Origin of the sequence: Streptomyces sp. NPDC127068, from assembly GCF_042724695.1 — a bacterium.
In the GTDB taxonomy this organism is placed as follows: domain Bacteria; phylum Actinomycetota; class Actinomycetes; order Streptomycetales; family Streptomycetaceae; genus Streptomyces.
Genome location: NZ_JBHXEN010000041.1, coordinates 33,501 through 76,543, shown reverse-complemented (window position 1 = coordinate 76,543; position 43,043 = coordinate 33,501). Strand labels below are relative to the sequence as shown.

35 protein-coding genes are annotated in these 43,043 nt (G+C 72.8%); 14 read left to right on the top strand and 21 right to left on the bottom strand.

All coding sequences use genetic code 11. The features are described from left to right. Positions 1-224: 224 nt before the first annotated feature. The 10 genes from ACFWIA_RS24555 to ACFWIA_RS24510 form a co-directional block, all read right to left on the bottom strand. Positions 225-1,124, bottom strand: coding sequence for an NAD(P)-dependent oxidoreductase (locus ACFWIA_RS24555; RefSeq protein ID WP_387008547.1), 900 nt, complete (start codon positions 1,122-1,124; stop codon positions 225-227). 112 nt (positions 1,125-1,236) lie between these two features. Then, entirely contained in the window at positions 1,237-2,226 is a 990-nt protein-coding gene (locus tag ACFWIA_RS24550; RefSeq protein ID WP_387008545.1) for an alpha-ketoacid dehydrogenase subunit beta, read from the bottom strand. Next, entirely contained in the window at positions 2,223-3,293 is a 1,071-nt protein-coding gene (locus ACFWIA_RS24545) for a thiamine pyrophosphate-dependent dehydrogenase E1 component subunit alpha (protein WP_387008543.1), read from the bottom strand. Before ACFWIA_RS24545 ends, ACFWIA_RS24550 begins: the two co-directional genes overlap by 4 nt. Before the next feature lie 61 nt (positions 3,294-3,354). Then, complete coding sequence (locus ACFWIA_RS24540; protein WP_387008541.1) at positions 3,355-4,626, bottom strand: M24 family metallopeptidase; 1,272 nt, start codon at positions 4,624-4,626, stop codon at positions 3,355-3,357. A 43-nt stretch (positions 4,627-4,669) separates the two neighbouring features. Further along, positions 4,670-5,719 carry an ABC transporter ATP-binding protein gene (locus tag ACFWIA_RS24535; RefSeq protein WP_387008539.1) on the bottom strand — a complete coding sequence of 350 codons (1,050 nt, stop codon included), beginning with the start codon at positions 5,717-5,719 and terminating at the stop codon, positions 4,670-4,672. After that, entirely contained in the window at positions 5,716-7,740 is a 2,025-nt protein-coding gene (locus tag ACFWIA_RS24530) for an oligopeptide/dipeptide ABC transporter ATP-binding protein (protein ID WP_387008537.1), read from the bottom strand. Before ACFWIA_RS24530 ends, ACFWIA_RS24535 begins: the two co-directional genes overlap by 4 nt. Beyond that, positions 7,737-8,681 (bottom strand): ABC transporter permease, encoded by a 945-nt coding sequence (locus tag ACFWIA_RS24525; protein WP_387008535.1) that lies wholly within the window; start codon positions 8,679-8,681, stop codon positions 7,737-7,739. Before ACFWIA_RS24525 ends, ACFWIA_RS24530 begins: the two co-directional genes overlap by 4 nt. Continuing rightward, on the bottom strand, positions 8,678-10,084 hold the full coding sequence (locus ACFWIA_RS24520; protein ID WP_387008533.1) for an amidohydrolase family protein: 1,407 nt from the start codon (positions 10,082-10,084) through the stop codon (positions 8,678-8,680). The genes ACFWIA_RS24525 and ACFWIA_RS24520 overlap by 4 nt, the downstream gene beginning before the upstream one ends. Next, complete coding sequence (locus tag ACFWIA_RS24515; protein ID WP_387008531.1) at positions 10,077-11,771, bottom strand: amidohydrolase; 1,695 nt, start codon at positions 11,769-11,771, stop codon at positions 10,077-10,079. Before ACFWIA_RS24515 ends, ACFWIA_RS24520 begins: the two co-directional genes overlap by 8 nt. A gap of 333 nt (positions 11,772-12,104) precedes the next feature. Further along, positions 12,105-13,610 carry an ABC transporter substrate-binding protein gene (locus ACFWIA_RS24510; protein WP_387008530.1) on the bottom strand — a complete coding sequence of 502 codons (1,506 nt, stop codon included), beginning with the start codon at positions 13,608-13,610 and terminating at the stop codon, positions 12,105-12,107. A 347-nt stretch (positions 13,611-13,957) separates the two neighbouring features. On the opposite strand from ACFWIA_RS24510, the gene ACFWIA_RS24505 reads away from it, so the two are divergent. Together ACFWIA_RS24505 and ACFWIA_RS24500 are read left to right on the top strand one after the other, a co-directional pair. Next, complete coding sequence (locus ACFWIA_RS24505) at positions 13,958-14,719, top strand: helix-turn-helix domain-containing protein (protein WP_387008528.1); 762 nt, start codon at positions 13,958-13,960, stop codon at positions 14,717-14,719. A gap of 186 nt (positions 14,720-14,905) precedes the next feature. After that, on the top strand, positions 14,906-15,571 hold the full coding sequence (locus tag ACFWIA_RS24500) for a class I SAM-dependent methyltransferase (protein ID WP_387008526.1): 666 nt from the start codon (positions 14,906-14,908) through the stop codon (positions 15,569-15,571). A gap of 55 nt (positions 15,572-15,626) precedes the next feature. On the opposite strand, the gene ACFWIA_RS24495 is transcribed toward ACFWIA_RS24500, so the two are convergent. The 9 genes from ACFWIA_RS24495 to ACFWIA_RS24455 form a co-directional block, all read right to left on the bottom strand. Continuing rightward, positions 15,627-16,289 carry a lysophospholipid acyltransferase family protein gene (locus ACFWIA_RS24495; RefSeq protein ID WP_387008524.1) on the bottom strand — a complete coding sequence of 221 codons (663 nt, stop codon included), beginning with the start codon at positions 16,287-16,289 and terminating at the stop codon, positions 15,627-15,629. A 105-nt stretch (positions 16,290-16,394) separates the two neighbouring features. Beyond that, the gene (locus tag ACFWIA_RS24490; RefSeq protein ID WP_387008522.1) at positions 16,395-18,341 is read right to left on the bottom strand and encodes a hypothetical protein; all 1,947 of its coding nucleotides are present in this window, start codon (positions 18,339-18,341) and stop codon (positions 16,395-16,397) included. A gap of 177 nt (positions 18,342-18,518) precedes the next feature. Continuing rightward, the gene (locus tag ACFWIA_RS24485; RefSeq protein ID WP_387008520.1) at positions 18,519-19,163 is read right to left on the bottom strand and encodes a L,D-transpeptidase family protein; all 645 of its coding nucleotides are present in this window, start codon (positions 19,161-19,163) and stop codon (positions 18,519-18,521) included. 162 nt (positions 19,164-19,325) lie between these two features. Next, positions 19,326-19,943, bottom strand: coding sequence for a TetR/AcrR family transcriptional regulator (locus ACFWIA_RS24480; RefSeq protein WP_387008518.1), 618 nt, complete (start codon positions 19,941-19,943; stop codon positions 19,326-19,328). Further along, a complete protein-coding gene (locus ACFWIA_RS24475; RefSeq protein WP_387008516.1) occupies positions 19,940-21,043 on the bottom strand; it encodes a saccharopine dehydrogenase in 1,104 nt (367 codons plus the stop codon). The genes ACFWIA_RS24480 and ACFWIA_RS24475 overlap by 4 nt, the downstream gene beginning before the upstream one ends. Positions 21,044-21,180: 137 nt before the next feature. Then, positions 21,181-21,414, bottom strand: a complete 234-nt coding sequence (locus tag ACFWIA_RS24470) for a hypothetical protein (protein ID WP_387008514.1) — start codon at positions 21,412-21,414, stop codon at positions 21,181-21,183. A 228-nt stretch (positions 21,415-21,642) separates the two neighbouring features. Next, a complete protein-coding gene (locus ACFWIA_RS24465) occupies positions 21,643-22,719 on the bottom strand; it encodes a Clp protease N-terminal domain-containing protein (RefSeq protein ID WP_387008513.1) in 1,077 nt (358 codons plus the stop codon). 207 nt (positions 22,720-22,926) lie between these two features. Next, on the bottom strand, positions 22,927-23,592 hold the full coding sequence (locus tag ACFWIA_RS24460; protein WP_387008511.1) for a response regulator: 666 nt from the start codon (positions 23,590-23,592) through the stop codon (positions 22,927-22,929). A gap of 41 nt (positions 23,593-23,633) precedes the next feature. After that, a complete protein-coding gene (locus ACFWIA_RS24455) occupies positions 23,634-25,424 on the bottom strand; it encodes a histidine kinase (protein ID WP_387008508.1) in 1,791 nt (596 codons plus the stop codon). 136 nt (positions 25,425-25,560) lie between these two features. Between ACFWIA_RS24455 and ACFWIA_RS24450 the strand changes: the two genes are divergently transcribed. The 3 genes from ACFWIA_RS24450 to ACFWIA_RS24440 all read left to right on the top strand — a co-directional run bounded on the left by ACFWIA_RS24450 (position 25,561) and on the right by ACFWIA_RS24440 (position 28,020). Further along, a complete protein-coding gene (locus ACFWIA_RS24450) occupies positions 25,561-26,169 on the top strand; it encodes a hypothetical protein (RefSeq protein ID WP_387008506.1) in 609 nt (202 codons plus the stop codon). 100 nt (positions 26,170-26,269) lie between these two features. Further along, entirely contained in the window at positions 26,270-26,827 is a 558-nt protein-coding gene (locus ACFWIA_RS24445) for an RNA polymerase sigma factor (RefSeq protein WP_387008504.1), read from the top strand. Beyond that, positions 26,824-28,020 (top strand): CU044_5270 family protein, encoded by a 1,197-nt coding sequence (locus tag ACFWIA_RS24440; RefSeq protein ID WP_387008502.1) that lies wholly within the window; start codon positions 26,824-26,826, stop codon positions 28,018-28,020. Before ACFWIA_RS24445 ends, ACFWIA_RS24440 begins: the two co-directional genes overlap by 4 nt. Before the next feature lie 273 nt (positions 28,021-28,293). Here the strand turns inward: ACFWIA_RS24440 and ACFWIA_RS24435 are convergent, their stop codons facing one another. Continuing rightward, entirely contained in the window at positions 28,294-31,572 is a 3,279-nt protein-coding gene (locus tag ACFWIA_RS24435) for a ferritin-like domain-containing protein (protein ID WP_387008500.1), read from the bottom strand. A gap of 448 nt (positions 31,573-32,020) precedes the next feature. On the opposite strand from ACFWIA_RS24435, the gene ACFWIA_RS24430 reads away from it, so the two are divergent. From ACFWIA_RS24430 to ACFWIA_RS24420, 3 genes are all read left to right on the top strand, one after another. Further along, positions 32,021-32,905 carry an NAD(P)-dependent oxidoreductase gene (locus tag ACFWIA_RS24430; RefSeq protein ID WP_387008498.1) on the top strand — a complete coding sequence of 295 codons (885 nt, stop codon included), beginning with the start codon at positions 32,021-32,023 and terminating at the stop codon, positions 32,903-32,905. Further along, on the top strand, positions 32,902-34,485 hold the full coding sequence (locus tag ACFWIA_RS24425) for an FAD-dependent monooxygenase (protein WP_387008496.1): 1,584 nt from the start codon (positions 32,902-32,904) through the stop codon (positions 34,483-34,485). The genes ACFWIA_RS24430 and ACFWIA_RS24425 overlap by 4 nt, the downstream gene beginning before the upstream one ends. Before the next feature lie 114 nt (positions 34,486-34,599). Beyond that, a complete protein-coding gene (locus ACFWIA_RS24420) occupies positions 34,600-35,157 on the top strand; it encodes a hypothetical protein (RefSeq protein WP_387008494.1) in 558 nt (185 codons plus the stop codon). A gap of 111 nt (positions 35,158-35,268) precedes the next feature. Here the strand turns inward: ACFWIA_RS24420 and ACFWIA_RS24415 are convergent, their stop codons facing one another. After that, positions 35,269-35,400, bottom strand: coding sequence for a hypothetical protein (locus ACFWIA_RS24415; RefSeq protein ID WP_387008492.1), 132 nt, complete (start codon positions 35,398-35,400; stop codon positions 35,269-35,271). 216 nt (positions 35,401-35,616) lie between these two features. Between ACFWIA_RS24415 and ACFWIA_RS24410 the strand changes: the two genes are divergently transcribed. From ACFWIA_RS24410 to ACFWIA_RS24385, 6 genes are all read left to right on the top strand, one after another. Then, positions 35,617-36,120, top strand: coding sequence for a hypothetical protein (locus ACFWIA_RS24410; RefSeq protein WP_387008490.1), 504 nt, complete (start codon positions 35,617-35,619; stop codon positions 36,118-36,120). Between the two features lie 148 nt (positions 36,121-36,268). Beyond that, positions 36,269-38,563, top strand: coding sequence for a protein translocase subunit SecD (gene secD, locus ACFWIA_RS24405; RefSeq protein ID WP_387008489.1), 2,295 nt, complete (start codon positions 36,269-36,271; stop codon positions 38,561-38,563). A 278-nt stretch (positions 38,564-38,841) separates the two neighbouring features. Next, the gene (locus tag ACFWIA_RS24400; protein WP_387008487.1) at positions 38,842-39,885 is read left to right on the top strand and encodes an iron-siderophore ABC transporter substrate-binding protein; all 1,044 of its coding nucleotides are present in this window, start codon (positions 38,842-38,844) and stop codon (positions 39,883-39,885) included. A 12-nt stretch (positions 39,886-39,897) separates the two neighbouring features. Next, entirely contained in the window at positions 39,898-40,932 is a 1,035-nt protein-coding gene (locus ACFWIA_RS24395; RefSeq protein WP_387008485.1) for a FecCD family ABC transporter permease, read from the top strand. 106 nt (positions 40,933-41,038) lie between these two features. Next, positions 41,039-42,118: a FecCD family ABC transporter permease gene (locus ACFWIA_RS24390; RefSeq protein WP_387008483.1), complete on the top strand. Its 1,080-nt coding sequence runs from the start codon at positions 41,039-41,041 to the stop codon at positions 42,116-42,118. Then, entirely contained in the window at positions 42,115-42,951 is an 837-nt protein-coding gene (locus tag ACFWIA_RS24385; protein WP_387008481.1) for an ABC transporter ATP-binding protein, read from the top strand. The genes ACFWIA_RS24390 and ACFWIA_RS24385 overlap by 4 nt, the downstream gene beginning before the upstream one ends. The last annotated feature ends 92 nt before the right edge of the window (positions 42,952-43,043 follow it).

Genomic DNA, 43,043 nt, shown 5'->3' with positions numbered 1-43,043 from the left:
CCCGTCGCACCTATGGGTGCGACGGGCCCCAGCCTCGTTGCGCCGCGTGCCGTGCGGGCAGCAGGAAACCGCCGTGCGCGGGCCGTTGCAGGACAGGGCGTCGGCACGCGCACGGCGGGTCGAAGGGGTCCGGGCCGAGGTGGACTCGGCCCGGCCCGGACCCCGCCCGAGGGGGCGTACGGGGTTGGGGCACCCCGCGGCCCGTCGGGCGAACGGGGGGCGGGTCAGTCCGCGGAGCGCATCCCGGCGGCCCTGGCCTCGACCTCGAACAGCGCCGCGTAGTCCTCCTCGGCGAAGCCGTGGCCGATCGCGGTCTGGATCAGCTGGTGCACCATGCTGCTGACCGGCATCGGCACCTCCAGGTCCCGGGCGGCACCGAGCCCGAGGTCAAAGTCCTTGCGCAGCATCTTGTTGTTGAAGGTGGGCGTGTAGTCGCGCTCCACCAGCGCGCGGCCCTTGTGGCGGATGAAGGTGGAGCCGAGCACCGACCCGTTGAGGAAGTCGATGAAGGCGTCGCGCGGCACCCCGCCCTTCTCGGCGAGGGTGGTGACCTCCACCATGGCCTGGGTGATCATGCCGAGCATCAGGTTGTGGCAGAGCTTCACCAGCCGGCTCTGCTCGGCGGGCCCGGCGTGCACGACGGTCGGCGCGATCAGCTCCAGGTACGGCAGCACCCGGTCGTAGGTCTCCCGGGGGCCGGAGGCGACGATGGCGCCCATGCGGTCGGCGACCATGTGCGGGTTGCCGCTGATCGGCGAGGCGAGGAAGGCGGTGCCCGCGGCCTCGCAGGCGGCCCGGACCTCGGCGGACGCCTCCGCGGAGACCGTGGAACAGTCCACGATCACGGACGGCGCGCGCTCGGCCCGCAACAGCCCGCCCTCGCCGGTCACCACGTCGATGAGGTCCTGACTCGCGGACACCATCACGAACACCACGTCGACGTCGGCGAGTTCGGTGATGGTGCCGACCGCCTTGGCGCCCTTGGCCACCAACGGCTCGGTCTTGGCCGCGGTGCGGTTCCACACGGTGAGGTCGGCGCCGCCCGCGAGGAGGCTCTCGGACATGACGGCGCCCATCCGACCGGTACCGAGCCAGCCGAGCCGCTCGTTACGGGGTGCACTCATGGTTGTTGTCGCCTTTCTGGAGGGTTGCAGAAGGTTCGGGGGTTGATCGGGGGTTGCTCCGGGGCGCACCGGGAACTCCGGGTGCCGTCCGGATCTTCGGGGGTGGGCGGCCTCAGGCGCCCATGGCGGCGCCGATGGTGGTGACGATCCGCTCCACCGAGGGAATCGCCAGGTCCTCCAGGGCGTCCGCCGACGGGAGCGGGATGTGCGGGGTGGTGATCCGCACGGGTGCTCCGGTGAGGGCGTCCCAGCACTCCTCGGTCGCCAGCGACACGATCTCCGCTCCCCATCCGCACAGCCGGGGGTTCTCCTCGACGGTGAACAGCCGCCCGGTGCGGGAGGCGTGGCCGAGGATGGTCGGGGTGTCCAGCGGGACGAGGCTGCGGACGTCGATGACCGCACAGTCGATGCCGCGTTCGGCGTGCAGGCGTTCGGCGGCGGCGAGTGCCTTGGGGACCATCGCGGCGAGCGCGACGACGGTGGCGTCCGTGCCCTCGCGCCGGACGACGGCCCGGCCCAGTTCCTCGACGATCTCGCCGTCGTCGAGGTCGGGGACCTCCTCCTTCATGGAGTACAGCGCCTTGTGGTTGAAGAAGATCACCGGGTCGTCGTCACGGACGGCCGCGGCCATCAGGCCGACGACGTCGCGGGCGGTGGCCGGGGCGACGACCTTCAGACCGGGGATCGCCATCGCCCAGTTCTCGATGGACTGGGAGTGCTGGGCGCCGAAGCGCAGTCCGGCCCCGTTGCCGCACTGGATCACCAGCGGGAAGGAGACCTGCCCGTCGGACATGTAGCGGGACTTGGAGATCTCGTTGGCGACCAGGTCCCAGCAGACCGCGAAGAAGTCGCTGTACATGATCTCGGCGATGGGACGCAGTCCGGTCATCGCGGCGCCCATGGCGGCGCCCAGGATGGCCTGTTCGCTGATCGGGGTGTCGCGCACCCGCAGCGGACCGAACTCCTCCAGGAGCCCCGCCGTCGTCTTGAACACGCCGCCCGCGGCGGCGACGTCCTCACCGAGGAACACCACCCGCTCGTCGCGGCGCATCTCCTGGGCGATGCCGTGGGCGACGGCCTTGCGATAGGTCAGTACGGTCACGGGACCAGACCTCCTCCGTGCTCGGTGGGCGACGGGGTGCGCCAGGCGTGCCCTCCGTCGCTCCAGACGTTGGTGTACAGCCGGGACAGGTCCGGCCAGGCACCGCCCTTGGCCTCTTCGGTGGCCGCGTCGACCTGCGCCAGGGCCTCGGCGTCGATGGCGTCGAGGACCGTCGGGTCGACGCCCCGGTCGGTGAGCCGGTCCCGGTAGGTGACCAGCGGGTCCTTCTCCAGCCAGGCGCGGACCTCGCCGGGGTCGCGGTACTTGGCGGGGTCGGCCCGGGAGTGGCCGCCGTGCCGGTAGGTGACGGCCTCGATCAGTGCGGGTCCGCCCCCCGCGCGGGCCCGTTCGATCGCGGCCCGCGCGGTGAGGTAGACCTCGTCGGGATCGTTGCCGTCGATGACGACGGACGGCAGTCCGTACGCGGGTGCCCGGTCGGCCGCCGGGTTGTCGACGGCGGTGACGCTGTCGATGCGGGTGTACTCCATGTACAGGTTGTTCTCGCACACGAAGACCACGGGCAGGTTCCAGATGGCGGCGAAGTTCAGGGCCTCGTGGAACGCGCCGATGTTGGTGGCGCCGTCGCCGAAGAAGCAGACGGTGACCTGGTCGCTGCCCCGGTACTGGGCCGACCAGGCGGCACCGTTGGCGATGACGAGCTGGGCGCCGATGATGGCGTACGAGCCGAGGATGCCGCGCTCGGCGTCGATGAGGTGCATCGACCCGCCCTTGCCGTGCATCAGTCCGTTGTCCCGGCCCAGGAGTTCGGCCATCAGCGGGGCGAGCGGGGTGCCGCGGGCCACGAGGTGGTTGTGACCGCGGTAGGTGATGAAGGAGTAGTCGTCGGTGCGCATCGCGGCGGCGACGCCGGCGGCGACGGCCTCCTGACCGATGCCCAGGTGGGTGGTGCCCTTGACCAGGTTCTGGAGGAACAGGTCGTACGCCCGCTTCTCGAACTTCCGGGCGGTGGACATGATCCGGTACAGGGCGAGGGAGGTGTCCTCGGGGACCTCGCCGGTCACGGGTCCCGTGACCGGCGGGTGCGCGGAGTGGGTATCGACGGACATGGTCCGCACCTTTCTCCAGGAGGTCGCCGGGGCCGAACGCGGCGGCCCCGGCGCCGTCGGTTCAGTACTGGTTGGCGATGAACAGTTCGTCGGCGGGGAACCGAGTGAGGATCTCGACGCCGTTCGCGGTGACGACGACCTCCTCCTCGATCCGGGCGGCCGAGACCCCGTCCGTGGCCGGGCAGTAGGTCTCCAGGGCGAAGACCATGCCCTCCTCGATGAGCATCGGGCTCTCCAGCGAGGTGAGGCGGCTGATGATGGGCCGCTCGTGCAGGGCGAGCCCGAGGCCGTGGCCGAAGAGCAGGCCGAACGCGGTCTTCTCGTCCTGGACGCCGATCTCCTCGGCGGTGGGCCACAGCCGGGCGACGTCCGCGGTGGACACACCGGGCTTGATCGCGTCGATGGCGACGTCCATCCACTCGCGCGCCCGGGTGTAGGCGTCGCGCTGGACGGTGGTGGCCCGGCCCACGTTGAACGTGCGGTAGTAGCAGGTCCGGTAGCCGTTGTAGGAGTGCATGATGTCGAAGAACGCCTGGTCGCCCGGGCGGATGATGCGGTCGGAGAAGTTGTGCGGGTGCGGGTTGCAGCGCTCGCCGGAGACCGCGTTGATGGACTCGACGTCGTCGGAACCCATCTCGTACAGGCGCTTGTTGGCGAGGGCGACGATCTCGTTCTCGCGCACGCCGGGCTTCAGTGCCTCGGTGATGTCGTGGTAGACGCCGTCGACCATGGCGGCGGCCATCGACAGCAGGGTGATCTCGTCGCGGTTCTTGATCTGCCGGGCGTCCAGCATGGTCTGCTGGCCGTCGCGGACGTCGAGGCCCTGACGGGTCAGCTCGGTGTGCATCGGCAGGTCGAGCAGGTCGACGCCGATGGGCATCCCGGCGACTCCGGCGGCGGCGAGACGGTCCTTGATCTCGGCGACCGCGCGGGCCATCAGATCGGCGTCCGGCGGAACCGCGCCCCGCATGGTCGTCCAGGACGACAGGCAGTTCTCCGGCTTCATCCAGGGCGCGTACATCCGGTTGTGGACGGCCGCCGAGCCGAAGTCCCACAGGATCAGTTCACCGGTACGGGTGTAGAGGGCGTACCGGGAGAGCTTCTCCCGGGTCCACTCGCCGATCGATATGCCGGTGAGGTAGCGGATGTTGTTGTTGTCGAACACCAGGACCGCGCCGAGCTCGCTGGCCTCCAGGGCCTGCTGGATGCGGGACAGCCGGTAGGAGCGCAGCCGCTCGAAGTTGATCCGCTCCTCGAAGTCCACGAGGGAGTGCCCGTGGGCGGGGGCGATGGGGAGGGCCGGGGTCGGCGGGAGGGCGGGGGCGGTGCTCATGTGATCTCCAAGGTCGGGGTGACGAGGGGGGCGGGCACGGTGGTCAGGGGGCCGCCACGCGCACCGGTTCACCGTGGTGACAGGCCGCCAGGGACGCGGTGCCGGTGAGGTGCAGCAGTTCGGGCTGCTCGGTGCGGCACAGGTCGTCGGCGCGCGGGCAGCGGGGGTGGAAGGCGCAGCCCGGGGGTGGTGCGAGGGGGCTGGGGAGTTCGGCGTCCGTGGCGAGTTCGCGGCGGCGGGCCGATCGGGCCTGCTGTCGTTCCGGGTCCGCGAGGAGGGTGGACGCCAGGAGGGTCTGGGTGTAGGGGTGCGTCGGGGTCCGGTACACCTGCTCGGCGGGCCCCGACTCGGCGAGGCGCCCCAGGTAGAGCACCCCGATCTCGTCGCTCATGTGCCGGACGACCTCCAGGTCGTGGGCGATGAACAGGTAGCTGACGCCCAGGTCGCGCTGGAGTTCCTTGAGCAGGTTGATGACCTGGCTCTGGGTGGAGACGTCCAGGGCGCTGACGGGTTCGTCACAGACGATCAGCCGAGGTCGGGTGGCCAGGGCCCGGGCGATGGCGACCCGTTGACGCTGTCCGCCAGAGAGTTCGTGCGGGTAGCGCTGGGCGTGGTAGCCGGAGAGTCCGACCCGGTCGAGGGAGCCGGCGATCTCCCGGTTCCGTTCGACGGCCGTCAGTCGCCGGTGCCGGGTGAGGGCCTGGCCGAGGGTGACGGCGATGGTCTGCCGGGGGTTCAGCGAGGACAGCGGGTCCTGGAACACCACCTGGACGTCCCGGTTGAAGGACGGCGGGGTGCGGCGGCCGAACGCGGCCGTGTCCTGCCCGTCGAAGACGATCCGCCCCTCGGAGACCGGGGCGAGGCGCAGGATGGCCCGGCCGATGCTGCTCTTGCCGGAGCCGGACTCCCCCACCAGGCCGAGCGTCCTGCCGGCGCCGATGGTGAAGCTGACGTCCCGTACGGCGGTGAGCAGGGTGGGGCGTCCGGTGAGTCCCCGGCCGAGCTGGTAGCGCACGGTGAGGTGTTCGACGCTGAGCAGCGGCGGGGCCGCGGTCGGCGTGGCCGGGGCGGGGGCGCTCGCCTGGTCGTTCATCGGGCACCTGCCAGGTGGAGTTCGGAGGCCCGAAGGCAGCGCACCCCGTCGATGTCGATCGGGACGGGCGTGGTGCGGCAGCTGTCGGTGGCGTAGGAGCAGCGCGGGTTGAACCGGCAGCCCCGGGGCCAGTCCCAGGCCGGGGGGACCCGGCCGGGGATGGTGGCGAGCGGCTCGTCGCCCGCCCCGTGGTGCGGCACGGCGGCCAGCAGCGCCTCGGTGTAGGGGTGCCGGGGTTGGGCGAACGCGTCGCGCACGGTGCGCTGTTCGGCGATCTGCCCGGCGTACATGACGGCGATGCGGTCGCAGCTGTCGGCGACGACACCGAGGTCGTGGGTGATCAGGAGCAGGGACATGGACAGGCGTTCGCGCAGGGAGACGAGCAGGTCGAGTACCTGGGCCTGGATGGTGACGTCGAGGGCGGTGGTGGGCTCGTCCGCGATGAGCAGTTCCGGGTCGCAGGCGAGGGCTCCGGCGATGACGACGCGTTGGGCCATGCCCCCGGAGAACTGGTGCGGGTAGTCCTTGAGTCGTTCCCGGGGGGCCGGGACGCCGACCAGGTTGAGCAGTTCCGCGGCCCGTTCGGTGGCCTGGGCCCGGGTCAGGTCGCTGTGGGCGCGGATGGCGTCCGTGAGCTGGCGTCCGACGGTGTGCACCGGGGAGAGCGCGGAGCCGGGGTCCTGGAAGACCATGCCGATCCGTCCGCCGCGGACCCGGCGCAGCTTCTCGCCGCCGAGTCCGGCGAGTTCGGTGTCCTGGAGTCGGATGGAGCCGGCGGCGACGGTGACGCCCCTGGGCAGCAGTCCCAGGATCGCCGAGGCGGTGATGGACTTGCCGCACCCGGATTCGCCGACCAGGCCGAAGGTCTCACCGCGGTTGATGTGGAAGGAGACGTCGGAGACGAGTTGGGCGCCGCCGGGGTCGGTGACGGTGAGCCCGTCGATCCGCAGCAGGGCGTCGGCGGGGGCGGGCTCCGGCTCCCGGGCGACGAGGCGTACCGGGGCCTTGGCGAGCGGACCGGACGCGGCGACGGTGTCGGGGGCCGGGGCGCCCGGGGGGCGTACCGGGTCCGCGGTGAGGTCGGCCACCGCGGCGGGGCCGGTGCCGGTGGGGTCGCCGGGGTTCGCCGGGGTGGGCTCCGCGGCGTCCGTCGTGGGCTTGTGCGGCCGGGCCGCCCCCGCCGAGCGGGGCGATCCGGCGTCCCGCAGGCCGTCTCCCAGCAGGTTGAAGACCAGGACGCTCAGGGTGATCGCGGCGCCGGGCAGGATCGCGAGCAGCGGGTGCTCGGCGACGTGCTGGCGGGAGGCGTCGAGCATGGCGCCCCAGCTCACGGCGGTGGTGTCGACGCCGACGCCGAGGAAGCTGAGCGTGGCTTCGATGAGCAGCGCCGTGCCCAGTGCGATGGACGCCTGCACGATAAGCGGGGGCGACACGTTCGGCAGGATCTGGCGGAACATCACCGAGGCGGGGCGCAGTCCGAGGACGCGGGCGGCGTCCACGTACAGCTTCTCCCGTTCGGCGAGGACGACCGCCCGGGTGATGCGCATGAAGCTGACGGCGAAGATCAGGCCGACGGCGAGCATCGCGTTGGTGAGGCCGTTGCCGAGCACGGCGACCAGGGCGAGGGCGAGGAGTAGGGCCGGGATGGACTGCATGACGTCGGCGATGCGCATGCCGATCCGGTCCCACCAGCCGCCGCGGTAGCCGACGAAGATGCCGAGGCCGACGCCGAGGACGAGGCCGATGGCGACGGACTCGCCGGAGGCCAGGAGCGCGGTGCGGGTTCCGTAGATCAGCCGGGAGAGGCTGTCACGGCCGAGGTCGTCGGTGCCGAGGAGGTGATCGGCGCTCGGGCCCTGGAGCTTGTCGGCGACGCTCAGTTCGTTCGGGCCGTACGGGGCGATGAGGGGTGCGGCGAGGGCGATGGCGATCTGGAGGCCGAGGAAGGCCAGGCAGATCAGGGTGACGGGCTGGCGGAGCAGGCGCTGAAGGGTTCCGGCCCGGGCCTGGTGGGTGCTCATTGAGGCCTCACCTTCGGGTTGATCACGCCGTACAGGACGTCCGCGCCCAGGTTGACGAGCAGGACGATGACCGCGACCAGGACGATGGAGCCCTGGAGCACCGGGTAGTCGGCGCGTACGACGCTGTCGATGAGCAGGGTGCCGAGGCCCGGTACCGCGAAGATGCGTTCGATGACGAAGCTCGCGGCGACCAGGACGGACATCTGGATGGCGATGACCGCGAGGACCGGGACCATGGCGTTCTTGGTGGCGTACCGCAGGATGATGGTGCGGCGGCGGATGCCCCGGGCCAGCAGCGTCTGGACGTACGGGGACTCCAGGGACTCGATCATGGCGCTGCGGGTCTGGCGGGCGATGACGGCCGCGGTGTGCGAGCCGAGGGCCAGGGCGGGCAGGATCATGCCCTGGGCCCAGGCGACCGGGTCGTCGGTGAGTGCGGTGTACCCGACGACCGGGAGCCAGCCGAGGTTCACCGCGAACACCAGGACCAGCAGCATGGCGAGCCAGAAGCTGGGGATGGCGAGGCCGAGGGCGACGACGGTGGTGAGCAGCCGGTCGGCGACGGTTCCGGGGCGCAGCGCGCCGAGCACCCCGAGGGGGACGCCGACGGCGAGGGCGATGACCATGCCCGCGACGGCCAGCGACAGGGTGATGCCGATGCCTGCGCCGATCGATTCGGAGACCGGGACGCTGGTGTACAGCGAGGCGCCGAGGTCGCCGCCGAGCGCTCCGCCGAGCCAGTCCGCGTACTGTTCGAACAGGGGGCGGTCCAGGCCGAGTTGCGCGGTCATGGCGGCCTTGTCGGCGGCCGGGGCGCCCTCGCCGAGGATCTGCGCCACCGGGTCGGTGGGCGTCAGGTGGACCAGGGTGAAGACGAAGGCCGACACCAGCAGCAGCGTGGGGAGCGCGGACAGCAGCCGGCGCAGGATGAACTTGCTCACCGGACCGGTCCCAGGTCCGGCACTGGCCCGCCGTGCGCGGCGGCTTCGGCGAAGACCCGCTCGCGGACCCGGCGGGTCGCCGCTCCCGCGTCGGTGGGGTCGAGGTCGGTGAGGCGGCCGTCGCGCTTGCGGATGCGACCGCCGACGACGACGGTGTCCACGTCGCGCGGGGTGGTCTGGAGGACCACGTGTGCGGCGGGGTCGCCGAGGGCGACGCCGTACGGCTCGGTGTCGATGAGGACGATGTCGGCGAGCCGCCCGGGGGTGAGGCGGCCCAGGTCGTCGCCGAGGCCGAGGGCGGCGGCGGCGTTGACGGTGGCGTACGCCAGGATGTCGCGGGGCTGGACGAGGGGGACGCCGGGGTGGCGCTCCAGCGGCCAGCGGCCCGCCTCGCGTTCGGTGGTGGCGTCGACGTTGCGCATCAGCAGGTAGGTGAGGCGCATCGCGGCGAACAGGTCGATGGAGACCCGGGCGTGGGTGTCGATGCCGAGGCTGGGGCTGGCGCCGGCGCGGTGGGCGCGGTTGAGGATGGTCATGGACCGTCCGCCGCCGAACTCGCCCTCGGGGGTGAAGGAGATGCCGCCGCCGCAGCGCGCGAGGAGCGCCAATTCGCCGTCGTCGGCGCTGTTGGCGTGCGCGGGGACGATGTCGGAGTCGAGGAGTCCGGCCTCGTGGAGGGCGCGGATCTGGCCGGGCGGGTTCTGGTGGACGCTCATCCGCAGGCCGAGCTCGCGGGCGAGGGCGACCTCCTTGGTGATGCGGTCCATGGACCCGTACTCGATGGAGCCGAGGGCCATGCCGACCCGGAGCAGACCGTCGCCGTCGGTGTTCACCTCGTCGTGGAGGCGGCGGACGTGGTCGAGGCGCCAGGCGTGGTCCTCGGGCGGGGCGCCGAAGCTGCCCAACATGCCGTAGGCGAACAGGGCCCGCTGACCGGTGGCGCGGTGGGCGCGCAGTCCGGCTTCGGCCCCCTCGGGCGACATGACGTTGTGGCAGAAGTCGAGGACACCGGTGACCCCGGCGTCGAGCATCTGGACGGTGCCCGAGAAGGTGGCGTCGTAGATGTCCTCGGGGCGGAAGTGCTCACGGAGGTAGAAGACGTGGGACTGGTAGTCGTCGCCGGTCCAGCCGTCGGCGTAGAGGCCCTTGAGGGGGGTCTGCCAGGCGTGCATGTGGGTGTCGATGAGGCCGGGGACGGCGATCATGCCGCGTGCCTGGATGACCTCGGTGTCGGTGGTCACCCGGTCGTCGAGGTCGGGTCCGACGGCGGTGATGCGGTCACCGGTGACGAGGATGTCGCCGGTGGTGAGGTCGCCGAGCTCCGGGTCCATGGTGAGGACGGTGGCGCCCTTGATCAGCAGGCTGCGCTCGGTGGTGGTGCTGGTGTCGGTGGTCTCAGGCACGGCTGACTCCCTGCGTGACGGGGGCGGCGACGGGCAGGCCGGCGAAGGGCTCGGCGGTGTGCACGATCCGGCCGCCGACGAGGGTGAGGACGGACTCGATGCGGGGGATGACGTCCTCTTCGACGGTGAAGTAGTCGTCGGTGAGGACGGCGAGGTCGGCGAGGAGACCGGGTTCCAGTCGGCCCCGTTCGTCCTCCTCGAAGCTGAACCAGGTACCGGACGCGGTGTAGCCGCGCAGCGCTTCCTCGCGGGTGAGCAGGTGCCGGGCGTCGAGGGTGGCGTTGCCGGTGACGGTGCGGCCGTTGAGGAACCAGGCGAGGGTGGCGAACGGGTTGTAGGAGGCGACGCGCATCGCGTCCGAACCGAGTCCGAGGGGGATGCCGCGTTCCAGCAGGGTGCGCAGCGGGGGCGCCTCGGCGACCGTCTCGGCGCCCCAGGCGGTCAGGGCCTCGTCGCCCTGGAAGCGGAACAGGCCCTGGGCGAGGACGCCGGCGCCGAGGGCGGCGATCCGGTCGACGTCGACGGGGCGCAGGGGCTCGGCGTGCACGAGGGACCAGCGCAGTGCGCTGATGTCGTGTGCCGCGTGCACGTCCTCCCAGGCGCTGAGGACGGCGTCGATGGTCTCGTGGTGGTGGGCGTGGGTGTGGACGGTCCACCGGTTGCGGGCGAGGTCGGTGAACATCTCCCGGAGTTGGCGCCGGACGTCGTCGTCGATGACGACGGGGTGGGCGATCTTGTCGACGGTGCGGTAGAGGGCGACCTCGCCGGAGCCGATCACCCGGAGCATGCCGTCGCCGACGTCGAGCGGGGTGAAGCGCAGGTATCCGGCGAGTTCCTCCTGCTCGGTGCCGGCGCGCGAGGCGTGCACGGCGAGTCGGCTGCGCACGGTCAGCAGGCCGCGGCGCCAGGTCTCCCGGATGGCGGGGTAGGCGTCGGGTCCGCTGTTGAAGCCGCCGCCGTCGATGGCGCCGGTGATGCCGAGGCGGTTCAGCTCGCGGGACATCTCGGCGGTGGAGGCGATCTGCTCCTCCAGGTCGGGGCTGGGCATGCGCCGGTAGAACCACTCCATCAGCGGGGTGCCGTTGACCTTGCCGGTCAGTTCCCCTTGGGCGTCGGTCTCGAAGGCGGCCGGGTCGAAGCCCTCGTCGCCGAGTTGCCGCACGAGGTCGTGGTCGATGCCGAGGGCCCGCATCGCCGCGGTGTTGAGGACGGCCCAGTCGTAGAGGAACTGGACGTAGACCGGGTTGTCGGGGGCCGCGGCGTCGAGTTCGGCGCGGCTGGGGCCGCGGTTCTCGGGGAACTGGGCGGGGTGCCAGCCGCCGATGACGCGGATCCAGCTTCCTTCGGGGCGCTCGCCCACGCGGCGGGTGAGGGCGGTGAGGCCGCTGGCCAGGGAGGGCTCGTCCTCCCAGCGGACCTCGTCGCGCCAGGTGCGTCCGGCGCGCACGATGTGGACGTGGGAGTCGATGAGCCCGGGGACGACGCGGCGGCCGGCGAGGTCCACCACGGTGGTGGTGGGGCCCACGAGGTCCTTGATCTCCCGTGTGGTGCCGATCGCCGAGATCCGCTCGCCGGTGACGGCGACGGCTTCCACCTCGGCGCTGCGGTCGTCCGCGGACATGGTGGTCACGCGTCCGTTCAGCAGCACCAGATCGGGGTGCGCCGTGGAAGTCGGTGTGCTGCTCATGGGTGGTTTCTCCATCCGGGGTGTACGGAGGGTGTGGCGTGGCGCCACGTACGACGGAGTGCGGAGGGGGGTGGCGTGGGGCTCCGGTGCCTCGGGCGACGACGGCCGTGGGGAGGCGGGACCGGGGTGTGGGGAGCGTGCTCCCGGCGGTGGTGCGGGTGGGGCGGAGCGGGCGCGGTGCGGACCGCGGGGCTCGGGGCGGACCGGTGGGCTGCGGGCGCGCCCGGTCCTGGGGTAGCGCTCCGGCGGACGGCACTCCCGTGGCTACGGGTGCCGTGCTCCCGGCGCGGGTGGTGCGCAGGGGCCGGCGGGACGGGGCCGGCGGGGTGGGCGTCAGCCCACGACCTGGGCCTCCTTGTAGCGGAACACCGCTACGTCGTTGGTGGTGGAGACGATGTTGTCGACCTTCTTGGGGTTGTACGCCCAGAAGCCCGAGTAGTCGAAGTAACCGCAGTCCAGGGCCTCGTCGTTCACGATCCTGGACATCTTCTTCCAGGCCGCTTGCTGTGCCTCGGGCGTCTTGGCGGCGAGGCCCTCCTCGGCCGCGGCGGTGAGTTCGGGGTACGCGACCTTCAGCGGGTTGCCCGGGGCGTCGGGTGCGAACTTGCGGTTGTAGTAGTCGTACGCGCCGGAGCGGGAGCCGTCGGAGAGGATCGCGGCCGGGTACTTGCCGTTCTGGTAGGTGCTCAGGAACTGCGGGAAGTTGGGCAGTTCCAGCTTGACGTCCACACCGATCTTGGACATCTGGCTGCGGAACAGTTCGGCGATGGTGCGCTGAGTGTCATAGCTGATCAGGGTGAACGACTTCTTGGCGTCGTCGACCTCGGACATCAGCTGCTTCGCCTTGTCCAGGTCGAAGGGGTAGCCCTTCAGCGACGGGTCGTGGCCGGGCTGGCCCTCCGGGAAGCGCTGGAGGTGGGTCTTGCCCTTGCCGCCGAGCGCCGCGTCGATGTAGTCCTGCGGGTTCGAGGCGTGGCAGATGGCCTGGCGGAACTTCTTGTCCTTGAAGACGCCGTCGATGTCGTACATCTGGAGGTGCCAGAGCACCGACGGGAACCAGGTGGACTTGAGCCCCTCCTTGTCCGCGCGGGCGGCGAGCGGGGGCGTGGTCCACACGACGTCGAGTTGACCCGCGCGCAGGGCGTTGTAGAGGCTGTCCGGGTCGTTGATCTGGGTGATCTCGACGCGTGCGGGGCCCACGGACTTCTTGTCGTAGTACTTGTCGAAGGCGGTGGCGACGGTGCGCAGCCCCTTCGTGGACGACTTGGGGTCGAAGGCCCACGGGCCGGTGCCGGCCGCCTTGGTCTTCCAGGTGCCGTCGGCCAGCGCCTTGGGCGAGACCATGAACATCCCGAGCCTGGCGAGGTTGTTGACAAGGCTGGGGGCCGGTTCCTTGAGGTCGATCCGGACGTGGGTGGCGTCCACGGCGGTGATCTTCTTGATGGCGACGAGCTGACTGCGGTACTGGCTCGGGGAGTTCTGGATGCGCTCCAGGTTCTTGACGACGGCTTCGGCGTCGAAGGGCGTGCCGTCGTGGAAGACGACCCCGGAGCGGAGGGTGAAGTCGACGCGGAGCTGCGACTCCTTCCACTCGGTGGCCAACTGGGGCTTCAGGGTGTAGCCGTCGGCGGCCACGCTGATCAGCGGTTCGTAGACGAGCGAGCTGAACGTGCTGTTCTGCTTGTTGACCGTGTCCCAGTCGTCGAACTGCTGGTTGGTGCCGATGCGCAGGGTGCCGCTCGGTCCGTCGCCCGACTTCTTCGGGGTGCTGGTGCCGGTGGTGGAACCGGTTCCGCCCGAGCAGGCGGTGAGGGTGACGGCGAGGGCGGTGGTCAGCACGGCACCGCCGAGCCGAGCGCCCCTGGTTCTTGCTCTGGAGCGGGGAGCCCGCCCCCCGGGGGTGGACTGTCCGTTGTCGTTCACAGCGAGAACCTCCACACAGGTCTGTGTGCCCGTTCACAGCAGGGCTTGTGCGCTATAGTGCACGCCTCGTGCAGTGAGCTTGTCAAGGGTTAAACCAAACTCGGAGGAGATCGGGTTCTCTGCCGGGTTTTCTCCCGAAGAACAGGTGACAACCGTGCAGCATGTCGCGCATGCTGTACATCGGTGCACACGCCTTAGGGCCTGCATGTACACGACGATTCGGGCGCGGCCGACCGATCGCCCCCACAACAGCAGGAGCCGCCATGAAGCCAGCGGGGGGAAGTCCAGGACTCGGGGCGCGACTGAGGAAGGTCCGCTCGGAACGCGGTCTGTCCCTGCGCGAGCTGGGCAGGCTGGCGGGGTGTTCGGCCAGCCTCATCTCCCAGGTCGAGCGGGGGCAGACGGCCCCCTCGGCCGGCGTGATCTACGGGATCGCGAACGCGCTCGACATCTCCCTCGACTACCTGTTCGGTGTCGGGGAGGACAGTGCGGTCTCCGCCGCCGCCCGCCGCCCCGAAGAGCAGCGGAGCGTGACACCGGAACACGCGGTGCCGTGGTTCGCCGCGGCGGGCCAGCGGACGGCGGCCCCGACCCTCGACACCGCCGAGGGGGCCGGCGGTCGGATTCCCGCGCCGGTCGACGCCGGCGGCCACGGCGACGAGGCGCTCTCGGTCCTGCCCGACGAACCGGTGGTGCAGCGTCGGGGCCGCCGCCGCACCATCGACCTGGCGAGCGGGGTCCGCTGGGAGCGGCTCACCCCGCAGCAGGACGCCCGGGTGGACTTCCTGGAGGTGGTCTACCAGCCCTTCGGCCGCTCCACCGACACCCACGCCTCCATCCGGCACGACGGGCGCGAGTACCAACTCGTCCTGCACGGCACCCTGCACGCCGACATCGGCTTCGAGACGTACGTGCTGGAGGCGGGCGACTCGCTCGCCTTCGACTCGGCGACCCCGCACCAGTACCGCAACATGACCGACGAAGAGGTCCGGGTGATCTCGGTCGTCATCCACCACACCGCCTGAACGGCCGGCGGTCCCGCCCGTCCCGGGCCGGACCGCGACGGCGACGGCGACGGCGCACGAGCCGTCGCGCCGGTGCGTCGCCCGGGCGTGCGGGCCCGAGCGACGCACGGCCCTCAACTCCCGCCCCCGCACGGGGTGATGGGGTCGGGTCGGCCGACGACGGGGCGCAATGGTGGACTGGTGGGCATGATGCGCCCGCTCACGCACGTCCTGACCGCCCTCGACCGGTTCCACGCCGCGCGCCCCTGGGACCACAACGCCCACTACCACCCGTGGATCCTGCGTCAGCTGCCCGCCCGCTACGGGTCCGCCCTGGACGTCGGCGCCGGCAGCGGCGACCTGGCCAGGCTGTTGGCGTCGCGGGCGGGGTCCGTGCGGGGGGTCGACGCCGACCCGGCCATCGTGGAACAGGCCCGGCAGCACACCGCGCCGGACTCCCGCGTGACCTTCACCGCCGGGGACGCCATGGTCGAGCCGGCCGCCGGCCCGTTCGACGTGATCACCTGCGTGGCGGTGATCCACCACCTGCCGTTCGGCGACGCCCTCGCACGGTTGCGCGGACTGTTGGCGCCGGGCGGAACGCTCGTCGTGGTGGGGCTCGCCCGACCGCACTCCCCCGTCGACCACCTGCTCGGGGCCGCCGCCACTGCGGCGAACGTGGCGATGGCCCTGCTCAAGAACCGGGGTCGCCGGGTGGTCCGCCCCGTCGCGATGACCGCGAGCACGCGGCCCGCGTCGATGACGTTCGACGAGATCGCCCGGCACGTCCGTCGCGAGCTGCCCGGCGCCCGACTGCGCCGTCGGCTGTTCTGGCGCTACACCGTGGTCTGGCGCGACCGCCCCGAACGGTGAAGCGGCCGACCCGCGCCCCGACCGCGTCACGCCGCCCGTCGGACGGCGACCGGGATCAGACCGCGACCGGGGACGGTGCGCCGATGCGCGCCGCCGCGGTGCGCCAGGCCGCAGTGACGGCCCGGTGCGCGTGTTCGGTGGCCGTCACCCGGTCGTCCGCCAGGCTCAGCGGCGCACCGAGGTGGACGTGCAGGGCCGGGCGGCGGACCGGCGCGGTGAGCAGGCCCGCGATCTGTTTCACCGGGCCGCCCGACACCAGCCGGCGGGCCCCGGCCTGACCCAGCGGGACGACGGGCGCCCCGGTGCTGCGGGCGAGCCGCCACAGCCCGCTGCGGAACGGGCCGGGCCCGACCTCTCCGGGGTCCCGTCGCACCGGAAGCCCGCCCTCCGGGTAGATCAGCACCAGCCGGCCGTCGGCGAGGGCCGCCGCCGCCCCGTCGAGTGCCTGTGCGGCCCGAGGGCCGCCCCGGTGCACGGGGACGAAGCCTTCCCTGGTCAGGGCCGCGCCCAGCACCGGTATCCGCCACAGACCGGCGGTGGCGAGGACCGCGGGCCGGACACCGAGGCGGTGCAGGGCCGCGAGGACGACCGCCGGGTCGCTCAGCGAGGTGTGGTTGGCGACGATGACGCTGCCCGGCCGCAACACGGCGTCCGGGTCCGCGGTGACCGTCAGACGGGCGAAGGCCGGGACGGCGACGGCGGCGATGTGGCTGAGCATGAACGGGTCCCTCCCCTGGTGCGTGGGCCACATCATCGCCGGGCGCCGGGCCGGCCCACGTGAGTAGCGGTACTCAGATCCGCCCCGTCTCCCCCGCCTCCGGGCTCACAGCAGCAGGACGACCACTCCCCACAACACGGCCAGCGTCACAACGACGGGCCCCAGCGGCATGCCCTGTTCCCGGGCGTCGGCGACCTCGCTGGGCCGCAACTCCGGGTGGTCGAGGAGGGCCCGCAACGAGTCGGCCGCCCTCCTCGCGGCCGAGGTGCCGCCGCGCCGACCCTGGAACATCCCGAGCCCCACCGGGGACAGCTCGATCTCGGAGCCCCCCTTCAACTCGACGGTCAGGGCGTCGGCGCGCTGGTGCACGTGGGTGACCTCGGTCCACGGCACGTGTCGCACCCGCCACGGCCCACAGACCCAGACGCCGTCCCGGTCGGCGGTGACGCGCCAGTTGAGCGCCGTGGACACCGAGTGGACCAGCCAGGGCACACCGAGCAGCAGGAAGATCCACTGCCAGGAGAAGCCGCCGTCGAGGAGGGCCCACATGCCGCCGCCCTGGAAGGCGAGGAGGAAGAGCCCGAGGCCGCGCGAGCCCCGGTCGGCGGACCAGGTGAGGGGCTGCGGCCCGGGCGCCAGGGAGAGTGTGGCCAGGGCACGGGCCCGGGCGGCGGGGTCCGAGCTGCTGCGACGGGCCTTGCCGGCACCGGAGCCCCGGCCCTGGGGCGGCGGGAAGAGTCCGGGAACCGCCGGTTTGACGGGCGTCACGCTGCGCTCCGCCTCCACCTCCCCGTCGTCCCCGTCGGAGGGCGCCAGGAAGGCGATCTCGCCGCCCGCGTAAGGGGCGCCGAAGAGCACGGCTTCGCGCAGCGCGGACGGCGGGCAGGCGCCGCGGAAGGCCGCGACCATCTCCCTCTTCTGTTCCTCCCACTCCTGTTGTGCGGCGGCTTCCTCCGCCTCGGTCAGCTGGCGGTGTTCGCCGTCCGAGGTCTCGTGTTCGTCGGGCTCGTCCTCCGAGTCGGAGGTGAACAGGGAGTTGAAGCTCAGGACCGGCTGCGCGGCCGTCAGGTCGTCGGCGGCGTAGACCCAGGTGCGCCCGTCCTCGTCGCCCTCGCGCACCAGGACCCTGAGGACCGGGAGCGGTGTGGTGTCGAGGCGGCGCTGACGTCGGTGTCCGACCATCCCGTTGGCGAGGAACGCGAGTCCCGGGACGGCGGTCCCGAGGAGCAGCAGCTCCCAGCCGAAGACGTCGTACGGCTCGGCCACCAGGCGGATCCAGTCGCCGTCGACGACCAGGACGACCGTGCTGCCGACGGGGTAGTCCTCGGGGAAGATCGTGTCGAGGGTACGGGTCTTGCCGTCGGGGAGGGTCACCCGCAGTGCGGAGACGTCGCCGTCGGCCGCGTCGGCCCCGGTGACCTCCGCGGTCACCTCGGTGGCGCGCGCGGCCCGGTCCTCGTACGCGGTGGCGACCTGTTCGGCGCTCCAGAACGCGAACACGGCAACGGCGAGCAGGACCGAGGCGAGCACGAAGGAGAACCTGCCCCGACGGAAGTCCCCGGCCTCGGGAGGCAGCGGGTGCCGCAGGTCTCCGGCGGCTTCCTCGGCGTGGGTCCGTTGGCGACGGGCGGCGGCGAGCCGGTGGGCGAGGCCGGCGACCGCGAAGGCGCTGGCCGCGAGCAGGAACAGGTCTTCGGGGCCCTCCAGGAGTGCCGTGAACCCGCTGTCGGCGACGGCTCCGGCCACGGTCAGCAGAAGGCCCGGCACGGCGAGCCGGGGCTGCCGCCAGATCCAGTACAACGTCAGCAGTCCGAGGACGGCGAGCGTCATGGACGTCCAGGACGTGCCGCAGGGCTGGTCCGCGGTGCACGCCTCGTCCGGGGCGGCGGCGATCGACCAGACGATGCCCGCGACGAGCGCGGCCACGGCCCACAACGGATGCGACCAACGGGCGGGGACGGCGGCCGACCAGCGCGCGGTGTCGGCCGTGCGCCAGCTGCGCGCACCCTCCGGTACGCGGTCCGGCGGCAGGAGAAGGGGAAGATCGCTCACGTCCGCATTATCGTGCGCCGTCCGTTCACTCCCGGCGGCGGCCCTCGTCCGCGGTCCTGCGGGGCGCCGGAGGCGGTGGCACGCCACGGCCCGCCGAAGTACGTGGCGTACTCCGGCGGGCCGGCTCCCCCGACTCGCACGACCGCCGCTCAGCGGGTCGGCGAGCGCTCCCGAGCGTTACGGTCCGGTGACCACCAGGCCCTTGAGCCGGGACCAGCCAAGGGTGTCGATCTTGCCGAACAGCTTCTTGATGTTGGTGTGTTGGACCTTGATGCAGCCCTCGGAGTTGTAGTCCCGGTAGCCGTCCCAGCGCTCGGACTCGATGCTTCCCTGACCGCCGTTGGGCTTCATCTCGCTGTGGATGAACAGCGCGGTCCGGGTGGGGGCCCCGGCGGCGCTGCTGCACCTCTTGTCGGAGATCTTGATGACGTAACCGTTGATGATTCCGTCGAAGTTCTTCCGGTGGAACTCGATCTTGTACTTGCCGTTGGGCAGCCACCCCTTGCCCACCGAGCAGACCCGGCCGTTCACTCCGGAACCCGCCCGGTAGTGCGCGATCGTCCGGTCGGCGGCGCCGGCGACGCTCTGCATCAGGTGGAGTCTGGAGTTGTTGTACGGGGTGGTCGTCCGGTCGGAGTCGGTGTCCTTGCGCTTGACGAACTTGAGGTAGTAGCTGGGCGCCGCCGCGGCGGCCTGACGCTCGGCGGGCGCGGAGGCGGCGGACGCGGGGGCGGCCCCCACGTTCTGGGCCCCGGTCAGGATCAGTACCGCTCCCAGTGCGGCGCTGACGGCGGCTCTGGTGGGCTTCGATGCGATCTGCACGGCCGGTCTCCCTCGGTGGGCGGGTGGTGACGGTGGGCCGCGGGGCGAGCGCCCCGTGACGACACCGCCGACCATGCCGTGCGGGCCTTGCGAACAACCTTCGGAGAACCTGACATCGCAGGTGGGACGAGAGAACGCACCCGCGACGGGCGCTCGTGGCCGTCAGCCCTCGCCGGCCGTGAGCAGGGCGACGGCCGTGCTGACGAGACGGTCGTCCGTCTGCGGGGTCCGATGGGCGGCCACCCCCGAGCGGAACAGGGCCGCGCCCTCGATGAGCATCACGAAGACCTCGGCGCGGGCCCGGCACTCCGCGTCGGCCAGGGCCGGGTGGCGACGCCGGAGGTGGGCGGCGACCTGGTCGCGGTAGGCGGTGTAGAACGCCCGGACCGCGTCGGCGACGGTGGTGTCGACTGCCGCCAGGGCCCAGAGTTCGGTGAACAGCCGGACCAGGGCGGGGTCGTCCTGGTCCGCCAGCAGCTCCCGTACCAGGCTCGCCGGTTCCGGCCCGGCCGGGTGCGGCGACTCGGCCCACAGCGGACACAGCCGGTCCAGGGAGCGGCCGAGCACCCGGTCGAGGACGGCGGCCACCAGGTCGGAGCGGGCGGGGAAGTAGTACTGGAGGTGTCCGAGCCGGACCCCGGCCTCGGTGGCGACGGCCCGCACGGAGAGTTCCGCGTACCCGGAGGCGAGCAGCAGCCGCTCGGCCGCGTCGAGGAGTTCGTTGCGCCGGCGTGCGCCCTTGCCGGTGTTGGTGGGGCGCGCGGCGGGGCCGTCCGTCATGCCGCTCGTTCCTCTCCCGTACCCGCCGCGGTGGTCGTCTCCAGACGGACACCGTACTCGGCGAGCCGTTCGGCCAGGCCGTGCGGGAGCGGGGTCTGTTCGGGGAAGGTGACCCCGGCCCGGGCGGGGGCGCCGTCGGCGCCGAGGACCCGGGCGAGCGCCAGGGCACCGCCGACGGCCGTGAGGTGGGCCTGGCCCGCGGGGTCGGTCACGGTCGCGGTCAGGGTGCGGCCCCCGTGGGCGACCCGGACGCTGAGGGCTGCGGTGCCGCCGTCGCCGGGTGCGTAGAGCAGGGAGCGGCGCACGGCGGTGAAGCGTTCGCCGCGCGCCCAGCGGAAGAAGCCGAGCCGCTTCGCAGCGAGCAGCGCGGTGGTGGAAGCGGCGGAGCTGAAGCCGATGCGGGTGACCGCGGTGGTCGTGCCGAGCGTCAACGGCAGGGTGAACTGTTCGGGGGTGTCGATCCGAGCGACCCGGAGGTCGGCGGCGCCCACCCGGACGGTGCGGGTGTCGGCCAGCGGCATCACGGTGCGGCGGCGCCCGTTCTCGACCACCTCGAAGTCGAGTCCGAACCGGTCCATGAACGCGACCGAGTCGATGCCGGCCCGGTCCCGCTGGTCCCAGCGGATGGCCACCTCCACGGTGTCGGCGCCGCCGAGGGACCCGGCGAGGTCGGCGACCGCGAGGCTGGTCACCCCGCCCATCCACGCCGAGGACAGGAGCACCGGCGAGGTGGGCCCCAGCAGCGCGGCGACGGTGGCCGCCCGTTGGACCCGCGCGGTCCACCGGGCGAGGTCCACGTAGGGCACGCCCGCGCGGACGGCGGCCCGCAGCACCCGGTCGTCGGGGTCGTTGACGACCGTGACCACCGCCCGCACACCGGCGGTGAAGGGCCGCGGTTCGGCGAGGTCCCAGCGGATGAGTCGGGCGCCGGTCTCCCGGGCCAGCTCCTCCCCGCGCGTCACGGTCCGCCCGGCCAGCAGCAGGGGCCATCGGGACGCCGTCATGCGGGCCAGTTCCGCGCCGACGGTTCCGTATCCGCCGACGAGGAGGACCGGGCCCTCGGGGTCATGGGTCAGTTCGTCCTGGGGTTGCTCGTCCATGGACCCACTATAGGTCACTCGACCTAAAAATGGACGGATGCCTGGCTCCACCACCCCGACCAGGGCGAACGCACTGCGCGGGGCCGCCCTCCGACCGAATTCGGAGAACGACCCCGCGCAAGGGCTACCCGCGAGACTCAGATGCGCACCAGCAACACGTAGACGTCGGGCCTGGTCGGGAACGGCTCGCACTTGTAGAGCAGGCCCCACAGGTCCTTGCCCGCCTTCCCCGCCGCATCGCACTCGGCGTACGAGGAGTGGTGGCTGCGCGGCTTGAAGAAGGGGTCCGCGGAGGCGGGCTGCGCCGTGGCGAACAGCAGTCCCGCAGCGGCGACAGCGGCTCCGGCGAGCACGCTCAGACGTCTCAGCATTAACACAACTCCCTTGTCTCACAACAGAAGTGATGTGCCATCAGGCACCACGGGAGAAGCCCGAACCCCTGCTTCCCCCGGCGGCCAGGGAGCAACGTAACCCCACCCTCGACACCGCACAAGAGGTCTGGACCAGCAGGGTTTTACCAGGCGGGTGAGGAACCCGGCCGGTCGAACGCCCCGTTCCGGTCCGACCGGACCGCGTCGGGGGCCGCCGGCGCGTGGCGGCTACACGGACAGCCCCAGGGTCAGCAGCAGCCGGCGGGCCCGGTTCTCCCCCCGCAACAAGGCGTCGGTGAGGGGGCCGGTGCCGTCCCCGGGAAGGAGCGCGTCGGCGTAGGTGTCGACGTCCCGGTCGTCCGTGCCGAGTTCATGACCGTACTGCTCGACCCCACGACGCACCATGAGGTAGTCGGCACCCAGCGCGTGGAGTCGGGCACCACCGGCGAAGCGGTCGGCCGGCGCGGTCGGGGCACCGGAGGAGGCCGGACGCCCGGGCCCGGCGAGCGCGAGGTGCGGATAGCGCTGCGCCACCTCGTAGGTGGCGAGGACGGCCAACAGCAGGTGCTCGGTACCCGCCGCACCGCCCGCCGAGCGGGCCAGGCGCGCGGCGTCGATCCTGGTCCAACTGAGGGGTGCCTCAGCGAGGTTGGCACCCCTGGCGAGGCGCAGCAGCAGGCGCCGCCACAGGGAGTCGGCATCCGGGGAGCAGCGGCCGAGAAGGGTGTCGCGGGTGGGCCACAGGTGGTGGTGGAGCCCGTCGTCGGCCGGCCCGGTGTCGCGTTCGTCGAGCCGGCGGATGACGTCGTCGACGGTGGCGCCGCAGGTCGTGAGCAGGTCCGTGGCGCGGTTGCCCCGGTCGGCGAGGACCCCGCGCAACAGGTGTTCCTGGGAGTACTCGTCGGCGCCCTCACGACGGGCCAGGTCCCTCGCGTGGGTGAAGGCGCGGGCGGCGGCACCCGACAGTCTGCGGCGCCGGTCCCCGTCGGAGCCGAGCAATTCCACCGAACCCACGGCGTGTTCGACGTCGTCCGTGCTCGTCCAGACGGCGGCGCCGTCGTGGTGGTCGCGCAGGACGGCCATCGTGGCGGTGGCGGTGACGCCCGCGAGGGCGAGGGCCTTGTTGGCCGTGCTCCGGCCCGTGGTCAGGGCGGCCAACAGGTTCTCCGTCCCGATGGTGTCCGCGCCCTCGACGTCGTCCGGCAGCGATCCCCACGCGGCTCCCAGCACTCCGGCGACCCGCCAGTGCGCCCCTATCCGCGTCAGCGGCTGCGGGTTCGGCTTCGTTCCTTCATCACTGGTCATGGGGCGATCCTGCCGGTCAAGGGGGTGGGCGGCGCGTCCTCCGTTCGTCGTCGTCCGGCGCGACGTTCCGCTCGCCCGGGCCGGCGCCCCACCCCCGATCCACGACGGTGCGGCCGGGACACGGACGCGGAGCGGCACCTCACCGGCCGACGAAAGTCGACGGGCACCGCACCGAAGGTCGCAGGCACGGCGTCAGGGGTCGGGAGTTCAGGTGCCGAGGCCGGCGTCCCGTGCGAGGAGCGCCGCCTGCACCCGGTTGTCGCACTCCAACTTGGCGAGGATGCGACTCACGTACGTCTTCACGGTGGCCTCGCTCATGTGGAGGCGCCGTCCGGTGTCGGCGTTGGAGAGCCCCTCCCCGAGCAGCGCGAGGACGTCCCGCTCCCGGTCGCTGAGCTGGGCGACCCGTGCGCGGGCCGCGCCGCCACGGGCCGCCGTCCGGTCCGAGGCCAGTTGGTCGACCACGTGCCGGGTGGCCGCCGGTGACAGGTAGGCGTCGCCGGCCGCCGCCGCCCGCACCGCGCCGATCAGTTCGGCGGGAGCGGTGTCCTTGAGCAGGAAGCCGGCGCCGCCGGACTCCAGGGCGCGCAGCACGTTGTCGCGTTCCCCGAAGGTGGTCAGGATGATCGCCCGTACCGCCGGCGCGGCCCTGCGGAGTTCGCCGAGGGCGGCGAGTCCGTCCATGACCGGCATCTGGATGTCGAGGAGGACCACGTCCGGGGCGTGGGCCAGGGCCAGGGCCACGGCCTCACGGCCGTTCGCCGCCTCCGCCACGACCTCGATCTCCGGGTCGGAGGTGAGGATCAGCCGGATGCCCGCCCTGATGAGCGGCTCGTCGTCCGCGATGACGACCCTGACCCCTGGCCCCGCCATGTGCTCACTCCACCCTGCCGACGCCCCGGTTCCGGGCTCGGCTACAACGTGACCTCGAACGACTTCTTCTCGATCAGTCTGCCGTCTTTGAAGCAGAACCGGAAAACCGCCTCGGTGTTCCAGCTGCTGCTCGTTTCCGATGACACGAGGGTGAGGCAGGTGGCCCCCACGGGTTCGGCCGGGGCCTCCTTCTTGCCGTCCAGGCCCGTGTGGAGGAATCCGTCCCCGCGGGGAAGCCGGTCGCGCACGGTGCGTTCCGGCGTCCCGATGCGTATCGCCTCGTAGGTCGACCGGTCGACCATCTCCTCGGTTGCCGACCGGAACAGGAGGATTCCCCCCACGACGACCACCGCCAACCCGGCGATCACGACGGCGACGGAGATGCCGCAGCCCAGCCCGAACCCGCTGACCCGGCGCACCGGCTGCGGCGACCAGCCCCCGGGGGCGCCCGCAGGGGGCCCGCCGCCGCCCGGCCACGGCGCGGCCGGACGACTGGGCGGCGGGCCGAAGGGCCCTGGTGCGGAGCCCTGGACAGCGGGGGGCGGAGGGCCGCCGAGGGGGACATCGGCCGGCGCGGGAGCCGGTCCACCGGGCTCCGCGGTGCCGTAGGGCAACACGCCTGCGACCCGGAACCCTCCGGCGTCCGCGGGGCCGGCGTGCACGATGCCGCCGACCAGCCGGGCCCGCTCCCGCAGCCCGGTCAGGCCCTGTCCACCGCTGACGACCTCGTCGGCGGGCTGCTGCGCGGCGCGGTCGCTGACGACCTCGACGACCAGGGAGTCGGGTTCGTAGCGCAGCGCCACGTCGATCGCGGCGCCCGGCGCGTGCTTGAACGCGTTGGTGAGGGCCTCCTGCACGATGCGGTAGGCGGCGTGTCCGACGGCGGCGGCCACCGGTCGTTCCTCGCCGGCCCGCCTCAGCCGGACGGTGCTGCCGGCCCGCTGGGCGTCCGCCACCAGCGCGTCCAGGCCGGCGATCCCGCGGGCCGCCGGACCCGCTCCGTCCACCGGGGGCCCCGCGATGCCGTCCCGCAGGATGCCCACCACCTCGCGCAGTTCGTGCATCGCGGTCACGGACGCGTTGCGCAGCACGCCGACCGCCTCCCGCTGGCGCGGGGTGAGACCGGGATCGACTTCCAGGGCTCCGGTGTGTACGGAGATCAGTGCCAGTTGGTGGCCGAGGCTGTCGTGCATGTCCTGGGCGATGCGCTGGCGTTCGAGCAGCCGTGCCTGACCGGCGATCATCTCGCGTTCCCACAGGAGCTGCGCATTGCGGTCGTGGAGGGCGTGCAGCAAGGTGCGGCGCTGGCTCCAGTAGCGTCCGGCGAGCCCGGGGACGACGACCGTCGCGACGTAGGCGAGGGTTCCCAGCATCAGGAGCGCGACGGGGGACCGCAGGGACCAGAGTCCCAGGTCGGCGATCCCGACGGCGATGTAGAGCACGTACGAGAGTCCGAACGCGGCCAGGGCGCGACCCGCGACGGCGATGCGTCGCCCCGCCGACCAGGCGATGAACGACTCCATGACCGCGAAACCGCCGAAGAGTGCGCCCAGTACGCCCATGACGACCAGCACGGTGGCGGGCAACCGCCGCCTGAGCAGCCAGAGCACGAAGGCGCCGGCCGCGGTCGCGGCCATGGACAGCGCACTGGCGTCGAGCAGTTCCTCGGTGCCGGCGGCGAGCAGGGCCATCGCCAGGGCGACCAGGAGTTCCCTGGCCGGTCCCCGCCCTGCCACCGGCAGGGCGCCCGGCGCCGTCAGTCCGGGTTCGGGCGCGGTCAGCCAGCCCCGGACGGATCGGACCAGGGGCCGGATTCTTCGTACGACGTTCACGACAGCACCCTAGGCGGGGGCATCCGACGGTCACCGCCCACTTTCGTCCCCGTCCGCTCCGACGAACGTCTCGTCGTGGTGAGAATGACCCGCGCGGTCTTCCCGACCGCGTCCACCAGCAGGAGGAGGTCCGCGCATGCTGTTCACGAAGCAGACGGCGGAGGGCATCCGGGACGGCACCGTCACCCTCGCCTTCCGCAGGTGGAAACGGGTGGCCGTGCGGCCCGGCACCCGGCTGCGCACCGCCGTCGGCCTGGTCGAGATCGGGGAGGTCACGCCGATCACGGACGCGGAGGTCACCGCCGACGACGTCCGGCGGGCCGGCCACCGCTCGGCGGAGGCGTTCTGGGCGCAGCTCGCCCGCCACCCCGAGGGCGCGCTGCACCGGATCGGGCTCCGGTACGCCGGTGCCGACCCCCGGGTGGCCCTGCGCGAACGCGCCGACCTCACGGGCGACGAGCTCGACGCGGTACGGGACCGGTTGGCGCGCATCGACGCCGCCGCCCGACGGGGTCCGTGGACGGGTGACGTCCTCCGGTTGCTCCGGGACGAGCCGGGCACCCCCGCCGCGGTGCTCGCCGAGCGGCTGGGGCGCGACCGGCCCGCGTTCAAACGGGACGTGCGCACGCTGAAGGAGCTGGGCCTCACCGAGAGCCTGGACGTCGGCCACCGGCTGTCCGCCCGCGGCCGGGCGGTGACCGAGGCCCTCCGCCCGGCCGACGGACACGACACCGGTACGGGGTGACGCAGGTCACGGCTCGGAGTCCCGCGATCGGCGGTAACGATCGGCCCGCCCGCACCACTTCCCGGTGTGAGAGAGACCCGGAGGGACGGAGGTGCGGGCGGTGGCTGATGACGCGGACCGCTTCACCGCAATGTACGACGCCTGTCGCGGGCGGGTGTGGGCCTATGTCGTGACCAGGGCGGGCCGACAGATCGCGGACGAGGTGGTGAGCGAAACCTTCACGGTCGCCTGGCGGCGTTGGGAGGACGTACCGCCCGATCCGCTCCCGTGGCTGTTGGGCGTGGCGCGCAACGTCCTGCGCGACACGGTGCGCGCGGAGGTCCGGCGGGCCTCGTTGGCAGCCGAGCTACAGGACTGGGCCGCGCGCTCCGGCCAGCAGGGCACGGGCGACATCGCCGAGGACGTGGCGGACCGCAGCGCCTTGCTGGCCGCGCTGGCCGCCTTGGCGGACGAGGACCGCGAAGTCCTGGTGCTCGCGGCGTGGCAGGGCCTGACGCCCGCGCAGGCCGCACGGGTCGTCGGTTGTTCCGCGGCGGCCATGCGGGTGCGCCTGCACCGGGCGCGTAGACGTCTGACCCGGGCGGTCGAGGCCACGGCGGTCACGTCGTCCCCCCTCCCCCTGACGGGCCGGTTCGTACGAGAGGAAGCACGAGGATGAGGCAGCGCGAGCGGAAGGTGATGGCCAGGCTGACGGCGGCCCGGCCAGCGGAGTTGGCGGGCGACGCCGCCCCCGAGCCGGGGGTGCGCCGACGGGAGTTGGCCCGGGCGCTGCGCCGGACGTCCGACCACCAGGGCGTCGAGGTGCCGTCGCACGCGCCGCGCTGGGGGCGGCGGGGCTGGGGGGCCGGGCTGGTGTCCGCGGCCGTGGCGGCGGCGGTCGCCGTGGCGGTGCTCCCGTCCGACGGCCCCGGTGCCGGCGCGGACTCGCAGGCGCGGCCCGGTGCGGGGCTCGGCAACGACGTCCTGCTGGCCGCGGCGACGGCGTTGGAACGCACCGCCGGGGAGCAACGGGGAGCGTACTGGTTCCAGGAGGAGTCACGAGGGGAGTTGCACCGGGTGACGGGGGCGGGTGACACCCCGTACGTCGTGGACGAGCGGACCACCACTCGCCGCTGGGTGGCCCGCACGACGGAGGACCACTGGTCGGACCGCACGGGCACGGGCACCCGACCCGCCACGCCGGACGACGTCCGGGCGTGGCGGGCGGCGGGGTCACCGCGGACCTGGCAGGTCCCGGGCGGCGGCTCGCTGCGCCACCGCGCGGACGGCCTGCTGGACCGGGACGCTCCGGGCGACGGCTGGGACGTGGAGCCGATCGGCGCGCTGGGCCCCGGCGACCTGCGGGACCTCCCCACCGAGGCGGTCGCGTTGCGCGAGCGCGTACGGGCGGCGACGAAGCGGAAGTACCACGCGCCCGACGAGGTGCTGTCGCGGATCGTGACCACGACCCTGGTGAACCTGGCGATCCACCTCCCGAGCGGCACGGAGCTTCGGGCCGCCGCGTACCGGGCGTTGGCAGAGAGTCCCGGCGTTCGGTCCCTCGGGACGGTGAAGGACCGCTCGGGACGCCCCGGACGGGGGGTGGCGGTGCCCGAGTCCGGCGGTGTGACCGAACTCCGGATCGTGTTCGACGCGCAGCGCGGCACGCCCCTGGGCACGCTGACGGTCGCCGTCCGGGAGCACGACGGCTGGGCGAAGGGTGCGGTGGTGCGGTACACGACGTCCGTCGCCCAGCGCTGGACGGACACGGCGCCGCCGTTCGACGCGGACTGGAGCGATCCGGCCGCCTTCCCGACCGGCGGTCCGGGCCGGCCCGACGTCACGGCGCCGGTTCCGTCGTCGGTCGACTGACCCCGCAGTCCATCGGGTGACCCCCGCTGACGGCCACCGTGCCGTCAGCGGCCCGGCCTCGCCCGGGGTGGTCTCCGCGACCACCCCGGGCGGGGTCGGAGCGGTGTCGGTGACGTCCGCGTGCACGGGCCGCCGGTCGGCGAGGGTCTCGTCCATGAAGAACCCCGTCGTGGCTGCGCCACCTGCCGAGACCGGCATCCGACAGGTACAGGCCGGTCGGACCCTACGGGGGTGGGACCGTCGGTGCGGCCCCTGCGCCCCGTCGACCAGGGCTCAGCCGGTGCCGAGGCGACGGAAGAAGTCCGCGTAGAACTCCATCAGTTCGGCGACCTTGTCGGGAACGGGCGGGCAGGCGCGGGCCGCCTCGGCGCAGTGCGCGAACCGGAGGGCGAGCGCCCGGTGGGCGACGTCGGGGCGCGGCGGAGCGACCGGTGGGGCGTCGAGTTCGAAGGTGGGGCCGGCGGTTCTGCCGTGCCGGCCGGAGTCGAGGGTGACGAGGAGTTCACCCAGGGGACGCATCATCCCGGTCATGACGTCGATCGAGGCGTTCATGAGCTTGGAGCGCCGCAGGCTGGCGTCGGGGCTCTGGGCGAAGTGCTGGGCCATCAGCTGGAGCGCGAGGTGGTAGGAACGGTTGAACAGGGTGGCGACGGACCGCGCGGTGGGGTCGGTGATCTCGGTGCGGATGCCGTCGCCGGGGCGCAGGCTCGGGTTGCGCAGCACGGGATAGGCGGGGTTCCAGGGAACCGGCCTTCCGAGGGGGCCGGGGACGCGTTCCGAGGTCAGGGCGTCCTCGATCCGGAGGAACGCCTCGAAGTGGGAGGGCTCCTCGGATTCCTGGGCGGCGGACGCCCGGCCGTCGTCGACGGCGCCCTCGCCCTGCTCGGTGATGACGTCGATCGCGAAGAGTGCGCTGGTGAGGTCGTCGACTTCCAACTGGTAGTCGGGATGGACGGTGTTGACGGACTCCCGCAGGAACAGGTGGTGTTCACCGCCGCCGCGCCCCTGGTCGACCAGGAAGAGGTCCGGGACGCGGGTGAGTCCCTCGCGGATGCCCGCGTACAGTTCGCTGATCGAGCCCCAGGTGAACCGGTCGGGGGGAGTCGCCGTGGCGGCGGGCGCGACCCGCGGGGTGAGTGCCGAGGGCTGCTCGATGGCGATGAAGCGCTGCACGCTGCCGAGGTTCAGGGGCTCCAGCGCGAAGTCGAGCCGGATCGGGAGCTCGGCGCTGATGGTGGTGAAGTCGATGACGGGGACCTGGAAGGGTTCGCCGATCGCCATGATGATGTTGTTCACCAGCAGGAAGTGGATCATTTCCTCGCGGGCGACGTTGAGGAGCGTGCCGCGGACTCCGTCGTGCAGTCCTTCTCCCCCGGAGCCGCAGGCGAGGGCGAGTTGTCGTGCGGTCCAGTCGCCGCGGCGGACGAGGGCGAGGCCCGCGCCGTGGGTGGGTACCGAGTAGGCGGCGTACAGGTACTGGAGCATGACGGAGAGTTCCAACGCGGCGGCCTGGGTGAGCGCGGTCCGCAGTGCGCTGCGGGTGGTGATGGCCGGTTCGGTGGGCAGGCGTGCGGGGGCGGTGAGCGGGGGCGTCACGCGGGACTGCTGGTTGCGCAGGAAGGCGAGGAACAGTCGGGCCTTCGGGTCGGAGAGGTCGCGGGTGGGGGGCATGTAGTACGTCTTGGAGCGGTTGGCGGGGTCGCACATCTGCCAGGCGAGCTGGGCGTACGTCTCGACCTTGCAGCGGTCGCTGAGGGAGAACACCTCGGTGCGCATGAAGGAGGACACGTGCTCGTAGAGTGCCAGCACTTCCCGGTGGAGCAACGCGAAGTCGACCTGCTCACGGGGGATCTCGTCGAGGTGCCAGTCGTCGGGGAGCACCCGGACGGCGAGGTGGTCGGCCCCGGCCCAGTAGTCGAGGGCGTCCTCGTCGTCGTAGGCGGTCCAGGCGGATCCGGGTGCCGTGGGGTCGGTGGGCGGCGCGTCGTCGGGTCGGGTGGCGAGCAGGACGCGACAGGTGCCGGCGTGCTCGCCGCGCAGGGTGAGGTGCCCGCGTCCTTCGGGGTCCGTGGTGACGGTGCAGCCGGGGCCGTAGTCGTCGCTGCCCCGGGTGCCGAGGAGCACGGCGTCGCCGCAGCGCGCCCGGGGGGAGCCGGCCACGGGATCGCCGGGCAGGGCACGGGGGTTGTGGTACTGGCGGACGTGGACGGTGGCGACGGCGGGCCGTCCGCGGTGGTAGGTGCGCAGCGGCACGGCCACCTGGTGGTCGCGCTGCCGGGCGCGGTCCCGGTGGTGCAGCACCAGGAGGGGGTCGTCGACGTGGACGGTGGTCTCCCGCTCGACGAGCAGCACCTCGGTGCCCCGCTCGGTGCCGCGGACCAGGTGGAGCGCCTCGTCCCCGGCCGCGCGCCAGTCGGGGGCGGCCGGTACGGAGACGATGCCGTGGGTGGTGTCCCTCAGATAGGTGTCGGCGGGGAACCGGGCGACGAGCCGTCCGGTGACCGCCGTGCGCAGTTCGAGGTCGCCGAGGTCGACCGGTGGCCCGGGGCGCCGGGTACCGTCCCGGTGTTCGGTGCGCGAGGCCAGGGGCACGGCGGTGACCAGGTTGAGGGCGGCGCGGCCGAGGGCCACCTCGGCCGCGAGGTGCCGTAGCGGTCCGGCGGGCACGGGGACGAGTTGTCGTCCTGCGGGGTGCGTCCGGGGTTCGTGGGCGTACCGGGGGGCGATCGTGCCCCGCACCCGCCAGGTGGGGAAGGTGCCGGGCGAACGGGGCGGGACCGCGCAGTCGAGGGCGAGTTGGACGACGAGCCCTTCGGCCTCCCCCTGCCCGGCGCGCAGTGCGGCGACCGCCGCCGAGGCGTCGGCGCCGGGAAGCCAGTCGAGCGCGTCGTACGCCACGGTGAACTGGTGCACGGCGCTGTAGCGGAGCTCCGGGGCGAGGTGCGCGAGCGTGCCCTCGCCCACGTCCCGAATGCGCTGGAAGCCCACCCAGCGCGGCGGCGCGTACCCTTCGACGCCGCCCGTCAGCAGGTATCCGTCGTCGTGCGACCGGCCCTGGCGGCCGAGGCCGAAACGACCGACCATGAGGGCCGCCGTCCACCGGGAGGCGGGGTCGAGGTCGAAGACCCGCGCCCGGTTGACGGTGGTCTGGAGGTACGGGTTGTAGTGGCCCCACACGTCGACGTGGGTGCCCACGACGGGGTCGTCCCGCTCGACGGCGGGTCCGGTTCCCGGGGGGATCTGGTCGGGCGGGGCCGTCTCGACGCCGACGACCCGGGCGTCCATCCAGAAGTGGCCGTTGCCCCCGAAGTCCCAGCCTTCGGCGGCGCTGAACTCGCCGTCCGGGTCCGGGCGTCCGGCGGCGGTGTGGCGGGGGCCGCGCCGGCGGAGGAAGTCCCGGTACTCGGTGGTCGGGCGGTGCGGGGGGACGGGGCCGTCGTCGTCGTGGACGCGGTGGGTCGCGAGGTCGACCAGGCCGCAGCGCAGTCCGGTCGGCAGCCGGGTCGTGGCGGTGCCCGCGAAGTGGAGCCGGGGGAGGTCGAAGACGCTCATCCGACGGCCTCCGACGCGCGCGGAACGGGACGCGGTCCGCCGAGCTGGCGCACGTCGTGGTGGACGGGAGCGGGCCGCGGGGCACGCGGGAACGGCACGCGCATCGAACTCCCCTGGGGGGCCGTGGAGTAGGGATGTCCGGGTGTCAACGCCCCGGCGCCGGGCCCAAGATCGTCAGTCACGTCCGGAGCCTGCCCGCAGTTCGTCAGCAAGCATCATAAATACTTCTTTCGAGCTATAAGACGGTTGCCGGGGCACGACGGACCCGCCCACCCCGTTACGTTCAGTAGCGATTCATGCACGCCGGCCCGGTACGCCGCGGCCGGTTGAGGCGTGTCCGGCTGAGGCGTGTCCGGCTGAGGCATCTCCGGCTGCGCTGCGGCGGTGTGCGACGCGGCGGGAAGGCCACGCGGTGAAGACCGCGGTGAAGACTTAAGGAGGCGAAGCGATGCGGGCGAAGGTGACGGTCCTCGGGCTGGGACCGATGGGGGTGGCGCTGGCGGGCGCGTTCCTGGCGGCCGGTCATCCGACGACGGTGTGGAACCGCTCTCCGGGGCGGGGCGAGGCCCTGGTCGAGGACGGTGCGCGGGAGGAGCCCACGGCGGCGGCGGCCGTCATGGCGAGTCCGGTCGTGGTGGTGTGCCTGGCCTCGTACGACGCCGTCGAGGAGGTACTGACCCCGCTGGTGCCGCAGTTGCGCGGGCGGACGGTGGTCAATCTGAGTTCCGGTTCCCCGGTGCAGGCGCGCGAGGTGGCGGCGCTGGTGGAGCGGGCCGCGGCCGACTACCTCGACGGGGTGATCCTCACGACCCCGGCGGGCGTGGGCATCCCCACCTCGATGCTGTTGTACGGCGGCCCCGCCGATTCCTTCGCCGCGCACCGCGACACGGTCTCCGCGCTGGGCGACCCCCTGCACGTGGGCACCGATCCCGCGCTGCCCTCCGTGTACGACACCGCCCTGCTGAGCCAGCTCTGGGGCACCCTGACGGGCTGGTTGCACGCGGTGGCGCTGATCGGTGCGGACGGCCCCGGCGGCGGGGTGAGCGCGCAGGCGTACACCGAGATCGCGGACCGTTGGATGGGGTCGGTCCGGGCGTTCATGAACGCGTACGCCCCGCACATCGACGCCGGGCGCTATCCGGGTGAGGAGTTCGACCTCGACCTCCATCTGCGCACGATGGAAGTCCTGTCCCACGCCAGCGAGTTGCGCGGGGTCAGATCGGGACTGCCCGAGGTGTTCGAGGGCCTGGCGCGGCGTGCGGTCGAGGCCGGACACGGCGGCGACAGCTACGCCCGGCTGGTCGAGTTCATCCGCGCGGGCAGCCCGGTGTGAGCAGCACCCGGGACGTGGTGGTGATCGGGGCCGGGCCGACCGGCCTGGCCCTGGCGATCGCGCTGCGGGTGTACGGCCTGGACGTCCTCGTCGTGGACAGGAGCGCCGACACCAAACACGAACCCCGGGCCAGCGTCATCTGGCAGCGGGCCCAGGAGACCCTGCGGGACCTCGGCTGCGCGGACGCGATCGTGGCTCGTGGACTGCGCCTGCGCCAGGGCGAGTTCCGGGTGCGGGGGCGCGTCGCCGGGGTCCAGGAGATGGAGATGGAGCACACCGCCTTCCCGGGGCCCCTGGCCATCGAGCAGGACGCCGTCGAGGCGCTGATGCGGGATCGTCTCCAGGAGTTGGGGACGCAGGTGAGGTGGTCCACCGAGGGCATCGGCGTCCAGGTCGGCGCCGAGGGCGCGGAGGTCGACCTGCGGGGGCCCGACGGCCGGGTCCGCACGGTCGGCGCGCACTGGGTGGTGAGCTGTGAGGGTTCGCGGAGCCTGGTCCGCAGGACGCTCGGCATCCCCTTCGACGGCGAGCGCCGCGCCAACTTGCAGTGCGTCCAGCTCAACGCCCGTCCCCGGTGGAACCAGCCGTACCGGGCGGACGTGACGCAGATCTTCATCAACCACCGGGTCACCCTGGTCGCGGGGCCGGTTCCCGGCGGCGCGACCAGGTTCTACGCGTTCCTCCCCGACCCCGATCCCGACCGGTGGGAGCCGCCGAGCGTTCCGGAGATGGAGGCCGTCGTGGCGGCGGCGACGGGGGAACCGGTGGTCGGGCTGGAGCCGTCGGAGCCGCGGTGGGCGAATCGTGCACGGTTCCACGACCGGATCGCCGGGCGGCTGCGTGAGGGGCGGGCCCTGTTGGTCGGGGACAGCGCCCATGTGTGGGCGCCGATCGGCGGCCGGGGTCTCAACACCGGTCTGCTGGGTGCCCACAACCTCGGCTGGAAGCTCGCCGCCGTCCACTACGGCTGGGCCCCGGACGCGCTGCTCGACACCTATGACGACGAACAGCGGCGCACGGCCCGCTCGGTGATGCGTGCCATGCGACGCAACGTCGTGGAGCTGCCGCCGAACCGTGCCACCTTCGCCGCGATCCGGTGGTTGCTGCCCCTGATGATGAGCAGCGACCGGATCGTGCGACGCGGGGCCGACCGGCTCAGCGACTTCGCCCGCGACCACCGCGCCAGTGGGCTGTCCGCGGGCCGCCGGGGCTTCGGGGGCGGCCCGGGTCCCGGGGACCGGCTCCCCGATCTGCCGGTGACCACCGGCGAGGGCGACCGTCGGCTGCACGACCTGTTGTCGTACCGCCAGTGGACGCTGCTACGGATCGGCGCGGACGGCGGAGCCGCGGCGGGTGCCGTGGCCCTGCGTGCGCTCACCCGGCAGTACGCCCTACCGGTGGCGCATCTGACGGTCCGACCGACGGCCGCGCAGCGGCGGGCGCTGCCGGACGGCACGTTGTTGCTGGTGCGGCCCGACGGTCATGTCGGGCTGCGCGCCGGGGTGGGCGATCTGAAGGCCGTGGCGGCCTATCTGGACCGCTGGTCGTGCCGCCGGGGCATCGCGGGCGAGGAGACCTGACCCGGTGGCTCTGCCCCGGTAGCTCTGCAGTCTGATGCGGGCCCCTCCTCCCGGCGGAGGTGGCTACCGCCCCGGCATGACGACCGGGCGCCGCGGGTCCCCGAGGCTGAGGCCATGACCGCACTCACCGGATCCCGCCCGACCACCACCGCCCACGGCACCCGACACCCTGTCCCGCAGTGGGCTTCCGCCCTCGCCCATGCGATCCCCTTGCTGTTGCTCCCCCAGTGCCTGTGGCGGCTGCCGTTCGCCTTCGGTTTCGAGATGGGGCTGGCCGGCGAAGGGTCGATGCCGTCGTCCTTGTGGGTGTCCGTCCCCTACGTCTTCGGGCTGAGCTTGATCACGGAGGCGTTGGCGCTGTTGTCCTTCGGGCTGGTACGGGGCTGGGGGGAGGTCGCCCCCGCCTGGCTGCCGTTCGTCGGAGGGAAGCGGATCCCTCCCCTCGCGGTGATCGTCCCCGCCGCCCTCGGCGGTCTGGCCACGACGGCCTTCTGGGGGTACGGACTGCTGGGCTGGTTGGGCTTCCACGACGTCGCCGAGTTCACCAGTGGCGGCTGGCAGGTACTGGCCCGCCTCTGCATCGCCCCCGGGATGTTGTGGGGTCCGCTCCTGCTGGTACTGACCTACGCCTACTCCACGCGCCGCTGCCGCCCCGCCGCACACCAGGGGTAGCAGGGCAGCGGTTCCGTGGTGGCCCGAGCGCCACGCCACCGGGTCCGGACGGGCTGCCCGTCCGGACTTCGGCGCGCTCGCGCCGGGGCCCGGCGGCGGGAGGGTCCTGGCCTACTCGGCGGCCTTGATCACCTCGACCTTCTTGTCCCCCGCGGTCGCGTGCGCACTCGCCGCCGCACCTGCGACGAGGAGCGCCGCGGTGAGGGCGGCGGAGACGATGGTCACGGCTCGTGTGAAGGTCATGCTTCCCCCTGTGGGCATGGTGCCGGTCACCTGTCGGAAGGGTGCCATCGGCACGGGCGCGGAACAAGACCGGCCAGGGCGGTCCGCTCCGGGCCCCGGGCGGTCGCCGGTTCGCCTACGCTGGTGCCGCACGGCACCGGGTTCGTTCCCGCGCGCGGTGGACGACGCAGCAGCGGGGCGGTCGGACGGACGTCCGGTGACCGAGGGGAGGACAGCGTGCGACAGCGGACCGGGCCGACGGCACGCGGAGTCGTCTCCGCCCTCGTGTGGGGCGTGCTGCTGCTCCTCGTGACCGCGTTCCCCTCGGTGGCGGCCGGCAGTGCCCTCGTTTCCCCGCCCCCCACCTGTGGACCCGTCGCCCTCGTCCCCGGGGTCGACCGTGCCCCCGGGAGCACGGACCCGGTGGGTGGCGACACGGGCCCGCAGCCGTCGGCACGTTCCGGGCCGGTGCCCCGCCCGGCCGAGCCGTCGAGCGGTCCGGCCGCGTTCCGTGCCGAGCCGTTGTCGGGGCCCGTGACCGCCGTGCAGCTCACGGTGGCCGGGGAGCACAGCGGTCGGCCCGCCCTGCATCCGCCCGCGCCCGCGGGTCCGGTCACCGCGGTCCACGCCGTACCCGCGCCCCGTGGCACGGTCGTCGCCGCCTGGCGGGAGCGCGGACCGCCCGAGCCCCCGTCGGGTCCGCGCAGCACCCGCGCACCGCCCGTCTTCCGGAGCAGTTGACGCCCGGGACGTCCACCGCCCCGCCCTCCGGCCCACCCGGAGTCGGGGACGACGTCCTCCCGTCCCCGCGTGCGGTGCGGTTCGCACCCCGCGCGTCCTGCATGTCCGCGGGCGCCACCGTGCCCGTGTGACGCTCCGTGGAGCCTTCATGAAATCTCGTGCCCCTCTTTGGCGCGCACTGGCCGCGTTCGCCGTGGTCGCCCTGTCCCTGTTGGCCGCCCTGACCACCGAGCCCCGGCTCGGGCTGGATCTGCGGGGCGGTACCCGGATCGTGCTGGAGACCCGGGACTCCCCCACCGTCAAGGCGGACGCCGCCGCGACCGACCGCGCGTTGGAGGTGCTGCGCCAGCGGGTGGACGCGTTGGGGGTCGCCGAACCCTCGCTGGCACGTTCCGGCGAACGACGCATCGTCGTCGAACTGCCGGGGGTCCAGGATCCCCGGGAGGCCGCCAAGGTCATCGGCCGCACCGCGCAGCTGACCTTCCATTCCGTGGAGGGCGTGGCGGACCGGGCGGCGGACGCGCCCGGCGCGGACGGTTCCCGTACGTTGCCCGACCCGGACGCACCGGGCAGCTTCCTGCGACTCGGTCCGCCGGCGCTCACCGGGGCGGGCGTCAAGGACGCCGACACGTCCTTCGACACCCAGGGCGCCCGGGGCTGGTCGGTTTCGTTGTCCTTCCACGACGACGCGGGCAAGAGCTGGGCCCGGATCACCGGAGAGGCGGCGTGCCAGGCGCCGGGCGACCCGGCGCGGCGGGTCGCGATCGTGCTGGACGACAAGGTCGTGTCGGCACCGGGGATGGAGCAGTCGGTGCCCTGCGACACCGGGATCACCGGCGGTTCGGCGCAGATCACCGGTGGCTTCGGAGCGGACGAGGCACGTGATCTGGCGGCCCTGGTGAAGGGCGGGGCGCTGCCCGTGCCGGTGACCACGGTGGAGCAGAGCACGGTCGGTCCGACGCTCGGCGCGGACGCGATCCGGGCGAGCGCGCTGGCCGCGGTGATCGGGCTGGTGTGCACCGGTGTGTTCATCACCGTCGTCTACCGGCTGCTGGGGCTGCTGGCGACGCTGGCGCTCGGGCTGTACGGCCTGATCTCCTACGCGGCGGTGGTCACCCTCGGCGCGACGCTGACCCTGCCGGGGCTCGCCGGTTTCGTGCTGGCGATCGGCATCGCCGTGGACGCGAACGTCCTGGTCTTCGAGCGGGCCCGGGAGGAGTACCTGCGGCCCACGGCCCGCACGACCGATCTGCGTCGCCCGCTGCGGGTCGGGTTCAGCAAGGCGTGGAGCGCGGTGGCCGACTCGCACGTCACGACGCTGCTCGCGGCCGGGTTGTTGTTCGTCTTCGCCAGCGGGCCGGTGAAGGGGTTCGGGGTGACCCTCGCCATCGGTGTGCTGGCGTCGCTGGTCTCGGCGATGCTCATCACGCGGCTGTTCGCCGAGTGGGCCCTGAAGTGGGGAGCGGTCCGGCGCCGCCCCGGGTGGACGGGCATGACGATGAAGGGCCGGGTGCGGACCCGGTTGGAGAACCGCCCGCCGCGGCTGATGCACCGGCGGCGGCGCTGGCTGGGGATCTGCGGCGGTCTGCTGTTGGTGGCGCTCGCCGGGATCGGGGTGCGCGGTCTGGAGTTCGGCGTCGAGTTCACCGGTGGCCGGCTCGTGCAGTACACCACCGAGCAGACCGTCGACGCGGACACGGCACGGCAGGCGGTCGCCGACGCGGGGTTCCCGCGCGCCGTGGTGCAGTCGTCCGGTGACAGCGACATCACCGTACGGATCACGGAGCTGACCGACGACGAGCAGCAGACCGTGAAGGAGGCGCTGGCCGAGGTCGGCGGCGGGGCGAGCGTGGTGCGTGACGACCGGATCGGGCCGAGCCTCGGCAATGAGTTGCGCACCCACGCACTGATCGCGCTGGCCGTCGCGGTGGCGGCGCAACTCGCCTATCTCGCGGTCCGGTTCCGCTGGACGTTCGCGGTGGCCGCGGTCGCTTCGATGGTGCAGGACGTGCTGTTGGTGATCGGTCTGTTCGCCTGGCTCGGCAAGCCGGTCGACAGCGTGTTCCTGGCCGCGCTCCTGACGGTGGTCGGGTACTCCGTCAACGACACGGTCGTCGTGCTGGACCGGCTGCGGGAGTTGCGGCGGGGTGCGCCCCGCGGTGCGTGGCCCGACCTCGCGGACCAGGCCGTCGCGCAGACCTTGCCCCGGACGGTGAACACGGGCATGGGGGCGTTGTTCGTGCTGGTGGCGCTGGCCGTGCTCGGTGGGGACTCGCTGGCCGACTTCTCGGTGGCGCTGCTGGCCGGGGTGCTGCTGGGCATCGGGTCCACGGTGTTCACCGCGCTCCCGCTCGCCGTGATCCTCCAGTCCCGGCGGCCGGAGCGACGGCGCGAGCCCCGGGTGCGTCCGCAGCAGCGCGACAAGTCGGGTGCGGTGGTCTGACCGGGCCGTGCCGCCGGGTCCGGGTCCGTCGCCCCGGACCCGGACCCGGCGGCCCCGGGCACCCGTGCCCCACCGCCCTACCGTGTGCTGCCGCGCCCGCCCGTCGGACCGCGGCCGGATTCCGTCCCGGCTGGCCGGATTTGATGTTCACCCTACAAAAGACTTAGGGTCCCCTTAGTTCCCCGGCCTCGCCCGGGCACGCCCGTGTTCCGCCACGCCGCCGTGGCCACGGCGGCATGCCCATCGTCACGCCGGGCCATCCGACAAGAGGAACCCTCATGCTCTTCACCTCCACCCGTCCGGGCCTGCGGGCGCTCGCCGTCGTCCCGGCCGCCGCCCTCGTCCTCGTCCTCACGGGCTGCTCCGCCGAGGAGGAGGACAAGAAGGCCTCCGGCGGGACCGAGAGCAAGGGCGCCTTCCCGATCAGCATCAAGAACGCGCTGGGCACCGCCAAGATCACGGAGCAGCCCAAGCGGGTCGTCACCCTCGGGCACGGCTCCACGGAGACCGCGATCGCGTTGGGCCACACGCCGGTCGGCATGGAGCGCTACGAGTGGGGCAGCGACAAGACCGGTTACATGCCGTGGATCCACGAGGCGGTGACGAAGAAGGGCGACAAGCTCCCCCAGCAGTTCACCGGTGGCGAGAACCTGGACATCGAGGCCATCGCGGAGCTGAAGCCCGACGTCATCCTGGCGCCGTGGTCGGGTGTGACGCAGAAGCAGTACGACGTGCTCACGGACATCGCGCCGACGGTCGCCTACCCCGGCAAGGCGTGGAGCACCAACTGGGACGAGCAGATCGCGATCGTCGCCAAGGCGCTCGGCAAGCCGGAGCAGAGCAAGGTCCTCGTCAAGGAGATCGAGAAGACGTTCGCGGACGCCGCCGCGAGCCGTCCCGAGTACAAGAAGCACACCTTCTCGTACATCTACAACACCGGCCCCGGCACGCTCGGGGTGTTCCGCACCGAGGAGCAGCGCGTCGCCGTGGTGTCCTCGCTCGGTCTGAAGGCCGACCCGGTCGCGGACACCTTCAAGGAGGTCGAGGGCACCGACTCCTCGCTGATCGGCCTGGAGAACGGCAACAAGCTCGCCAAGAGCGACCTGATCTTCACGTTCTACTCGGACGAGAAGAACCGCAAGGAGATCGAGTCGCAGAAGCTGTACAAGGCGATTCCCGCGATCGAGAAGGGCGCGGTCGTCGCGGGTGACGAGAACCCCTTCGTCACCGCTTCCTCGATGATCAACCCGCTGACCGTGCCGTGGAGCATCGAGCGGTACCTGCCGCTGATCGACAAGGCCATCGAGAAGTCCGGCAAGTAGGACCGGCGACGGATGACGATCCCGGTGAGCCCGCCCGCGCGCAGGACCGCGTCGCGCGCGGGCGTTCCGCGGCTGGTGCTCTGTCTGGTGGGGGCCGCGCTGCTGTTGGTGGCGGCGGCCCTCGCCAGTGTGATGTTCGGCAGCATGAGCACCAGCGCGGGCGACGTCCTGGACGTGCTGTCCGGTGACGCCGACGCGCATCTGACGACCGTCGTCGAGAGCCGCTACCCACGGACCCTGCTCGGCGTCCTCGCCGGGGCCTGCCTCGCGGTGTGCGGAACGCTGATGCAGGGCATCACCCGCAATCCGCTGGCGGAGCCGGGACTGCTCGGCGTCAACACCGGTGCGGCGGCGGGCGTGGTCACCGCCACGGCGTTCCTCGGTGCCACGGGTTCCTCGTCCGCGATGTGGTGGGCGCTGCCCGGCGCCCTGGTGGCCGGCGCTCTGGTCCACCTGATCGGTTTCAGCGGGGCCTCCTCCAGTCCGGTGCGGCTGGTGCTCGCCGGCGCGGTGCTGACGGCGGTGCTGATGGCCTACATCCAGGCCGTCACGCTGAGCCGTCCGCAGACCTTCGACAACTACCGCTACTGGGTCGTCGGGGCCCTCGGCGGACGGGACTTCGACGTGCTGTGGTCCGTGTTGCCGTTCGCGGCGACGGGGCTGCTGATCGCCGTCCTGGTCGCGCCCGCGCTCAACGCCCTGGCGCTGGGCGACGAGTCGGCGACCTCGCTGGGGGCGAACCCGGCGGTGACCCGGGCCCTCGGCTGGGGCGCGGCCGTGTTGCTCGCCGCCGCGGCGACCGCGGCGCCCGGCCCGATCGCCTTCGTGGGGCTCGCCGTGCCGCACGTGGTGCGCGGTCTCGTCGGAACGGACCACCGCTGGCAGATCGCACTGGCCGCATTGGTGGGGCCAGTGCTGCTGCTGGCCGCGGACGTCATCGGCCGGGTGCTGTTGCGTCCGCAGGAACTGATGGTCGGCGTCGTCACCGCCTTCGTGGGGGCGCCCGCGTTGCTGATCACGTTGCGTCGGATGAAGCACTCGCTGTGAGCGGGACCGGAGGAAGGGCGCACGTGTCGCACGCGTGCGCGGTGACGGGACCGTGGGGCACGGCGCAGGTCGCCGGGCTCCGCACACAGCCGACGAGGGGTGGACGATGAGGACCCGTACCGTGCCGGACTCCCCCACGGGGTCCGTGGCCCCTTCGCGCCCACCGGCACGGCTGAGGCTCGGGCGGGTGGTGGCCCTGCCCGTGGACGGCCGGGCGCTGTGCGTCTCGGCCGGTCTGCTGGTGCTGCTCGCGGTGGCGTCCGCGGCCACCCTCACCCTGGGGCGGCTGGGCATCGCGCCGGCCGACCTGCCGTCGGCGGTCACCGGTGGCGCCGAGGGCATGGACAAGCTGATCGTCAACCGGCTCCGCGGCCCGCGCCTGCTGACCGGCATCGGGGCGGGCGCCGCGTTCGCCGTGGCGGGCGCGCTGTTCCAGTCCGTGACCCGCAATCCGTTGGGGAGCCCCGACGTCATCGGGTTGAGCGGCGGTGCCGGCGCGGGGGCTGCTTTGGTGGCCCTGCTCGCACCGGGGTTCCCGGTGTCGCTGGGGGCGTTGGTGGGTGCCGTGGGCGCGATGGGCGTGGTGTACGCGGCGACCGGGACGGGCTTCCGTGACCCGGGGCGCCTCGTGGTGGCCGGCATCGGCGTGGCCGCGCTGGCGGCGGCCGTGACCCAGTACGTGGTGTACGCGGTGGAGCGCGACCAGGCGACGGTACTGACCTCGTACCTCAACGGCAGTCTCGCCACCCGGAGCTGGACCGACGTCTCCACCGTCTGGACGCTGCTGCTGGTCGCCGTGCCGTTGACGCTGTTGATCTCCCGCGGGCTGACGATCGGCGAGATGGGCGACGAGTTGTCCACCGCCCTCGGCACCGACCCGCACCGCACCCGCACCGCCGCCGTGGTGCTGTCCACCGCGCTGGCGGCGGGCGCGGTGACCGTCGCCGGCCCCATCGCGTTCATCGCGTTGACCGCCCCGCAGATCGCGCGCAGGCTGGCGCCCGCTCCCGGCCCCCGGATCATGGTGTCCGCCGTGACCGGAGCGGTGCTGCTGGTCCTGGCCGATCTGGCGGCCCAGCACATGCCGCTCACCGACGACCTGCCCGTCGGCATCTACACGATGGGCATCGGCGGCATCTACCTCGGCTACCTGCTCATCCGCGAATGGAAAAAGGGCACCCTATGACCTCGAAGCCCGATGTGTCCGCCGTCGAACGGGACGGGTCCGCCGCCGGGTTGTCCGCCCGGGACATCACGCTCTCGTACGACGGGCGGCCCGTCGTCCGCGGGGTCAGCGTGGACCTGCCGACGGACGGCCTGACCGCGATCATCGGACCCAACGGTTCCGGGAAGTCCACCTTGTTGAAGGCGTTCGCCCGGGTCCTCAAGCCGGCTTCCGGGACGCTCACCCTCGGCGGGACGGACATCCACTCCCTGCGCGGCAAGCAGTTCGCCCGGCAGGTGGCCCTGCTGCCGCAGAACCCGCAGACACCGGCCGGGATCACGGTACGGGCACTCGTCCAGCGGGGTCGTCACCCGCACCACACGCTGCTGCGCCAATGGACGCCCGACGACGACCGGCACATCCAGGGGGCGCTGCGCCACACGGGACTGACCGAGCTGGCGGACACCCCCGCTTCGGCGTTGTCCGGCGGCCAGCGGCAGCGGGCGTGGATCGCGATGATCCTGGCCCAGGACACCCGGCACGTCCTGCTCGACGAACCCACCACGTACCTGGACGTGGCCCACCAGTACGACCTGCTCGAACTCTGCGCGCAGCTGCACCGGCGGGGCAGGGCGATCACGGCGGTGCTGCACGACCTCAATCAGGCGGCGCACTACGCGACGCACCTCATCGTGCTCCAGGAGGGTGCGGTGGTGGCGCAGGGCGCCCCCGTCGAGACCCTGACGGCGGACCTGGTGGCGGAGGTCTTCGGGCTGACGTGCGACGTCATCCCCCACCCCCAGACCGGCGCCCCGCACCTGATACCGCGTCCGCAGCGGCGCACGGACGACTAGCGCGTACTCCTGGTCGAGGCCGTCTTCGCCGTCCCCGCACGACGAAGACCCGGCGGCGCGGGATGAGCCCGCGCCCCCGGGGCCGGGCCGCG

Excerpts from the sequence above, each read along its gene's own strand:
- ACFWIA_RS24465 (WP_387008513.1), bottom strand. The coding sequence starts at position 22,719 with ATGACCAGTGATGAAGGAACGAAGCCGAACCCGCAGCCGCTGACGCGG.
- ACFWIA_RS24460 (WP_387008511.1), bottom strand. The coding sequence starts at position 23,592 with ATGGCGGGGCCAGGGGTCAGGGTCGTCATCGCGGACGACGAGCCGCTC.
- ACFWIA_RS24500 (WP_387008526.1), top strand. The coding sequence starts at position 14,906 with ATGATGCGCCCGCTCACGCACGTCCTGACCGCCCTCGACCGGTTCCAC.
- ACFWIA_RS24400 (WP_387008487.1), top strand. The coding sequence starts at position 38,842 with ATGCTCTTCACCTCCACCCGTCCGGGCCTGCGGGCGCTCGCCGTCGTC.
- ACFWIA_RS24505 (WP_387008528.1), top strand. The coding sequence starts at position 13,958 with ATGAAGCCAGCGGGGGGAAGTCCAGGACTCGGGGCGCGACTGAGGAAG.
- ACFWIA_RS24435 (WP_387008500.1), bottom strand. The coding sequence starts at position 31,572 with ATGAGCGTCTTCGACCTCCCCCGGCTCCACTTCGCGGGCACCGCCACG.
- ACFWIA_RS24545 (WP_387008543.1), bottom strand. The coding sequence starts at position 3,293 with ATGTCCGTCGATACCCACTCCGCGCACCCGCCGGTCACGGGACCCGTG.
- ACFWIA_RS24430 (WP_387008498.1), top strand. The coding sequence starts at position 32,021 with ATGCGGGCGAAGGTGACGGTCCTCGGGCTGGGACCGATGGGGGTGGCG.
- ACFWIA_RS24515 (WP_387008531.1), bottom strand. The coding sequence starts at position 11,771 with ATGAGCAGCACACCGACTTCCACGGCGCACCCCGATCTGGTGCTGCTG.
- ACFWIA_RS24535 (WP_387008539.1), bottom strand. The coding sequence starts at position 5,719 with ATGAACGACCAGGCGAGCGCCCCCGCCCCGGCCACGCCGACCGCGGCC.
- ACFWIA_RS24555 (WP_387008547.1), bottom strand. The coding sequence starts at position 1,124 with ATGAGTGCACCCCGTAACGAGCGGCTCGGCTGGCTCGGTACCGGTCGG.
- ACFWIA_RS24540 (WP_387008541.1), bottom strand. The coding sequence starts at position 4,626 with ATGAGCACCGCCCCCGCCCTCCCGCCGACCCCGGCCCTCCCCATCGCC.
- ACFWIA_RS24385 (WP_387008481.1), top strand. The coding sequence starts at position 42,115 with ATGACCTCGAAGCCCGATGTGTCCGCCGTCGAACGGGACGGGTCCGCC.
- ACFWIA_RS24420 (WP_387008494.1), top strand. The coding sequence starts at position 34,600 with ATGACCGCACTCACCGGATCCCGCCCGACCACCACCGCCCACGGCACC.
- ACFWIA_RS24475 (WP_387008516.1), bottom strand. The coding sequence starts at position 21,043 with ATGGACGAGCAACCCCAGGACGAACTGACCCATGACCCCGAGGGCCCG.
- ACFWIA_RS24495 (WP_387008524.1), bottom strand. The coding sequence starts at position 16,289 with ATGCTCAGCCACATCGCCGCCGTCGCCGTCCCGGCCTTCGCCCGTCTG.
- secD (WP_387008489.1), top strand. The coding sequence starts at position 36,269 with ATGAAATCTCGTGCCCCTCTTTGGCGCGCACTGGCCGCGTTCGCCGTG.
- ACFWIA_RS24480 (WP_387008518.1), bottom strand. The coding sequence starts at position 19,943 with ATGACGGACGGCCCCGCCGCGCGCCCCACCAACACCGGCAAGGGCGCA.
- ACFWIA_RS24390 (WP_387008483.1), top strand. The coding sequence starts at position 41,039 with ATGAGGACCCGTACCGTGCCGGACTCCCCCACGGGGTCCGTGGCCCCT.
- ACFWIA_RS24395 (WP_387008485.1), top strand. The coding sequence starts at position 39,898 with ATGACGATCCCGGTGAGCCCGCCCGCGCGCAGGACCGCGTCGCGCGCG.
- ACFWIA_RS24470 (WP_387008514.1), bottom strand. The coding sequence starts at position 21,414 with ATGCTGAGACGTCTGAGCGTGCTCGCCGGAGCCGCTGTCGCCGCTGCG.
- ACFWIA_RS24440 (WP_387008502.1), top strand. The coding sequence starts at position 26,824 with ATGAGGCAGCGCGAGCGGAAGGTGATGGCCAGGCTGACGGCGGCCCGG.
- ACFWIA_RS24530 (WP_387008537.1), bottom strand. The coding sequence starts at position 7,740 with ATGAGCACCCACCAGGCCCGGGCCGGAACCCTTCAGCGCCTGCTCCGC.
- ACFWIA_RS24415 (WP_387008492.1), bottom strand. The coding sequence starts at position 35,400 with ATGACCTTCACACGAGCCGTGACCATCGTCTCCGCCGCCCTCACCGCG.
- ACFWIA_RS24450 (WP_387008506.1), top strand. The coding sequence starts at position 25,561 with ATGCTGTTCACGAAGCAGACGGCGGAGGGCATCCGGGACGGCACCGTC.